Source organism: Mitsuaria sp. PDC51 (genome assembly GCF_900113225.1).
Classification (GTDB): Bacteria; Pseudomonadota; Gammaproteobacteria; order Burkholderiales; family Burkholderiaceae_C; genus Roseateles.
In genome coordinates, this window is record NZ_FOZE01000002.1 from 1,411,903 (window position 1) to 1,466,998 (window position 55,096).

54 protein-coding genes (1 of these 54 cut by a window edge) are annotated in these 55,096 nt (G+C 69.9%); 32 read left to right on the plus strand and 22 right to left on the minus strand.

The features are described 5' to 3' along the window. The first annotated feature begins 90 nt into the window (after positions 1–90). Positions 91–906 (plus strand): IclR family transcriptional regulator, encoded by an 816-nt coding sequence (locus BM393_RS17620; protein ID WP_091729311.1) that lies wholly within the window; start codon positions 91–93, stop codon positions 904–906. A gap of 34 nt (positions 907–940) precedes the next feature. Here the strand turns inward: BM393_RS17620 and BM393_RS25800 are convergent, their stop codons facing one another. Beyond that, a complete protein-coding gene (locus BM393_RS25800) occupies positions 941–1,774 on the minus strand; it encodes a UPF0149 family protein (protein WP_091731757.1) in 834 nt (277 codons plus the stop codon). Beyond that, positions 1,771–2,715, minus strand: a complete 945-nt coding sequence (locus BM393_RS17630) for a LysR family transcriptional regulator (protein ID WP_091729316.1) — start codon at positions 2,713–2,715, stop codon at positions 1,771–1,773. The genes BM393_RS25800 and BM393_RS17630 overlap by 4 nt, the downstream gene beginning before the upstream one ends. Positions 2,716–3,012: 297 nt before the next feature. Here BM393_RS17630 and BM393_RS17635 point away from each other — a divergent pair, with 297 nt between their 5' ends. Beyond that, positions 3,013–3,255 (plus strand): hypothetical protein, encoded by a 243-nt coding sequence (locus BM393_RS17635; RefSeq protein ID WP_091729319.1) that lies wholly within the window; start codon positions 3,013–3,015, stop codon positions 3,253–3,255. Between the two features lie 214 nt (positions 3,256–3,469). Here BM393_RS17635 and BM393_RS17640 read toward each other — a convergent pair whose 3' ends face one another. Together BM393_RS17640 and BM393_RS17645 are read right to left on the minus strand one after the other, a co-directional pair. Then, positions 3,470–5,338: a phosphoenolpyruvate carboxykinase (GTP) gene (locus tag BM393_RS17640; protein WP_091729323.1), complete on the minus strand. Its 1,869-nt coding sequence runs from the start codon at positions 5,336–5,338 to the stop codon at positions 3,470–3,472. A gap of 227 nt (positions 5,339–5,565) precedes the next feature. Further along, complete coding sequence (locus BM393_RS17645) at positions 5,566–6,036, minus strand: Lrp/AsnC family transcriptional regulator (protein WP_091729327.1); 471 nt, start codon at positions 6,034–6,036, stop codon at positions 5,566–5,568. 107 nt (positions 6,037–6,143) lie between these two features. On the opposite strand from BM393_RS17645, the gene BM393_RS17650 reads away from it, so the two are divergent. The 3 genes from BM393_RS17650 (at position 6,144) to BM393_RS17660 (ending at position 9,091) form a co-directional block, all read left to right on the plus strand. Beyond that, positions 6,144–7,073, plus strand: a complete 930-nt coding sequence (locus BM393_RS17650; protein WP_091729330.1) for a DMT family transporter — start codon at positions 6,144–6,146, stop codon at positions 7,071–7,073. Positions 7,074–7,239: 166 nt separating this feature from the next. After that, the gene (locus tag BM393_RS17655) at positions 7,240–8,553 is read left to right on the plus strand and encodes a GAF domain-containing protein (RefSeq protein WP_175538392.1); all 1,314 of its coding nucleotides are present in this window, start codon (positions 7,240–7,242) and stop codon (positions 8,551–8,553) included. Continuing rightward, the gene (locus tag BM393_RS17660; protein ID WP_091729337.1) at positions 8,519–9,091 is read left to right on the plus strand and encodes an MOSC domain-containing protein; all 573 of its coding nucleotides are present in this window, start codon (positions 8,519–8,521) and stop codon (positions 9,089–9,091) included. Before BM393_RS17655 ends, BM393_RS17660 begins: the two co-directional genes overlap by 35 nt. Before the next feature lie 22 nt (positions 9,092–9,113). On the opposite strand, the gene BM393_RS17665 is transcribed toward BM393_RS17660, so the two are convergent. After that, positions 9,114–10,190: an alkene reductase gene (locus tag BM393_RS17665; RefSeq protein ID WP_091729342.1), complete on the minus strand. Its 1,077-nt coding sequence runs from the start codon at positions 10,188–10,190 to the stop codon at positions 9,114–9,116. 326 nt (positions 10,191–10,516) lie between these two features. Between BM393_RS17665 and BM393_RS17670 the strand changes: the two genes are divergently transcribed. Further along, positions 10,517–11,725 carry a right-handed parallel beta-helix repeat-containing protein gene (locus BM393_RS17670; RefSeq protein WP_141225379.1) on the plus strand — a complete coding sequence of 403 codons (1,209 nt, stop codon included), beginning with the start codon at positions 10,517–10,519 and terminating at the stop codon, positions 11,723–11,725. Positions 11,726–11,755: 30 nt separating this feature from the next. Then, positions 11,756–12,610 carry a 23S rRNA (adenine(2030)-N(6))-methyltransferase RlmJ gene (locus BM393_RS17675; RefSeq protein ID WP_091729347.1) on the plus strand — a complete coding sequence of 285 codons (855 nt, stop codon included), beginning with the start codon at positions 11,756–11,758 and terminating at the stop codon, positions 12,608–12,610. Between the two features lie 31 nt (positions 12,611–12,641). Here BM393_RS17675 and BM393_RS17680 read toward each other — a convergent pair whose 3' ends face one another. Beyond that, positions 12,642–13,283: an NAD(P)-dependent oxidoreductase gene (locus BM393_RS17680; RefSeq protein WP_091729349.1), complete on the minus strand. Its 642-nt coding sequence runs from the start codon at positions 13,281–13,283 to the stop codon at positions 12,642–12,644. Between the two features lie 158 nt (positions 13,284–13,441). Between BM393_RS17680 and BM393_RS17685 the strand changes: the two genes are divergently transcribed. The 4 genes from BM393_RS17685 to BM393_RS17700 all read left to right on the plus strand — a co-directional run bounded on the left by BM393_RS17685 (position 13,442) and on the right by BM393_RS17700 (position 16,485). Further along, positions 13,442–14,350, plus strand: a complete 909-nt coding sequence (locus BM393_RS17685) for a LysR substrate-binding domain-containing protein (RefSeq protein ID WP_310732153.1) — start codon at positions 13,442–13,444, stop codon at positions 14,348–14,350. 61 nt (positions 14,351–14,411) lie between these two features. Beyond that, a complete protein-coding gene (locus BM393_RS17690; RefSeq protein ID WP_091731766.1) occupies positions 14,412–15,314 on the plus strand; it encodes an AraC family transcriptional regulator in 903 nt (300 codons plus the stop codon). A gap of 34 nt (positions 15,315–15,348) precedes the next feature. Further along, positions 15,349–15,756, plus strand: a complete 408-nt coding sequence (locus BM393_RS17695) for a DUF2000 domain-containing protein (protein WP_091731769.1) — start codon at positions 15,349–15,351, stop codon at positions 15,754–15,756. A gap of 54 nt (positions 15,757–15,810) precedes the next feature. Further along, entirely contained in the window at positions 15,811–16,485 is a 675-nt protein-coding gene (locus BM393_RS17700) for a CAAX prenyl protease-related protein (RefSeq protein ID WP_091729352.1), read from the plus strand. A 9-nt stretch (positions 16,486–16,494) separates the two neighbouring features. Here the strand turns inward: BM393_RS17700 and BM393_RS17705 are convergent, their stop codons facing one another. Further along, complete coding sequence (locus BM393_RS17705) at positions 16,495–17,259, minus strand: helix-turn-helix transcriptional regulator (RefSeq protein ID WP_091729355.1); 765 nt, start codon at positions 17,257–17,259, stop codon at positions 16,495–16,497. A gap of 74 nt (positions 17,260–17,333) precedes the next feature. Between BM393_RS17705 and BM393_RS25335 the strand changes: the two genes are divergently transcribed. From BM393_RS25335 to BM393_RS17730, 5 genes are all read left to right on the plus strand, one after another. Then, positions 17,334–17,597 (plus strand): hypothetical protein, encoded by a 264-nt coding sequence (locus BM393_RS25335; protein WP_141225380.1) that lies wholly within the window; start codon positions 17,334–17,336, stop codon positions 17,595–17,597. Positions 17,598–17,774: 177 nt separating this feature from the next. Further along, on the plus strand, positions 17,775–18,245 hold the full coding sequence (locus BM393_RS17715) for a YiaA/YiaB family inner membrane protein (RefSeq protein ID WP_091729361.1): 471 nt from the start codon (positions 17,775–17,777) through the stop codon (positions 18,243–18,245). 62 nt (positions 18,246–18,307) lie between these two features. After that, entirely contained in the window at positions 18,308–18,754 is a 447-nt protein-coding gene (locus BM393_RS17720; protein ID WP_091729364.1) for a hypothetical protein, read from the plus strand. Beyond that, the gene (locus BM393_RS17725; protein WP_091729369.1) at positions 18,751–19,578 is read left to right on the plus strand and encodes a DUF2145 domain-containing protein; all 828 of its coding nucleotides are present in this window, start codon (positions 18,751–18,753) and stop codon (positions 19,576–19,578) included. The genes BM393_RS17720 and BM393_RS17725 overlap by 4 nt, the downstream gene beginning before the upstream one ends. Positions 19,579–19,636: 58 nt before the next feature. After that, entirely contained in the window at positions 19,637–21,586 is a 1,950-nt protein-coding gene (locus BM393_RS17730) for an MFS transporter (RefSeq protein ID WP_091729374.1), read from the plus strand. Positions 21,587–21,896: 310 nt separating this feature from the next. Here the strand turns inward: BM393_RS17730 and BM393_RS17735 are convergent, their stop codons facing one another. The 4 genes from BM393_RS17735 to tgt form a co-directional block, all read right to left on the minus strand. Then, a complete protein-coding gene (locus BM393_RS17735; protein WP_175538393.1) occupies positions 21,897–22,367 on the minus strand; it encodes an STY0301 family protein in 471 nt (156 codons plus the stop codon). Then, on the minus strand, positions 22,361–22,828 hold the full coding sequence (locus BM393_RS25340; RefSeq protein ID WP_175538394.1) for a BPSL0067 family protein: 468 nt from the start codon (positions 22,826–22,828) through the stop codon (positions 22,361–22,363). Before BM393_RS25340 ends, BM393_RS17735 begins: the two co-directional genes overlap by 7 nt. Positions 22,829–22,916: 88 nt before the next feature. Further along, the gene (locus BM393_RS17745; RefSeq protein ID WP_091729386.1) at positions 22,917–23,417 is read right to left on the minus strand and encodes a hypothetical protein; all 501 of its coding nucleotides are present in this window, start codon (positions 23,415–23,417) and stop codon (positions 22,917–22,919) included. A 62-nt stretch (positions 23,418–23,479) separates the two neighbouring features. Continuing rightward, positions 23,480–24,607: a tRNA guanosine(34) transglycosylase Tgt gene (gene tgt / locus BM393_RS17750; protein WP_091729391.1), complete on the minus strand. Its 1,128-nt coding sequence runs from the start codon at positions 24,605–24,607 to the stop codon at positions 23,480–23,482. Positions 24,608–24,719: 112 nt separating this feature from the next. On the opposite strand from tgt, the gene BM393_RS17755 reads away from it, so the two are divergent. From BM393_RS17755 to argG, 3 genes are all read left to right on the plus strand, one after another. Beyond that, on the plus strand, positions 24,720–25,499 hold the full coding sequence (locus BM393_RS17755; protein WP_175538395.1) for an ABC transporter substrate-binding protein: 780 nt from the start codon (positions 24,720–24,722) through the stop codon (positions 25,497–25,499). Positions 25,500–25,538: 39 nt separating this feature from the next. Continuing rightward, the gene (locus tag BM393_RS17760) at positions 25,539–26,153 is read left to right on the plus strand and encodes a YigZ family protein (RefSeq protein ID WP_091729399.1); all 615 of its coding nucleotides are present in this window, start codon (positions 25,539–25,541) and stop codon (positions 26,151–26,153) included. A gap of 157 nt (positions 26,154–26,310) precedes the next feature. Further along, positions 26,311–27,651 carry an argininosuccinate synthase gene (argG, locus tag BM393_RS17765; protein ID WP_091729402.1) on the plus strand — a complete coding sequence of 447 codons (1,341 nt, stop codon included), beginning with the start codon at positions 26,311–26,313 and terminating at the stop codon, positions 27,649–27,651. A 124-nt stretch (positions 27,652–27,775) separates the two neighbouring features. On the opposite strand, the gene BM393_RS17770 is transcribed toward argG, so the two are convergent. From BM393_RS17770 to BM393_RS17790, 5 genes are all read right to left on the minus strand, one after another. Beyond that, a complete protein-coding gene (locus BM393_RS17770) occupies positions 27,776–28,450 on the minus strand; it encodes a PEP-CTERM sorting domain-containing protein (RefSeq protein WP_091729406.1) in 675 nt (224 codons plus the stop codon). Positions 28,451–28,597: 147 nt separating this feature from the next. Continuing rightward, positions 28,598–29,632 carry an RNA polymerase sigma factor SigJ gene (gene sigJ / locus BM393_RS17775; RefSeq protein ID WP_091729409.1) on the minus strand — a complete coding sequence of 345 codons (1,035 nt, stop codon included), beginning with the start codon at positions 29,630–29,632 and terminating at the stop codon, positions 28,598–28,600. A 69-nt stretch (positions 29,633–29,701) separates the two neighbouring features. Then, entirely contained in the window at positions 29,702–30,745 is a 1,044-nt protein-coding gene (gene queA / locus BM393_RS17780) for a tRNA preQ1(34) S-adenosylmethionine ribosyltransferase-isomerase QueA (protein ID WP_091729413.1), read from the minus strand. A 104-nt stretch (positions 30,746–30,849) separates the two neighbouring features. Beyond that, positions 30,850–31,611 (minus strand): ABC transporter substrate-binding protein, encoded by a 762-nt coding sequence (locus BM393_RS17785; protein ID WP_091729418.1) that lies wholly within the window; start codon positions 31,609–31,611, stop codon positions 30,850–30,852. Between the two features lie 217 nt (positions 31,612–31,828). Then, entirely contained in the window at positions 31,829–34,195 is a 2,367-nt protein-coding gene (locus tag BM393_RS17790) for a YCF48-related protein (protein WP_175538396.1), read from the minus strand. A gap of 130 nt (positions 34,196–34,325) precedes the next feature. On the opposite strand from BM393_RS17790, the gene recG reads away from it, so the two are divergent. Beyond that, positions 34,326–36,500, plus strand: a complete 2,175-nt coding sequence (recG, locus tag BM393_RS17795) for an ATP-dependent DNA helicase RecG (protein WP_091729427.1) — start codon at positions 34,326–34,328, stop codon at positions 36,498–36,500. A gap of 9 nt (positions 36,501–36,509) precedes the next feature. On the opposite strand, the gene BM393_RS17800 is transcribed toward recG, so the two are convergent. From BM393_RS17800 to panB, 3 genes are all read right to left on the minus strand, one after another. Then, positions 36,510–37,229, minus strand: coding sequence for a peptidylprolyl isomerase (locus BM393_RS17800; RefSeq protein ID WP_175538397.1), 720 nt, complete (start codon positions 37,227–37,229; stop codon positions 36,510–36,512). A gap of 216 nt (positions 37,230–37,445) precedes the next feature. Then, on the minus strand, positions 37,446–38,279 hold the full coding sequence (gene panC / locus BM393_RS17805; RefSeq protein WP_091729434.1) for a pantoate--beta-alanine ligase: 834 nt from the start codon (positions 38,277–38,279) through the stop codon (positions 37,446–37,448). A gap of 2 nt (positions 38,280–38,281) precedes the next feature. Further along, complete coding sequence (gene panB, locus BM393_RS17810) at positions 38,282–39,130, minus strand: 3-methyl-2-oxobutanoate hydroxymethyltransferase (RefSeq protein WP_091729437.1); 849 nt, start codon at positions 39,128–39,130, stop codon at positions 38,282–38,284. A 95-nt stretch (positions 39,131–39,225) separates the two neighbouring features. On the opposite strand from panB, the gene BM393_RS17815 reads away from it, so the two are divergent. From BM393_RS17815 to BM393_RS17825, 3 genes are all read left to right on the plus strand, one after another. Continuing rightward, positions 39,226–40,146, plus strand: a complete 921-nt coding sequence (locus tag BM393_RS17815; protein ID WP_091729441.1) for a hydrogen peroxide-inducible genes activator — start codon at positions 39,226–39,228, stop codon at positions 40,144–40,146. Positions 40,147–40,361: 215 nt separating this feature from the next. Further along, positions 40,362–41,477 (plus strand): trypsin-like serine protease, encoded by a 1,116-nt coding sequence (locus tag BM393_RS17820; RefSeq protein WP_091729446.1) that lies wholly within the window; start codon positions 40,362–40,364, stop codon positions 41,475–41,477. Positions 41,478–41,917: 440 nt separating this feature from the next. Beyond that, a complete protein-coding gene (locus BM393_RS17825) occupies positions 41,918–42,442 on the plus strand; it encodes a Dps family protein (protein WP_091729451.1) in 525 nt (174 codons plus the stop codon). A 93-nt stretch (positions 42,443–42,535) separates the two neighbouring features. On the opposite strand, the gene BM393_RS17830 is transcribed toward BM393_RS17825, so the two are convergent. Beyond that, positions 42,536–43,498 (minus strand): phosphate acetyltransferase, encoded by a 963-nt coding sequence (locus tag BM393_RS17830; protein ID WP_091731772.1) that lies wholly within the window; start codon positions 43,496–43,498, stop codon positions 42,536–42,538. Positions 43,499–43,803: 305 nt separating this feature from the next. Between BM393_RS17830 and BM393_RS17835 the strand changes: the two genes are divergently transcribed. The 3 genes from BM393_RS17835 (at position 43,804) to BM393_RS17845 (ending at position 47,411) form a co-directional block, all read left to right on the plus strand. After that, a complete protein-coding gene (locus BM393_RS17835; RefSeq protein WP_091729454.1) occupies positions 43,804–45,024 on the plus strand; it encodes an acetate/propionate family kinase in 1,221 nt (406 codons plus the stop codon). 80 nt (positions 45,025–45,104) lie between these two features. Next, positions 45,105–45,710, plus strand: coding sequence for a DJ-1/PfpI family protein (locus BM393_RS17840; RefSeq protein WP_091729458.1), 606 nt, complete (start codon positions 45,105–45,107; stop codon positions 45,708–45,710). 60 nt (positions 45,711–45,770) lie between these two features. Then, a complete protein-coding gene (locus tag BM393_RS17845) occupies positions 45,771–47,411 on the plus strand; it encodes a peptide chain release factor 3 (protein ID WP_091729462.1) in 1,641 nt (546 codons plus the stop codon). Between the two features lie 54 nt (positions 47,412–47,465). On the opposite strand, the gene BM393_RS17850 is transcribed toward BM393_RS17845, so the two are convergent. Then, on the minus strand, positions 47,466–48,008 hold the full coding sequence (locus BM393_RS17850) for an outer membrane beta-barrel protein (protein ID WP_091729465.1): 543 nt from the start codon (positions 48,006–48,008) through the stop codon (positions 47,466–47,468). A gap of 215 nt (positions 48,009–48,223) precedes the next feature. Between BM393_RS17850 and BM393_RS17855 the strand changes: the two genes are divergently transcribed. Then, positions 48,224–49,033: an ABC transporter substrate-binding protein gene (locus BM393_RS17855; protein WP_091729469.1), complete on the plus strand. Its 810-nt coding sequence runs from the start codon at positions 48,224–48,226 to the stop codon at positions 49,031–49,033. A 39-nt stretch (positions 49,034–49,072) separates the two neighbouring features. On the opposite strand, the gene BM393_RS17860 is transcribed toward BM393_RS17855, so the two are convergent. Then, positions 49,073–50,026, minus strand: coding sequence for an MBL fold metallo-hydrolase (locus BM393_RS17860; protein ID WP_091729474.1), 954 nt, complete (start codon positions 50,024–50,026; stop codon positions 49,073–49,075). A 390-nt stretch (positions 50,027–50,416) separates the two neighbouring features. Here BM393_RS17860 and BM393_RS17865 point away from each other — a divergent pair, with 390 nt between their 5' ends. The 5 genes from BM393_RS17865 to BM393_RS17885 form a co-directional block, all read left to right on the plus strand. Beyond that, positions 50,417–51,187 carry an ABC transporter ATP-binding protein gene (locus BM393_RS17865; protein ID WP_091729477.1) on the plus strand — a complete coding sequence of 257 codons (771 nt, stop codon included), beginning with the start codon at positions 50,417–50,419 and terminating at the stop codon, positions 51,185–51,187. Beyond that, complete coding sequence (locus BM393_RS17870) at positions 51,187–51,897, plus strand: ABC transporter ATP-binding protein (RefSeq protein ID WP_091729481.1); 711 nt, start codon at positions 51,187–51,189, stop codon at positions 51,895–51,897. Before BM393_RS17865 ends, BM393_RS17870 begins: the two co-directional genes overlap by 1 nt. Positions 51,898–51,995: 98 nt before the next feature. Continuing rightward, on the plus strand, positions 51,996–53,204 hold the full coding sequence (locus tag BM393_RS17875) for an ABC transporter substrate-binding protein (RefSeq protein ID WP_091729485.1): 1,209 nt from the start codon (positions 51,996–51,998) through the stop codon (positions 53,202–53,204). Between the two features lie 89 nt (positions 53,205–53,293). After that, positions 53,294–54,181, plus strand: coding sequence for a branched-chain amino acid ABC transporter permease (locus tag BM393_RS17880; RefSeq protein WP_091729489.1), 888 nt, complete (start codon positions 53,294–53,296; stop codon positions 54,179–54,181). Next, a protein-coding gene (locus BM393_RS17885; RefSeq protein WP_091729494.1) for a branched-chain amino acid ABC transporter permease crosses the window boundary here: on the plus strand, positions 54,178–55,096 show its 5' portion. It continues 59 nt past the right edge of the window; only the first 919 of its 978 coding nucleotides appear in the window; its start codon is at positions 54,178–54,180; its stop codon lies beyond the right edge, outside the window. Before BM393_RS17880 ends, BM393_RS17885 begins: the two co-directional genes overlap by 4 nt.

The following is a 55,096-nucleotide window of genomic DNA, read 5'->3' on the forward strand; positions in this document are numbered from 1 at the left end:
TGACAGAACAATGATTTGTCTGATAGAACTCTAGGACGACTTGATCCGCCTGAACAGGGCCTGAGACAAGGGAATTACGAGGGAATACCCATGGCTGACCGCAAGACCGCCCCCGCCCGCCCCCCGGAACCCGCCGATGGAGGGGGCTCGTCAGCGGACGCCGGCTCCAGCGGGGTGGCGGTGCTCGACCGCGCCTTCGCTCTCCTGGGGGCCTTCGGTCAGGACGACGACAGCCTGTCGCTGGCGGAACTGGCGCGCCGGACCGATCTCTACAAGAGCACGGTGCTGCGGCTGCTGGCTGCGCTGGAACATGGCGGCTTTGTGCGCCGCCTCTCCGACGGCCAGTACGCCATCGGCCCGGCGCCACTGCGGCTGGCGACGATCTACCAGCGCTCGTTCCAGGTCGGGCCGGCGGTGGAGCCGCTGCTCAAGCAGCTGAGCGCCGACACCGGCGAGACGGCGTCCTTCTACGTCCGGCACGGCGACGCCCGCATCGCGCTCTACCGCTGGGAGCCCGCGCGCTCGGTGCGCGCCGCGGTGGCGGTGGGCCAGCAGTACGCATTGCGCCAGGGCGCCTCGGGCAAGGTGCTGTGCGCGTTCTCGGAGGACCGGAGCGCCGGTTTCGAAGCCATCCGGGCGCGGGCCTGGGCCGATTCCTACGGCGAGCGCGAACCGGACACGGCCTCGGTCGCCGCGCCGGTGTTCGCGGTCGACGGACGGGTACTGGGGGCGATCGCGGTCTCCGGACCGCGCATCCGCCTGTCGCCGCCGACGACGATGCTGGCGGCTTGCCAGGCGGTGCTGAGCGCCGCCCGGGAAGCGACACGACTGCTGGGAGGCGACGTCGCGCGGCTCGATGCCGCGTCGCGCGGGCTCAGCCTCGACCAGTTCAGCGGCGGCGCCTGAGCGCCGCGCAGGTCAGCGACCTCGGGCGAGGCGATCAGGCCGCGCCGTGGCAGTTCTTGAACTTCTTGCCCGAGCCGCAGTGGCAGGGATCATTGCGACCCAGCTTGGGGGCGTCGCGGCGGACCTGCTCGACGTGATACCGCTGCGACTCGGTCGCTTCCTGCAGGTCGACCACGGTCAGGATCAGATCCTCGATCGCCTCGTCGATGTTCTTGAGCGGATGCTCGCGATCCAGCAGCTCGACGACCTCCCGCTCCTCCGGCGTCTCGGCCGGCAGGTGGCGGTACAGGCGGGCGAGCAGCGCGTTGACGTTGTCGTCGGCCTGCTCGTGCAGGTCGGGGAAGGTCACCGCGGCGTATTCGAAGCCGCCGACCCACGGCAGCAGCGCGCGGGTGATCGGATCCTCGGGCAACGTCACCGCGTCGGGATCGATGCCTTCGGCGGCCGCGATCTCGGCGGCGGCCTCGACGGCGTCTTGCGCCTGCTCCTCGGCCTGCTCCTCGGCCTCACCGCTCCCCTCGCCGCCCTCGCCTTCGGTCGCGTCCTCCGCGTCCAGGTCCAGCACCAGCGGATAGAACCAGCCCTGCTCCAGCATGCTGTGGTTCAGCGAGGCGAAGCGGCGCTCCACCAGCGCGCGGATGCGGGCGAGCCAGGCGGGGTCGACGTCGTCAGGCAGCGGGCGGCCTTCGTAGTCGAAGACCGGCGGCAGCCACTCCTCGATCGGGATCAGGCGCGGCTGCACCAGCACGCCGGCCAGGTAGCCGTCCAGCATCGAGGCATCGAGCGGCTCGAGCGGCGCGGGCGTGGCGGCGAGAAGGTCGTCGAGTTCGTCGAACTCGGCGTCGGAAAGGTCGTGGGCAATGCTCATGGGGCGCGATTGTCGCCGGGCGCGACCGATTCGATCAGCCGTTCGCGCATCCAGCGCTGGGCGCTGCGGTCTTCATTGCGCAGGTGCCAGAGCAGGTCCACGTGCACCGGCGAGAGCTGCATCGGCAGCGGCCGGTAGATCAGCGCGTCCTGATAACCGGTGGCGGTGATGAAGGATTGAGGGAGCACCGTCAGCAGATCGGAATGCGCGACCACCCGTCCGGCGGTGAAGAACTGGTTGACCGTCAGCGCGATCCGGCGGCTGCGCTTGAGCGCCGCCAGCGCTTCGTCGACGAAGCCGTAAGGCCGGCCGGAGAAGCTCACCAGCAGGTGATGCGCCTGGCAGAAGGCGTCCAGCGTCAGTTCCTGGTCCGCCAGCGGATGACCCCGCCGCATCACGCAGACGTAGTACGAGTCATACAGCCGCTGCTGGCGGATGGCCGCCATGTCGCCCTGCCCCTTGAGCGCGGCGACGGCGGTCGGAAAGTAGCCCAGCGCGAAGTCGGCCTCGCCCTGCTCCAGCAGCGAGCGGGGATCGCGGGTCGTCAGCGGCAGCACATGGACATTGGCCAGCGCGCGCAGCCGCTCCAGCTGCTGCATCAGCGGCGGCAGGATCAGCGCCGCGGTGGCGTCGGCCATCGCCAGCCGGAAGGTGTATTCCTCCGAGCCGGGCTGATAGTCGCCGGGATCGAGCGCCACCCGCAGCCGCGTCAGGGCCGACCGGACCTCGGGCCACAGGCCCTCGGCGCGGGAGGTGGGCTTCATCCCGAAGGCCTGGCGCACGAACAGGTCCTCGCCCAGCGCCTCGCGCAGGCGCTTGAGCGCATGGCTGACCGCCGGCTGCGTCATCGACAGCCGCTCCGCGGCCCGGGTCATCGAGCGCTCCGCCATCACGGCGTCGAAGACCTTCAGCAGGTTGAGATCCAGGTTGCGGAAGCTCACGGGGGGCCCTCCAAAGCAGGCACTTCTTCACGGGAAACGCGCGCACATCGGTGCGGCGACGCGCTCCAACGACGGCACTCCAACGGGTGATTCGCGGCGCGAATTGCGCATTCCTTCGCGCTTGGCGGTGCACACCGTGATGCCGGTCACGTTCGGAACGCGGGCCGCGCAATGATATGCACGGCGTTTATACATTCGATGCCCATCTTTCATTGGCGTCATGTCTAGGGGAAACCCTATAGTTCGTTCCGTCGGTTCTACAGAGCCGCACAACCCAGCCAATCAAAGGAAATCGCCATGAGCGTCGCTACCCAAACCTTCGGTCTGCCGCTGAGCCGCACGGTGCGTCGCGGCGGCACGTTCGCCACCATCGGTGCCCGCGTCTGGGCCCGGACCATCACCAACGTGAAGGCCCGCATCGAGTCCGCCAAGATGGCCCGCGCCGAGCGCGAGCTGCTGGCCCTCGCCGCCCAGTACGAAGAGAGCATGCCCTCCTTCGCCGCTGAACTGCGCGCCGCCAACGCCCGTCGCAACGGCTGACACGCCGCCCCACCGGGCGCCGTACAGGCCCGGTCGCGAAGCCAGGTACCCTCGTAAGGTGAGCGCAGGCTCTCCTCGAAAGGCGCTCCAGGCCGAGCAAAACAAAAGCCCGCTTCGAATCGCTTCGAGCGGGCTTTGCCTTTTTCGGCGCCGATGAAGGCACCGCCCCTTTTGCGGGGCAGCGGGCACAGCGGGCCGGGTGGCCCGCCGTCGATCAGGCCTGGGCCAGGCGCTGTTCGATCCTGGCCTTGGTGGCCGGCAACTCGGCCGGCAGGCCCTGGGCCAGCTGGGTGAAGAGCTCATCGTGCAGCTTGAGCTCGGTCGCCCAGTCCTCGTTCGAGATCTGGGTGACGATCTTGAACTGTTCCGGCGTGAAGGCCAGGCCCTGCCAGTTCAGGTCCTCGTAGCGCGGGCTGGTGCCGAAGGCGTGTTCGACGCCCTGGCCCTGGCCGTCCACGCGTTCGAGCATCCACTTCAGCACGCGCATGTTCTCGCCATAGCCGGGCCAGACGAACTTGCCGTCGGCGCCCTTGCGGAACCAGTTGACACAGAAGATCGCCGGCAGCTTCGCGCCGGACTGGGCGAGCTTGGCGCCCAGCGTCAGCCAGTGCTGGAAGTAATCGGCCATGTTGTAGCCCATGAAGGGCAGCATCGCGAACGGGTCGCGGCGCACGACGCCCTGCTGGCCGGCGGCCGCGGCGGTCGTTTCCGACCCCATGGTGGCGGCCATGTAGACGCCTTCGGTCCAGTCGCGCGCCTGGGTCACCAGCGGCACGGTGGTCGAGCGGCGCCCGCCGAAGATGAAGGCGTCGATCGGCACGCCGGCGGGGTTGTCCCACTCGGCGTCCAGCGCCGGGTTGTTGGTTGCCGCGACGGTGAAGCGCGCGTTCGGATGCGCGGCCTTGGCGCCGGTTTCCTTGGCGATCGCGGGCGTCCAGTCCTTGCCCTGCCAGTCGATCAGGTGCGCGGGCGGCGTGTCGGTCATGCCTTCCCACCAGACGTCGCCATCGTCGGTCAGCGCGACGTTGGTGAAGATGACGTCCTTGTCCAGGCTGGCCATGCAGTTCGGGTTGGTCAGCGAGTTCGTGCCCGGAGCGACGCCGAAGTAGCCGGCTTCCGGATTGATCGCGTACAGGCGGCCGTCCTTGCCGGGCTTGATCCAGGCGATGTCGTCGCCGATGGTGGTGACCTTCCAGCCCTCGAAGCCGGCCGGCGGGATCAGCATCGCGAAGTTGGTCTTGCCGCAGGCGCTCGGGAAGGCGGCCGCGACGTGATGCTTCTTGCCTTCCGGCGAGGTGACGCCCAGCACCAGCATGTGCTCGGCCAGCCAGCCCTGGTCGCGGCCCATGGTCGAGGCGATGCGCAGCGCGAAGCACTTCTTGCCCAGCAGCGCGTTGCCGCCGTAGCCGGAGCCGTAGGACCAGATCTCGCGCGTCTCGGGGTAATGGACGATGTACTTCGTCTTGTTGCAGGGCCACTTGACGTCGGTTTGGCCCGGTTCGAGCGGCGCGCCGACGGTGTGGACGCAGGGCACGAACTCGCCGTTGTCGCCCAGCGTGTCCAGGACCGCGCGACCCATGCGGGTCATGATGCGCATGTTCACGGCGACATAGGGGCTGTCGGACAGTTCGACGCCGATGTGGGCGATCGGGGAGCCGATCGGGCCCATCGAGAACGGCACCACGTACAGCGTGCGGCCTCGCATCGCGCCCTTGAAGAGCGCCTGGTCACCGGTTTGCAGCAGCGCGCGCATCTCGGCCGGTTCCATCCAGTTGTTGGTCGGGCCGGCGTCGAGCTTGTTCTTGGTGCAGATGAAGGTGCGGTCCTCGACGCGGGCGACATCGCTGGGGTCGCTCCATGCGAGGTAGCTGCCTGGGCGTTTGGCCGGGTTCAGCTTCTGGAAGGTGCCGGCGTCGACGAGCTGCTGGCACAGGCGGTCGTACTCGGCCTGGCTGCCGTCGCACCAGTAGACGTCCTTGGCTTCGGTGAGCGCGGCGATCTCGGCGACCCAGGCGATCAGGCGCTGGTGTTTCACGTAAGCCGGCACGTTCAGGCGCAAGCCTTCCATTACAGGTCGGTTCATGGCGATTCCCAATTTGAGGATATGAAAAGCGGAATTGGGTCAGCTCCGATCCGGTGGCTTCCCGCTCTGCCTACAGAGGAGAAGACCGCGGAGCTGACCCAATGCCGCACGCCATGGCTGGTGCCTCGCCGAACACTGGTTCCAATGTAATCACGCCGTAACTCGCGTGCTCGGCGGGGTTATGCGTTTCTGGAATGGATTGATGCCGGGGTCTGGAACCCCTCGCGTCAGCGGCCGCTCTCCCCCACGTTGGGGAACACCACGCTGCGCTTCACCCGCCCATAGGCGAAGCTCGTGTCGATGGACTGGATCCCGGGGATGGCGTGCAGCTCCTGCCGGACGAAGCGCTCGTAGTCCTTCAGGCTCTGCGTCAGGACGCGCAGCAGGTAATCCACCTGACCGGTCATCACGTAGCAGTCCAGCACGGCGTCGACCGCCTGGATGGCGCGCTCGAACTTGCGCACGGCGTCGGCGGTGTGCTCCTTCAGCTTCACACCGACGAAGGCGGTCACCGGCAGGCCGAAGGCCTCCTCGTCGACGACCGCCGTGTAGCCGCGGATCATCCCGGACTCCTCCAGCATGCGCAGCCGGCGTAGGCAGGGGGTCGGCGTCAGGCTCACCTGCTCCGACAACTCCTGGTTGGTCATTCGCCCGTTGGCTTGGAGGGCGGCGATGATTTGGTAGTCCTTGCTGTCCATGTGCTTGACATTAGCAGCTTCTGCCAACCACAAGCCCGATAACGCGTGACTTTGAACGCTTCCGCTGGACCGGCGAATCGAGAATTCCCGGGTCCGACGAGAACGCCATGAAGTCCCTCCAGCCCATCTCCGCCTCCCCCCTTTCGATCGCCGCGCCGCCCCGCCCGTGGGTGGGCTGGCTGACGATGGGCCTGACGCTGGTGATCTGGGCCAGCTTCTCGCTGTCGATCCGCGCCATCGGCAGCTCCAGCCTCGCGCCCACCGACGTGGCGCTGATCCGCTTCCTGGTGCCGGCGCTCGCAATGGCGCCCTTCCTGCCCTCGCGCTTCGCCGCGCTCCGGGCGCTGCCGGTGAAATGCTGGGTCATGGTGGCCTGTGGCGCGGGACTTCCCTTCTTCCTGATCGCCTCGCTGGGCGGCAAGTTCACCTCGGCCGCGCATGTCAGCGCGCTCATCGCCGGCACCACGCCGGTGTCCTTCGCGGTGATCGGCTGGCTGCTGTGGCGGGAGCCGGTCTCCCCCGCGCGGATGCGGCGGCTGGCCCTCATCCTGGTGGGCGTGGCCCTCATGGTGTGGGGGTTCGGCGCGCAATCGCCGCATGCCATGGTCGGCGCGGGCGTGCTGCTGCTCGCCAGCCTCCTTTGGGGGATCTACACCCATGGCCTGCGGCTGGCGGGGCTGGACCCGCTGTCCGGCGTCATGGTCGTGACCTACCCGTCGGTGGTCGCGCTCGCCGCCCTGGTCGGCTCGGGGCTGGTGGAGTCGCGACTCGCGGCGGCGCCGGTGAACGAGCTGCTGATGTTCGCCGCGGTCCAGGGCGTGGGCGTCGGCCTGTTCTCGACGCTGCTGTATGGCATGTCGATCCGACTGCTCGGCGCAGCGAAGTGCGCGATGGTGGGCGCGCTGGCGCCGGTGCTCGCGACGCTGCTGGCCATCCCCCTGCTGGGCGAGTCGCCCACCGCGCTGACCGCCTTTGGCGTGATGGTGGTCAGCCTCGGCGTGGTGCTCGCCGTCCGGGCCAGCACGGCGCCCCGCTGAAGGCCCCCCGTAAGCGGGACCTGAGCTCACCCGGCGAGGCACTCCGCCGGTGACCGGCCAGCGTTGTGCCCCCACGCTGCTCGGGCAAGTCCCGACCCGCCGGGGCCGCGCCGGCACGTCGAAAGCCCCTATGCTCGGCGCGTCCACCGCGAGGTTCCCGACGCTCATGTCCGCTCCCACCGGCCTCAGCCTCCGCGCCCGCCTGTACCTGGTCCTGGGCCTCGCGCTTGCGCTGGTGGCCGCGTCGGCGCTGCTGGGGTGGTGGCAGTCGAGCCGGCTGGCCGGCATCGCGCAATCCCTCTATGAAGACCGCCTCGTGCCGGTGGACCTGCTGCGGGAGATCGAGCACACGCTCGGCGCACAGCACCTGGGCGCGCTGCTGATCGCGCAGGCGCAGCAGCCCGACGCCGCGCAGCTGGACAGCGCCGGCCGTCGCCTGGCCGATGCCACCCGCGCGCTCTGGCGGCGCTACCTGGCCACCCGCATGGCGCCGGCGGAGACGGCCCTGATCGCCCGCACCCAGCCGCAGCTGGACCAGCTCTGGGCCGCGCTGACCGCCAACCTGCCGCCGACCCCCGACGCCCTGCGCGAGCTCAACCAGCGCCGCCTGGCCACGATGCGGATGCTCGACGAGTTGATCGCCTTCCAGCTCAGCCAGGCGCGCGTCGACACCGAACGCGCCCGGCAGGGCGCCACCGACGCCGCCCACCTCGGCCTGCTGCTGGTGCTGCTCACCGCGGGCCTGTGCGGCGTTGTCGTCTGCACCGTCTGGACCCGCTACGACGAGGAGCGCCGCGCCGGCCAGGAGTCGCGCCAACGGCTGCAGCGGCTCTACCAGGCGCTGTCGCAGACCAACCAGCGCATCGTGCGCCGCGAGGCCGAGGCGCTCTACGATCCCCGCGCGGAGCAGCACCTGTTCGAGGACCTGTGCCGCATCTGCGTCGAGACCGGCCATGCGCGCTTCGCCGCGGTGGTGCTGGTCGATGGCGATCATTTCGAGCGCGTCGCCGACCACGGCCCCGCCGACCGCCTGATGCCCGGCGCGCCGCAGCGCTGGCGTGCCGATGCGCCGTTCGCGCGGAGCTCGATGGCGACCCGCGCCGTCCTCGAGGGCACACATCAGGTCAGCAACCGCGCGCTCGAGGATCCGAGCCTGACGGCGCCCGGGGCGCCGCTGATCCCGCCGGGCGTCGAATCGATGGCGGCCTTTCCGCTGCGCCGCGGCGGCGAGGTGGTGGGCGCGCTCAGCCTGCTCGCGGGTGAGCCGGACTTCTTCGATCCCCAGGTGATGGGACTGCTGGACGAGATGGCCGGCGACCTGTCCTTCGCGCTCGAGCACCTGCGGCGCGAGCGCCATCAGGCGCGCGAGCTCGATGCCCTGCGCGAGGCGCTGCGCCAGCGCGAGCCCGGCCTGGTCGAAACCACGCCTGCGGCAGAATCGCCGGATGCAACTGATCAGTCTGAACACGGCCCGCGCTGAACCGCTGCTCATCGACGGCCGGCCGGTGATGACCGGCATCCGCAAGCAACCCGTGGCCGAGGCGCGCGAGGTGCGCCCCCTCGGCGTGGAGGGCGATGAGCAAGCCGATCCCAGCGTCCACGGCGGCCTGTCCAAGGCGGTCTACGCGTACCCCGCCGAGCATTACGACTTCTGGCGCACGGTGCGCGCCCAGGCGCAGGTCGCGGGCTGGGAGGCGCCGCTGCCCTGGGGCGCGGTGGGCGAGAACCTGTCGATCACCGGCCTGCTCGAAGGCGACGCCTGGATCGGCGACGTGCTGGTCTTCCCCGACTGCGAGCTCGCGATCAGCGAGCCGCGTTATCCCTGCTTCAAGTTCAACGCGGTCATGGGCTTCAACAAGGCCGCGAAGATGATGACCCAGAGCGGCTGGTGCGGGTTCTACCTCGCGGTGCGGCAGCCCGGCACCATCGCGGCGGGGCAGGCCTTCACCGTCCGGCCCGGGCCGCGCGAGGTCTCGATCGCCGAGCTCTTCCGGTCGAAGACGAAGGGCAAGGATTGACCCTCGTCCTGCGGCGCCCCGCTCAGTCCGCCAGCGCCGGATAGTCGGTGTAGCCCTCGGCGCCGCCGCCGTACATCGTGGCCGAATGGGCCTTCTGCAGCGGCGCATTGAGCCGCAGCCGGCGCACCAGGTCCGGATTGGAGATGAAGCTGCGGCCGAAGGCCACCGCGTCCGCGTGGCCGCTGGACACCGCCTCGATCGCCATCTCCCGGGTGTAGCCGTTGTTGGCGATGTACACGCCCTTGAAGCGCTTGCGCAGCGCGCCGTAGTCGAACGGCGCGACATCGCGCGGACCACCGGTGTGGCCCTCGATCACATGCAGGAAGGCCAGCTTCATCGGCGACAGCTGCTCGACGACATGGTTGAACAGCGCCTGGGCATCGCTGTCCTGGCCCGCGTCGTTGACCGGCGTGACCGGCGACAGGCGCAGCCCGGTGCGGTCGGCGCCAATCGCCTCGGCGATGGCCTGCATCACCTCGAGCAGCAGCCGCGCGCGGTTCTCGATCGAGCCACCGTAGGCGTCGGTGCGGTCGTTGATGCTGTCGCGCAGGAACTGATCCAGCAGGTAGCCGTTGGCGCCGTGCACCTCGACCGCATCGAAGCCCGCGGCCATCGCCGCATGGGCCGCGTGGACGTAGGCCTGCACGATGCCGGGCAGTTCTTCGGTCGTCAGCGCCCGCGGCGCCGCCACGTCGACGAAGCCGTCCTTGGTGAAGGTCTTGCTCTTGGCTTGACGGTCGGTCGCCGACTGCGGCGGGGCACCCGCGGGTTGGAAGTCCGCATGGGAGATGCGGCCGACGTGCCACAGCTGCACGGCGATCTTGCCGCCGGCTTCATGCACCGCGTCGGTGACCTGCTTCCAGGCGGCGATCTGCTCGGGCGAGTGGATCCCCGGCGTGTCCAGATAACCCTGGCCCTCGGGAATGATCTGGGCGCCCTCGCTGATGATCAGGCCGGCCGAGGCGCGCTGGCGGTAGTACTCGACGGCCAGCGGCCCGGGCACCAGGCCGACGGAGCGGTTGCGGGTCAGCGGCGCCATCACGACGCGGTTGGACAGGGAAACGGCGCCGACTTGCAGGGGGTCGAAGAGACTGGGCATGGTGACTCTGGAATGCGGAAGGGAAAGCGAAGGCGCCCACGCGGGGCGCCGGTTCAGGATGGGCCGCAGCTTAGCGAGCGAACCCGGCCGGCGCAGCGCCTTGGCGACAGTCCGGACGCTCGCTGGGGGCTTGGCGGCGGGCCGCAGGCGCGCCAGGTCGCTTGGCTACACTCGCCCGTCCGCGCGGGGCGCCACGTCCATGGCGCGCTGTCCCGCCCGGCGCGCGCCCGACCGGGCTTTGACGTGTGCATGACGCGCGCCGACGCGCCCTGCCGGCCCGGCGCATGTCCCGCGATGCTGATCCCGCCATGACCTGGGAGGCCCCGATGACATCCGGTTCCCCGTTCGATCCCCGTCGTGCCGTCCTCGGCGTCGACCGTCGCCAGTGGCTGCGCACGGGTGCCCTGCTGGCGCTGCCACCCTGGCTCATCGGGGCGCGAGCCCAGGCCCCGGCCGGCGCGACGGCGGTGCTGCGCGTCGGTCCGGACCATCCGGTGAAGACCCTCGCCGCGGCCGCCGCCCAGGCGCGGCCCGGCATGACGGTCGAGGTGCAGGCCGGCGACTACCCCGGCGACGTGGCCGTCTGGCCGCAGGACGACCTGACGCTGCGGGCCGTCGGCGGGCGGGTGCGGCTGCTGGCCAACGGGGCGCATGCGCAGGGCAAGGGCATCTTCGTCACCACCGGCCGACGGATGACGATCGAGGGCCTGGACTTCATCGGCGCCCGCGTGCCGGATCGCAACGGCGCCGGCGTGCGGCTGGAGCGCGGATCACTGACGCTGCGCGACTGCCGCTTCCAGGACAACGAGAACGGCCTGCTCGCCGGGAACGATCCGACGATGGAGCTGCGCATCGAGTCCTGCGACTTCGGGCCCATCGCGCCCGGCGAGGGCCGCACCCACACCTGCTACGTCGGCGCGATCGGCCGCCTGACGGTGCTGGCGAGCTACTTCCACCACGGCGCCTCGGGCCACCTGCTGAAGTCGCGGGCGGCGGTGAACCACATCTTCTACAACCGGCTGACCGACGAAACCGGCCGCGCGAGCTTCGAGCTCGAGTTCCCCAACGGCGGCCTGGCGCTGGTGATGGGCAACCTGATCCAGCAGAGCCCGTCGACCGAGAACTACCACCTCATCGCCTACGGCAGCGAAGGGCTGACGCACCGGCGCCACGAGCTGCACCTGATCAACAACACGCTGGTCGACCGGCGCCAGGCCGGCGGCGTCTACCTGCGGATGGCGCAGCGGGCGCAGCAGCTGCGGCTGATCAACAACCTGCTGTGCGGCAAGCAGGAGCTGCCGGCCGGGCCCGACCGGGAACAGCACCACAACTACTTCGTCGAGCTGGACAGCTTCGTCGATCCGGACCGATTCGATTTCCGGCTGCGGCCGGCCTCGCCGCTGATCGGGCGCGCGGTGGACGCGGGCACGGTCGACGGGCAGCGGCTCAAGCCGGCGATGCAGTACCTGCATCCGTGCGCGCTCCAGGAAGTGCCGGCGGGAACGCCGTATTCGCCGGGCGCCTTCCAGCTGTGAGGCCCGGGCCGGCACGCTACAGTCCTGCCCATGCTCGCTTACCGACACGCTTTCCACGCCGGCAACCATGCCGACGTGCTCAAACACCTGGTGCTGGCCGAGGTGCTCCGCTACATGGCGGAGAAGGACAAGGCCTACACCGTGGTGGACACCCATGCCGGCGCCGGCGGCTACGCGCTCGACGGCCGCTACGCCCAGAAGAACGCCGAGCACCTGGGCGGCATCGCCGCCCTGTACGCGCGCAAGGACCTGCCCGGGCCGCTGCAGCAGTACGTGCAGCTGGTGCACGACTTCAACCCCGGCAAGAAGCTGGAGCAATACCCCGGCTCGCCGGCGATCGCGCGCATGCTGATGCGCTTCGACGACCGGCTGCGCTGCTACGAGCTGCATCCCACCGACCACCGCATCCTCGCGAGCTACCTGGAGGACCGGCCCAACACCCAGGTGCTGCAGCAGGACGGCTTCGCGTCGCTGAAGGCCGAGCTGCCGCCGCCGTCGCGCCGCGGCGTCGTGCTGATCGACCCGCCCTACGAGATCAAGGCCGACTACGGCAAGGTCGTGGCCGCGCTGCGCGAGTCGCTGCAGCGCTTCGCCGACGGCACGGTCGCGATCTGGTATCCGCAGCTGCAGACGGTCGAGTCGGTGCAGCTGGTGCAGCGCCTGAAGGCCGCGGCCGAGCCCGTCGCGAAGAAGGGCTGGCTGCATGTGCGCCTGACCGTCGCGCAGGCGGACGAACGCGGCTTCGGGATGATGGGCAGCGGCATGTTCGTCGTGAATCCGCCCTTCGTGCTGCACGACAAGCTGGCCGAATGCCTGCCCACGCTGGTGGACACGCTCGGCCAGTACGACGACGCCAACTACCTGCTCGAGCAGCAGAGCGCCTGAGCGCCCGCGTCCGCGGGTGCGGACGACGCGATCAGTACCCGACGGTGAAGCGCCGGCGGATGTGCTGCGGGCGCTCCAGCTCGTCGACGATCGCGACGGCCAGGTCGGCGGTCGACACATGGGCCGGCCCCTGGGCGTCCATCACCGGCGTGTCCAGGCTGACGCGGTAGCTGCCGCGGCGCTCGCCCGGCTCCAGGTGCACGGCCGGCGACAGGAAGGTCCAGTCCAGCGAGGACTCGTCGCGGATCAGCTTGAGCGCCTCGCGCGCGGCCAGCGCGCCCTGCTTCCACTGGTCCGGGAATTCCGGCGTGTCCACGAGCTGCACGCCCGGCGCCACGTACAGGCTGCCCGCGCCGCCAACCACCAGCAGGCGCTTCACGCCGGCGCGCTTCACGCCGGCATAGATGGCGCGGGTGCCCTCCAGGAACTCGGTGTGGATGTCCGGCACCGACCAACCCGGGTTGAAGGCGTTGACGACCGCGTCCGCGCCCTCGACGGCCGCGGCCACCTGGTCCGCCTGCTTGGCATCGGCCCGGACCACGGTCAGGCCGCTGCGCGCTTCGAGCTTCGACGGATCACGCGCGAGCGCGATCACCTCGTGGCCGCGGGCCAGCAGCTCCTTGAGCACTTCGCTGCCGACAAAGCCGGTGGGTCCGATCAGGGCGACTTTCATGGGGGGTCCTTTCGAGGGAGATTCCGAGGGTGGTTCCGAGGAATTCGGGGGGATGCGACAGGAGCGTCGCGACGGGATCCACTGTAGGAACTTCACAATCGCCGATGAAGTCCTCAGAATCCGCCTTCATTCTTTAGACGGCCTACACAATCCCCGCAATGTTGGATCAACTCCGCCGCATGGCCGTGCTGGCCACCGTCGTCGAGCAGGGCAGCCTGGTGGCGGCGGCCCGGCAGCTGCAGACGACCACCTCCGCCGTCAGCCAGCAGCTGCGCGCCCTGGAGCGCGACATGGGCGTCACGCTGCTGCACCGTTCCACGCGCCGCATCGGCCTGACGCCGGCCGGCGAGCGCTTCGTGCAGGGCTGTCAGGCCATGCTGGCGGCCGCGCGGGAAGCGCAGTCCCAGCTGAACCACCTGCGCGACGCGCCGGAAGGCGAACTGCGGATCAGCGCGCCGGTCGGCGCGGCGCGGCAGATCGGGCCGGCGCTGGCGCCGCTGCTGGCGGCGCATCCGGGCTTGAGCCTGCACCTGGAGGTCGACGACGGCTTCACCGACCTCGTCGCCAAGCGCATCGACCTGGCGGTGCGCTTCGGCCGCTTGCCCGACAGCAGCTGGGCGGCGCGGCGGATCGGGCAGAAGACGGTCGGCCTCTACGCGGCGCCGGCCTACCTGGCGCGCCGCGGCGTGCCGGTCTCGATGTCGGATCTGACGCGGCACGACTGGCTGCTGCTGCGCTCGGACACGGGCGCGATCCGGAGCTTCTCGCTGGTGGGCCCGGAGGGCCGCGAGGAGATGCTGCGCATCAGCCCGCGCGCCAGCAGCAACAACCAGCTCAGCCTGCAGCAGTTCTGCGAGGCCGGCATGGGCCTGGCCATGCTCGGCGCCGAGGACGTCGACGAGTCGCAGGCGCAGGGTCGCCTGCTGCCGCTGCTGCCGGGCTGGTCGCTGCCGACCCTGCCGGTCTACGTGATGACGCCGCAGCGCGATGCGCAGCCGGCGAAGGTCCGGCACGCGATCGAGGCGCTGCGCCATGCGTTCGGCGCGGTCCGCGATGTCGGCGGATGATCGACGACGGCTTCCCGCAGGCAGGACGACGGCGACGATGGTGGCGACGGCGATGACGACCATGACGACGACGGCCGTGAAGGCCAAGGAGGCGGACGGAGCGACGCACGCGGCCTCGGATGGTCATTGGCTCCAGTTGCGGCGGGACGCACGCACCGGCATCGAGACCGTGCGCGCCCATTTCGACGGCCACGCCTACGACCCGCACGGACATGACGAACTGCTCATCGGCGTCACGCTGCAGGGGGTGCAGCGCTTCCGCTGCCACCGCTCGCTGCACACGAGCACGCCCGGCCGGGCGATCCTGATCGAGCCGGGCGCCATCCATGACGGCCATGCGCCGGAGGCCGGTGGCTTCACCTACGCGATGCTGTACCTCCCGCAGGCCTGGACGGCGCAGTTGTTGGCCCGCCATGAGCTGGGCGGGCTGAGCGCGCTGCAGCCCGCCTTCCGCCACACGCTGGCCGACGACAGTCGGCTCTGCGCCGCCATCCGGCAAGCCTTCCTGGCGCTGCACCTCGACGAGGGCCGCCTCGCCTGTGACCAGCAACTCGATGCGCTGATTGGCCTGCTCGCCGGACAGCTCGGCGAGTCGCCGCCGCGCGGCGACGCCGCCCGCCCGATGGTGCGCGCCCGGGACTTCCTGCACGACGGCATGGCCGGCGACATCGGCCTGGACGAGCTTGCGGCCTACACCGGCATGGACCGTTTCCGGCTGACGCGGCAGTTCAAGCAGGCCTTCGGCCAGTCGCCGCATGCCTACCTGGTGAGCCTGCGGCTGCGCGCGGCGCGGGCGCTGCTCGCCGAGGGCAAACGGCCATCGGAGGTCGCCACGGCGGTCGGCTTTTCCGACCAGAGCCACCTGGGCCGCTGGTTCCAGCGCGCCTACCGCCTCACACCGGCCGACTACCGGCGCCGCTGCACAAACGTTCTAGACCCCGAGCCGGGCACGCGCAGACGATGACGGCTTCATTGTTGAAGCACGCCGTGCGATGTCCATGTTTGATACGAAAGTGGCGCTCATCGTCCGCGACGACCTCGCGACCTGGCAACGACTGAACGTCGTGGCCTTCCTGGCCACCGGCGTGGCCGCCTCGGCACCGGAAGCCCTGGGCGAGCCCTACGTCGATGCGCGGGGGCGCCGTTACACCGCGATGCTGGGTCAGCCGATGCTGGTCTTCGAGGCGGACCTCGCCGGGCTGCAGGCGGCGCACCGCAAGGGCCTGGACGCCGGTCTGACGCTGGTGCCCTATGTCCACGCGATGTTCTCGACCGGTCACGATGAGGCCAACCGCCAAGTCTTCCTGGCCGGCGACGCGGATCGGCCGGACCTGGTCGGCCTGGCGCTGCGGGGCCCGAGGAAGGCGGTCGACCAAGCGGCCAAGGGCCTCTCGCTGCACCGTTGACCGGGGCTCGGTTGTCCGCATGGAGCTGTCGCGCCGGGCCGCTACATTCGCCGGATGCCATTGAGTCAAGCCGCCTGGGCCCGCATCGTCCCGTTCGCGCTCTTCATGTCGCTGCTGGCGCTGCGGGGCGCCCTGCCCGAGGAAAACGCCTGGGGCCTCGACCCGCGCTGGATCTATGCGCTGAACCTCGTCGTGGTCGGTGGCGCGCTGGCCTGGTTCTGGCGCGCTTACGGCGAGTTCGCCCGCCAGAACCGCCCCACGGCCGGCGAGGCGGGACTGAGCGTCGTCGTCGGCCTGGTCGTCTTCGGGCTGTGGATCTCGCTGGATGCGCCGTGGATGCGGCTCGGCGACGCGACCGCCCCCTTCGTGCCGATGACCGCGGCGGGCACGCCGGACTGGCCGCTGATCGCGGTGCGCTGGATCGGCGCGGCTCTGGTCGTGCCGGTGATGGAGGAGCTCTTCTGGCGCAGCTTCCTGATGCGCTGGATCGCCAGCCCGCGGTTCGAGAGCGTCGATCCCAGAGCGGCGGGCCTGCGGGCGATCGTGCTCTCGACCTTCGTCTTCATGCTCGCGCACACGCTGTGGCTGGCGGCGATCGTCGCCGGCGCGGCCTATGCGTGGCTTTACGTGCGCACCGGCAAGCTGTGGACGGCCGTCATCGCGCACGCGGTGACGAACGGCGTGCTCGGGATCTGGGTCGTGTACAGCGGGCGCTGGGAGTTCTGGTGACAGGCGCGATCAGCGGCTCATCGCCTTCGTGACACCGGCCGGCCGCTGCAGGTGCTTGAAGCGCTCGAACAGCCAGCAGCGCATGCCCATCACCAGCGTGAACTGGCGCTTCTCGTGGTCGGGCAGCTTCTGGTCGAGCAGGTGCTGGCGGGCGAAGTCCTCGGCGACACGCTGCAGCCGGTCGCGCAGTTCGCGCGCCATGCCGGGGCTGAGCTGGCCATGGACCAGCATCAGCAGTTCCGCATCGTTGTCGAAGCCGCCGGCGAAGAAGTCCTGCATGACGTGCTCGCGGAAGAAGCCCATCACCGGCCCCTGCGGTCGCCAGCGGAAGGTCTTGGCGACCTGCAGCCGATAGCGGTTCAGCGGCCGCAGCTCGATGATGCCGAGCCGGTCCAACTGCGCCAGCGCGCGCGTCACGTCGGCCTCGCTCATCCGGTAGGTCGCCACGATCTGCTCGAAGCTCCATTGGCTCAGGCAGCACAGGGCGGTCAGCAGCAGCTTCTCGTCGGCGACGACCTCGCGTTCCTGCTGCAGCGTCAGCTCGCGGCGCAGCGGCTGGGATTGCGCCAGGCGCTGGGACAGCTCGGCGAAGTCGGTCTTGAGGACGCGGCACAGCTCATCGATCCGCGACAGCGGCATCTCGCCGCCCGCGGCGAACATGCGCTTGACGCTGGACTCGGACAGGTCCAGCGCCGTCGCCAGCTGCGCGTAGCTGATGCCGGCCTGTTTCAGCTCGGCCTTGATGAGGTCGATGAGGGATTGCGTGCTCGCCATGGCGGCGGACGTTAGCGCAGTTCGGTAGCGCTGATCGACCCCGCGGGGGCCGCCTCGCGATACCGCAGCGGCCGGTGCTGCGCCGCCAGGACTGGCACGACCGGCTGCTGCATGGCTCCGACTACCCGCTGCCGGGCGTGCTGCCGCTGGTGCGCCTGCCGCAACTCGTCCGGGCGGGGGTACTCGATGAGAGCCACGTCGCTCCTTTGGGGGCGTTGCGGGACCACCACCCCCTGATGTTTGATCTCGCCCTCAAGCGGCTGGCTCGCTGGCAAGGGCAAGCGCTGGGGGCGTCGGTCTACGGGACCGCCCGGCATTTCGGCCCGACGCCCGCCTGATCGCCCCCCCTGAACCGGGCCGTCCCGCGCGGTAGCACGGATCGATACCGGAACGGGCGGCGCGCGATACTCGCCGCCAAACATCAGGGGGGCCCGGGCGAGGACGGCGACAGTCGCGCCATCGCCACCGGCAACCCATCGGTCCCGAGGGACCTTTCATCGAGGAGGAACGACGACATGAACACCCCGCACATCCGCGTCCAGCGCGACACGCAGGCCTGGCGCTACCAGGTGTGGATCTCCTTCGGCATCAGCGTGGCGCTGTGCGCCATCGGCCTGGCCTGGCTGCCGGGCGCCGACCTGGACCGGGCCTTCATGGTCATGGGCTATGTGTTCTGCCTGTCCACGGCCTTCGCGCTGTCCAAGTACATCCGCGACAACCAGGCCACCCGCACCGACACCCCGATGTGGGGCCTGGTGGTGTGGAGCGGCTTCGGCCTGGCCATGGCGCTCACCGGCTGGGGCCTGTGGCGCATGGAGATCCAGCCCGTCTGGAAGGCCTACCTGCTGGTGTGCTGGCTCTACCTGATCTCCAACGTGTTCACGCTGGCGAAGATGCTGCGCGATGCACATGAGGCCGACCTCGCCGAGGCCCGCCTGCAAGGCCGCCGCGAGGCCCACCGCGAAGCCGTCGCGGCCGCCGAGTGATGCGCCCGCCCGCCTCGCCGCCCCGTCCAAGCCCCGCTCGCCCGCCTTCCAGGAGCTCCGCCATGCGTGCCCGCCTGTCCCTGATCAGCGTCCTGACCGCCACCACCCTCGCCCTGCTGGGCGCCAGCGGCGCGGCCCGTGCCCACGGCGGACCGAGCGACGCCAGCGCGGCGCTGTCCGCGGTGCCGGTCGCCATCTCGGTGGTCGCGCCGTCGGTGGTGCTGTCCGCCGGCGCGGCCTTCGTGGTCGTCGCCATCGAGAGCACCGCCCGCGGCACCGTCTGGGTGCTGGAGCGCGCGTCCGACGGCGCGCGCCTCAGCGTCGAGTTCTCCGGCAAGGTGGTCGCCGGCGCCGCGACCTCGATCGGCACGGCCGTCGTCGTGACCGCGATCAGCACCGGCTACGTGCTGTCCGCCGCCGGGGAGGCCATCGCCTTCATCCCCAACGAGATCGGCGCCTCGCTGCTCCACAACGAACGCGTCACCCACCGGGACCGCGTCACGCCATGAGCGTCGCGCACCCCCGGGGCTTGCTGGTCGCCGCCGCGCTGGGCGCGCTGCTGGTGGCCGGTCCGGCGCAGGCCGGCCGGCCGTGCGAGGACAAGCCGCCCTCGCCCGACCAGATCCGCCGCGGCATGGACCTCGCCCAGGCCACCGCCGCGGCGCTGGACCGCAGCGGCGCCGAGGTGGTGCTGCTCGCGCGCGCCGGCCAGGACCTAACCGAGTACGGCCTGCGCTGGTCGCATGTGGGTTTCGTCTACCGCGACACGGCGGGCAGCGGCGCGAGCGCCAAGCCGGTCTGGCGCGTGATGCACAAGCTCAACCAGTGCGGCACGGCGCTGGCCGACCTGTACCGGCAGGGCCTGGGCGAGTTCTTCATGGACAACCCGGCCCGCTACGAGGCCGCCTTCTCGGTGCTGCAGCCCGAACTGCAGCAGGCGCTGCTGCCGCTGCTGCGCGAGAACGCGCGGGCCGCGGCCATGCACACGCCGGCCTACAGCATGGTGGCCTACCCCTGGTCGCGCGAGTACCAACAGAGCAACCAGTGGGCGCTGGAGACCCTGGCCGCGGCGGCCGCGCCGCGCGAGGTCTTCAACCGCGCCCAGGCGCAGGACTGGCTCAAGCGCCAGGGCTACACGCCGTCGGACCTGCGCCTGTCGACCGCGAAGCGGCTGGGCGCGCGCATCGGCATGGCCAACGTCGCCTTCGACGACCATCCGTCGGCGCGCCGCTTCTCCGGCCACATCGAGACCACGACAGCCGACACGATCTTCAGTTGGCTGAACCGCACCGGCCGCGGCCAGGCGACGCAGCGCGTCACGGCCGGCCCCTGACCGGGCCCTCCCCCCGACGCCCCCACCCTCCCCCCTGACTCCCTCAGCGAGCCCTCCCATGAGCGACTCTTCCCACACCAGTCAATTCGCCCTGCTGGGGCAGCGCAGGTTCGGACCGTTCTTCGCCACGCAGCTGGCCGGCGCGTTCAACGACTCGTTCCTGAAGCAGTTGGTCATCCTGCTGGTCACCTTCCACGCCACCGAGTACACGACGCTGTCCGCGGGGCTGGTCGCGAACATGGCAGCGGGTCTCTTCATCCTGCCGTTCGTGCTGTTCTCGGCCTACGCCGGGCAGTTGGCCGACCGGTTCGACAAGGCCCGCGTCATCCGCGCGGTGAAGGCCGCCGAGGTCGCGATCATGGTCGTGGCCAGCGCGGGCTTCTACATGAAGAGCCTGCCAGTGCTGCTCACCTCCATCTTCGCGATGGGCTGCCACTCGGCGTTCTTCGGCCCGGTCAAGTACTCGCTGCTGCCGCGGGTCCTGGCCAAGGAGGAGCTCACCGGCGGCAACGGCCTGCTGGAAATGGGCACCTTCCTCAGCATCCTCCTGGGCACGCTGGTGGCCGGTGTCATGGCCGCGATGACGACCAACCCGCTCTGGCTGTCCATCGCGCTGCTGGCCTTCGCCATCGTCGGCCTGGCCTCCAGCCTGTTCATCCCCGCCACCGGCGAGGCGGCGCCCGACCTGAAGCTCCGCTTCAGCGTGGTGTCCGAGACCCTCGCGACGGTGAAGATGGGCAAGCGGGAGGGCAAAGGCGTCTGGAACAGCCTGCTCGCCATCTCGTGGTTCTGGTTCGTGGGCGCCGTGGTCCTCTCGCACATCCCCGGGCTCGGCAAGGAAGTGCTGCAGGGGGACACCACGGTGGTGACGGTCCTGCTGGCCACCTTCTCCATCGGCATCGCGGCGGGCTCGCTGCTGTGCGAGCGCCTGTCGGGCCACAAGGTGGAGATCGGCCTGGTGCCCATCGGCTCCATCGGCCTGTCGCTGTTCACCGCGGACCTGGCCTGGTCCTGCGACAGCTTCGCCGCGGCGCTGCATGCCTCCTCGGCCAGCCTGCCGCTGACCTGGACCCAGTTCCTCGCCACCAGCGGCAGCCTCCGCGTCCTCGGCGACGTCGCGCTGCTGGGCCTGTTCGGCGGCCTCTTCATCGTCCCGCTGTACGCCTTCGTCCAGCTGCGCACCGCGCCGGAGCGGCAGTCGCGCATCATCAGCGCGAACAATATCCTGAATGCCGTCGCGATGGTCATTGCCGCCGGCATGTCCGCCGGCCTGCTCGCCTACGGCGTCTCGGTGACGAGCATCATCCTGATCTGCGCCGGCCTGAACGCGCTGGTGGCGATCTACATCTACCGGACCGTTCCCGAGTTCCTGTGGCGCTTCCTGAGCTGGTTCGTGGTCCACACGATCTACCGGCTCCGCACCACGGGCGCCCACCACATTCCCGAGGAGGGACCGGCCCTCCTGGCGCCCAACCACGTCTCCTACGTGGACGCGCTGGTCCTGAGCGCGCTCTGCCCGCGGCCGATCCGCTTCGTGATGGACGCGAGCATCTTCCGGGTGCCGGTGCTGTCGTGGTTGTTCCGCCAGGTCAACGCCATTCCCATCGCGTCGGCGAAGAAGGAACCCGAGACGCTCGAGCGGGCGCTGGCCGCGGTGGATGCGGCCCTGCGCAACGGCGAGCTGGTGTGCGTCTTCCCCGAGGGCGCGCTGACCCGCGATGGTCAGCTGGCGGAGTTCAAGCCCGGCATCCGCCGGATGCTCGACGCCAACCCGGTGCCGGTCATCCCGGTGGGCCTGAGCGGCTTGTGGGAGACCGCGTTCGCGAGAAACGGCAAATCCACCGCCGCGCGGCTGGGGAGCTTGCGCCCGGGACGGCGGCTGGAGGTGAAGGTCGGGGCGCCGTTGCCGCACGATGTGAGCGTCGAGGAGCTTCGCGCCAAGGTGCAGGGCCTGCTCGACCCGGTTGCGGCGGCGAGCCGGCCGCAGCCGTCGGAGGCGCGGGGCTGAGTGGTCGCCGTCCTGAGGGGCACTGGAGCGGTTGCCAGGCCGTCATCGGCGGCATACAGTCGCCCCCCACGCGCTGGCTAGACAACCCGAAAGGGCGCGACCCAGTGTAAAGAGTGTGAAGGCCTCCGAAAGGAGGCCTTCCGCTTTCCGGGGTCAGGTGTTGCGCCGGCTTCTCACATGTTCCTGCATGCGTGCAGCAGGTGATCAGATGCTGCGCGTCCCGCGTCGTATAAGCCGATGGCTCCAAAGCTTGAGCACCCGCGCCGAGTGCCGCACCGCGCTGGCTTCAGGCCAAGGTTCCCTTCCAGCGTCAGCGGCAGGTCGCTGACGCCATCTTGAAGTCGCTGTTCCTCGAGCGCTTGTAGACCACTTCGCAGCTGGAATAGCCGTCCAGCGAGCGAGCCAGCTCGACGCGCGTGCGGAAGTAGCTGCAGACGGCGAAACCGCCGGACATGCCCTGAAGGTTCCAGCGCTGCGTGCGGGTCGCACCGCCCTTGCCGTCCTTGCGCTCTTCTTCCTTGTCGTAGATCTCGCCATTGGGAGAGCCGACCGGGCCGCCGTTGACGGCGAAGTTGGTGAGGTCGTGCTGGGTGCGCTCGCTGCCTGCGGTGGTCGCTTCCCAGCCGGAAGGCGCAGCCGCCAGCGACTGCTGGGTCAGGGGAATCTGCATCGGGCAGCTGAAGGGTTCGGGCGCGGCGATCGCGGCGACCATCCCGGAAAGCAGCGTGGCCGCCGCGACGACTTGACGGAGCTGAAGCGGGATTCGCATGAGGATCACCATTGGATGGTCGCGTAGTCGAGGCCGTTGTTCAGATAGCTGGCGCGCTTGCCATGTTTGTCGGGCTCGAAGTAGACCACCCGTTCGGTGATCGCGACGATGTTGTTGTACTGCTCGACGATATTGAACCCGATCACCACGCCGGACTTGTCCCGAACAGCGCCATTGAAGATCCCGGCGTGTTGGCCGGTCGAGTTGTTGGGGTAATAGCCCGCCGCGGTCCAGCCGGAGGCGATCGGCGTGCCAACGGCCAGACCTGCCACGAGCTTCGGCGTCAGGTCCATACCGCGCTTCCAGTTGTTGGGCTGCGTCGGTGGTGCATCGGTGTTCTGCTTCACCAGTTCCACGCAAGGCGCGGCCGATGAACCGGGGCGATTCAAGGGCGCCTTCCCGACGTATTGGGAGGGATTGAGCACGGCGCCGAGGTGCTCGGAGAAGGCGCGGGCGGGAGTGGAGGTGGCCACAGATCGGATGGTCGAGTGAGATCGGCCAGAGTCTAGGAAGGTCGCTTCCTCGCCCCTATCCACCAAAGTCACTTTGCCGGCTCCAGGATCAGGCGCCACCGGCGCTGCGCCGAAACACCCGACGGATCCGCAGCCGCAGCGCCCGCGCCGATCGCCACACCGCGCTCGCCCGGACCCAGGCGAGCAGCGCTTCCTTCCAGACGGTCCAGCGGCCGTAGAGCCGCGCGAACCACGGCAGGGTCATCAGGGCAGGATGCGTGAGCGCGAAGATCCGCGCGACGATCGCGGTGCCAACGACCTTCGCCAGCACGATCACGGCGAGCCCGAGTCCCGGGCGGCCGATGCCGATGAGCCACAGCGCCAGCAGCTTGATCGGCAGCAGCATCAGGCCCGGCAGCAGGAACACGACAAGCGCCAGGTACGGCGGCAGCCGTCGCACCACGGCTTCCAGCTGCCGCAGCACCGGCAGCCGGCCAATGGCCGCCATCACCCGCTGCAGCGGCTCCCAGCCCCATTCCTCGAAGAGGATGACGACAGCAAGGACGACGCGGATCAGCCAGCGAAACGGCGCGAAGAGCAGCTTCAGCATCGGGCGATCTTCACACGTCGCGTCTTAGGGCCCTCTGAAAGCGGCCCTTGGATTTCCGAAGCTCAGATCCCGCGCGCCCGATCCGCCAGGAAGCGGGTGCGGAAGCCCTCGAAGTCGCCAGCGTCCAGCGACTCGCGCACTTCCTTCATCAGGTTGAGGTAGTAGTGCAGGTTGTGCACGCTGGTCAGCATCGGGCCCAGCATCTCGCCACAGCGGTCCAGGTGATGCAGGTAGGCGCGGCTGAAGTTCTGGCAGCAGTAGCAGCTGCAGGTCTCGTCCACCGGCTTCTCATCGGCCTTGTAGCGCGCATTGCGCAGCCGCAGGTCGCCGAAGCGCGTGAACAGGTGGCCATTGCGCGCGTTGCGGGTCGGCATGACGCAGTCGAACATGTCCACGCCCTGGCGCACGCCCTCGACCAGGTCCTCCGGCGTGCCCACGCCCATCAGGTAGCGCGGCTTGTTGTCGGGCAGCTGGTGCGCGATGTGGTCCAGGATGCGCAGCATGTCCGCCTTGGGCTCGCCGACCGACAACCCGCCGATCGCGTAGCCTGGCAGGTCCAGGTCCTTGAGCCCGGCCAGCGACACGTCGCGCAACTGCTCGAACATGCCGCCCTGCACGATGCCGAACAGCGCGTTCGGGTTCTGCAGCCGCGCGAACTCGTCCTGGCAGCGCTTGGCCCAGCGCAGGCTCATCTCCATCGAGAGACGGGCTTCCTTCTCGGTCGTCAGCTGACCCTTGGTCTCATACGGCGTGCACTCGTCGAATTGCATGACGATGTCGCTGTTGAGGATCGTCTGGATCTGCATCGAGATCTCGGGCGTGAGGAACAGCTTGTCGCCATTGACCGGGGACGCGAACTTCACGCCCTCCTCGCTGATCTTGCGCATCTCGCCGAGCGACCAGACCTGGAAGCCGCCCGAGTCCGTCAGGATGGGCTTGTTCCAGCTCTCGAACTTATGAAGGCCGCCGAACTGCTTCATGATGTCCAGGCCCGGCCGCATCCACAGGTGGAAGGTGTTGCCCAGGATGATCTGAGCGCCCATCTCCTCGAGCGAACGCGGCATCACCCCCTTGACGGTGCCGTAGGTGCCCACCGGCATGAAGATGGGCGTCTGCACGACGCCGTGGTTGAGCGTCACGACGCCGCGTCGCGCGCGGCCCTCGGTCTTGAGCAGTTCGAACTTCAGCATGATGGCCGCGATTATCGGCCCCCCTTCGATGGGGGTTTCGCCCGACCGGCTCCCCCAGGGGCGACGTAGACTCCCGTCCCAATTGGGGGCGCAGACTCCTGGGAGAAGCATCTTGAGGTCCTGGATCGCCGCCCTGGCCGCGACGGCCGCCTGTCTGGTCGCGACGAGCGCGCACGCCTGCGGGCCGTACACGGTCGGCCTGTACGAGTACAGCGCCCTCTACTACCGCGACGCCCAGGGCCGCTGGACCGGCATCGACAAGGACGTCATCGACGAACTGGCCCGCCGCAGCGGCTGCAAGCTGGTGGCGCGCACCGAATCCCGCGTGCGCATCTGGGCGCAGATCGGCGCCGGCCAGATGGACATGACGGTTTCCGCGCTGATGACGCCCGAGCGCGAACTGCTCGTCGAGTTCATCCCCTACATCGAGTCCCGGCAGTACGTGGTCCTGCGGCCGGCGCTGGCGGGCGCGCTCACGACGCCGGCGGCCTTCCTCGCCGATTCGAAGCGGCGCCTGATCGTCGTGCGTGGCTACGCCTTCACGCCGACGCTGGAGTCCTGGATCGCGACGCTGCGCACCCAGGGCCGCATCGACGACGCCCCCGACCAGCCGACCGCGGTGCGCATCTTCAAGGCGGGCCGGGGCGATGCCGTCGTGCTGGGCGCCCACAGCCTGGCGAGCGCCCGGCGGGCCGATCCCGCCTTCGCGTCCTTCGTGGCGATGTCCTACGCGCCCCACGAACGCAGCATCGGCGCGCTGGCGCTCTCCCGCCAGCGCGTGCCGCAGCAGGACCGCGACCGCATGCGCCACGCCATGGATGAGATGCTGCGCGACGGCACGGTGGAGTCGATCAAGCGGCGGCATCTCGGCGATCTCTCCGACATGCCGTGAGCACGACCGCATGACCGGCGCGCCGTGACAATCGCGCCCATGCCCTCGAGCCTTGCCGCGCCGGTCCACGCCGAACTGATCATCAAGAAGAGCCGTTTCCTCGGCTGTGTCGAGGCCGTGCCCGACCGGGCCGCCGCGCTGGCGCGCGTCGCGCAGCTCCGCGCCGAGCACCCCGGCGCCGCGCATGTCTGCTGGGCGCTGATGGCGGGGGGCCAGTCCGCCGCCAACGACGATGGCGAGCCCGGCGGCACCGCCGGCCGGCCGATGCTGGAAGTTCTGCGGCACCAGGACCTGGACGGCGTGCTGGCGACGGTGGTGCGCTACTTCGGCGGCGTGAAGCTGGGCGCGGGCGGCCTGGTGCGGGCCTACACCGACGCGGTGGCGCAGGCGCTGCTGAAGGCGGAGAAGGTGCCGATGGTGCGGCTGCGGACGCTGCGCTGCACGCTGCCCTACGCGCAGGAAGGCCTGCTGCGGCGCGAGGCGGAGAAGGCGGGCGCCGAACTGGTCGAGGTGGCGCATGGCGCGCTCGTCGAGGTCACGCTGCGGCTGCCGGAGTCGGCGGCCGAGGGCTTCATGGCCTCGCTCGGCGAGTCGGGGCAAGGCCGGATCGGGTGGCTCGCAGGCCCGGAAGATCCACTGGCTCCAGCGCGATAAAAGCCCTTTTAAGGGCCATTAGCCTCTGAATCCTGGGTTAGCGGCCCTTAAAAGGGCTGCTATCGGCGCCACCTCTCCATCGCCCATCCGCGAAGCCTGCCCGCCGGGCGCGCCCTAGAATCGCCGGCTGTTTTCCCACTTCCGCGCGAGACTGCCCGTGGCCGCAACCATCCTCCAAAAGATTCCCGCCGGCGAGCGCGTCGGCATCGCCTTCTCGGGCGGCCTGGACACCAGCGCCGCGGTGCACTGGATGCGCGGCAAGGGCGCGATCCCCTGCGCGTACACCGCCAACCTCGGCCAGCCCGACGAGTCCGACTACGACGAGATCCCCCGCAAGGCCAAGGCCTATGGCGCCGACATCGCCCGCCTGATCGACTGCCGCGCGCAGCTCGTGGCCGAAGGCATCGCCGCCATCCAGTGCGGCGCCTTCCACATCAAGAGCGGCGGCGCCACCTACTTCAACACCACGCCGCTGGGCCGCGCCGTCACCGGCACCGCCCTGGTCGTGGCGATGCGCGAGGACGGCGTCAACATCTGGGGCGACGGCTCGACCTTCAAGGGCAACGACATCGAGCGCTTCTACCGCTACGGCCTGCTCGCCAATCCGGCGCTCAAGATCTACAAGCCCTGGCTGGACCAGACCTTCATCGATGAACTCGGCGGCCGCAAGGAGATGAGCGAATACCTCATCGCCAATGGCTTCGACTACAAGATGAGCGTGGAGAAGGCCTACTCGACCGACTCCAACATGCTGGGCGCCACCCACGAGGCCAAGGACCTGGAGTTCCTCAACAAGGGCATGAACATCGTCAACCCGATCATGGGCGTGGCCTTCTGGAAGGACGACGTCGCGATCAAGGCCGAGACGGTGACCGTGCGCTTCGAGGAAGGCGTGCCCGTCGCGCTCAACGGCCAGCAGTTCGCGAACGCGGTCGAACTCTTCATGGAAGCCAACCGCATCGGCGGCCGCCACGGCCTGGGCATGTGCGACCAGATCGAGAACCGCATCATCGAAGCCAAGTCGCGCGGCATCTACGAGGCCCCCGGCATGGCGCTGCTGCACATCGCCTATGAGCGCCTGGTCACCGGCATCCACAACGAGGACACGATCGAGCAGTACCGCATGAACGGCATGAAGCTCGGCCGCCTGCTGTACCAGGGCCGCTGGTTCGACCCGCAGTGCCTGATGCTGCGCGAGACCGCCCAGCGCTGGGTCGCCCGCGCGATCACCGGCGAGGTGACGCTGGAGCTGCGCCGCGGCAACGACTACTCGATCATGGACACCGTCAGCCCCAACCTGACCTACGCGCCGGAGCGCCTGTCGATGGAGAAGGTGGAAGACGCGGCGTTCTCGCCGGCCGACCGCATCGGCCAGCTGACCATGCGCAACCTGGACATCGCCGACACGCGCGAGAAGCTCGGCGTGTACAGCCGCGCGGGCCTGCTGGGCAACAACTCGGAAGGTTCGATCCCGCTGCTGACCGGCGGCGACGAATAAAAGCCCCCCGCGCCTCTGGCTCGAAAGCCGCCATTCATCGGCGGCTTTTTCGTTGGGCGGCCGGCGGCGCAATGAAAAAAGCCGCTGATCACTCAGCGGCTTCTGCTCATCGAGCGTGGGGCGTTCAGCCGCGGCGGCGACGCGCCACGAAGCCCAGCGCGCCCAGGCCGGCCAGCATCAGCGCGTAGCTGTGCGGCTCCGGCACCGACGGCGCGATCGTCGCGTTGACGTTGGAGCTCAGGAACTCCGCGCGCAGGCCGGTGAAGTTGTAGGTGCGGTCGACGTTGTCGGTGACGACGAACTGCAGCGTGTTCACGCCCGCCAGGAAACCGGTCGAGGCGGCGAACGAGGTCCAGCCCGCGTAACCGCGCTGGCTGGAGATCGTCGAGATCACGTTGCCGTTGAGCAGCAGCACGCCTTTGTTGTCCGCCGCCCACTGGCCGGTGAACGACGCGCTGCTGGCGTCGAAGCCGGTCAGGTCGAAGCTCAGCGACCAGGTGAAGACCGAGTTCGAGGTCGGGCTGTAGTTCGTGTTCTGGTTGGCGCCGGGGATCAGCCACGAGGAGCTGGCCGTGTTGGCCAGCCAGCTCGGGAACGGATCCAGGCTGCCGTTGCTGACGATGCCGTTGCCGGTCAGGCCGGCCGCGTTGCCGATCGCGGAGAACGAGTAGTTGCTGTCCTTGCTGCCGGCAGCCAGACCGGCGCCGGTGTTCACCAGTCCGCCGATGGTGGTGGCGGCGGTCAGGCCGCTGAACAGCGTGGCGGCCACGGCGATGGAAGTACGAACCAACGGCGTCATGAGAGGTCCCGAGCAGTGAAGAGGTCTTGTGGCGGCGATTGTCCCTAAAGGTAGGGATTCACAACCCCCCGTGGGCGCGGGGGGACACCACAGTCCGCATCGGGGGTCGGGACTTGCGTCACGCCCCGGATGGGCGCATCCCGCGCTTCAGGGGGGCGTGTCCGCACCCGGGTCGGGCATTGCGGGCCGATCCGGTGCGGGGAGCGCCAACGGATCGATGCGGGGCAGGTGGCGCAGCTTGTCCGGATTGCGCTGGACGTAGATCGCGCTGATGCGGCCGGGCGCCGTCGCGGGTCGCAGCGCCACCGTCTGGATCGGCTCGCCGGCGGTGTCGTAGACGATGTAGCCCGGCAGCCCGTTGATCTGCGCCGGCCGCACGCGCCAGTCCCGGCTGGTGCGCATCCGGACGAAGCCGACGAAGGTCCGCGCCACCAGCGCGCCGCCCTCGAGCATCCGCGGCACCGCGGACGCCTTGCCGCCGCCGTCGGCCAGCAGCACCGCGTCGTCGGTCAGCACGCGGGCCAGGCCCTCGACGTCGAAGGACTGCAGCGCCCCCATGAAGGCCTGGAACAGGCGCTGGCGCTCCTCGTCCTCGACCTCGTGGCGCGCGTAGTCCGCCTTGACGTGCTGCCGCGCCCGGCTCGCCAGCTGGCGGCAGGCCGCGGCGCTGCGACCCAGGCGGCGCGCGATCTCGTCGAAGTCCAGCTCGAAGACCTCATGCAGCAGGAAGGCGGCCCGCTCCAGCGGCGACAGCCGCTCCAGCGTCAGAAGGAAGGCCACCGACACGTCCTGCGCGAACTCGGCCTGCGCCTCGGGACTGGGCGACCAGTCGCTGGCCTCGTCGACCAGCGGCTCCGGCAGCCAGACACCGACGTACTGCTCGCGCCGCGCCGCCGCCGACTGCAGGCGGTCCAGGCAGAGGTTGGTCACCAGGCGCGACAGGAAGGCGCCCACGTGCCGCACCGTGGTCTCGTCGACATCGGCCCAGCGCAGCCAGGCTTCCTGGACCATGTCCTCGGCCTCGGCGCGGGAGCCCAGCATCCGGTAGGCCAGCGCGCGCAGCGGGCGCGCGTGCTCCCGGTCGAAGCGCAGCGCGCGGGCCGCCGGGGACTGGTCCGCCGCCGCCGGCGCGGCGTGGCCGCCATCGGAAGCAGCGGCTGAGGAGGAATCGATGTCGGGCATGGCGCGTCGTCCGGTGTCGTCTTGCTCACAAGACGACGCAGCCTACCCGGTTGTGACACCGGCGGGGGCTCAGCCGCGGGCGCGCTCCAGCAGCATCGCGTCGCCGTAGCTGAAGAAGCGGTAGCGCTGGGCGATCGCATGGCGGTACAGCGCCATGATCGGCTCGTAACCGGCGAAGGCCGAGACCAGCATCATCAGCGTGCTCTTGGGCAGATGGAAATTCGTCACCAGCCGGTCCACGACCTGGAAGTCGAAACCGGGCGTGATGAAGATGTCGGTCTCGCGCGCGCCGGCCTTCAGGCCGCCGCCGAGTGCGGCCGACTCCAGCGCCCGCAGCGTCGTGGTGCCGACCGCGGTGACCTTGCCGCCGGCGGCGCGGCAGCGCGCGATCGCGTCGACGGTCTCGGGCGTGACCTGGAACCATTCGCTGTGCATCTTGTGCTCGGCCAGCGACTCGACGCGCACCGGCTGGAAGGTGCCGGCGCCGACGTGCAGCGTCACATGCGCCGTGCCGATGCCGCGCTCGGCCAGGCGCGCCAGCAGCGCCTCGTCGAAGTGCAGCGCGGCGGTCGGCGCGGCGACGGCCCCGGGCTCACGCGCGAACACGGTCTGATAGCGCCGCACGTCGTCGGCGGAGTCGTCGTGGGCGATGTACGGCGGCAGCGGGACATGGCCGTGCCGCTCCAGCAGCTCGAACGGATCGCCGGACAGGCGCAGGTGGAACAGGCCGTCGTCCGGCCCGCAGCGGCCCAGCACCTCGGCATCGAAGGCCTCGGCGAAGCGCACCACCGCGCCCGGCTTGGGACTCTTGCTGGCGCGCATGTGGGCCCAGACCTCGCGCGTGCCGGGCAGCACGCGCTCCACCAGGGCCTCGACCGCCCCGCCGCTGGCCTTCGCGCCGTACAGGCGCGCCTTGATGACCTTGGTGTCGTTGAACACCAGCAGGTCGCCGGGATGGAGCAGCTCGGGCAACTCGCGAAACACGCGGTCGACGGGCGGGTCGGCGCGGCCATCGAGCAGCCGCGAGGCGCTGCGCTCGGCGGCGGGATGCTGGGCGATGAGTTCGGGGGGCAGAGCGAAGTCGAAATCGCTCACCGTGAAGTGACGGGACATGCGCGTTGAGGGCCGGACGGACCCGTGCCAATCGGAGGGGAACGGAGGGGGAATGGAAGCGGCGATTCTCCCATGGGCGCCCGGCGCGGCCGGGCCGCGGGGCCTCACTGCCAGCGCGCGCCCTGGTGCAGCAGCGCCGCCAGCCGGCCAGTGCCCTGCAGCTCGCTGACGCCTCGGGAAAGCGCGGCGGCGAAGCGCTCGCCCTCGGGCCGGACCTTGGAGAACACCGTGTACAGCGGAATCTCCGAGACCGCCGGATCGAGCCAGGTCAACCTGCCGGCCGCCTCGCGCAGCTGCGTCTCCAGCAGGTGGGCGCCGACGCCCTTGTCGATCAGCACCAGGTCGACGCGCCCGGCCAGCAGCTTGCGCAGGTTGGCCAGGTCGTCCACCGCGCCTTCGACGGACAGGTTCGCCGCGTCGAAGCGGGGCGGATTCACGTAGCCGTGGACGACGCCGATGCGCAGCCCGGCCAGCGCGCCCAGGTCATCGATGCGGCGCTTGCGGTCGGTCCGCGCCATGAAGCCGACCTGGTTCACGATGCCCAGCGGCGGCGGGAAGCGCATGGTGCGCTCGCGTTCCTCGGAGCGCCAGGTGCCGATGACACCGTCGTGGTCGCCGCGCTGGAACTCGAGCAGCGCACGCGCCCAGGGCCGGAAGCTCAGCTCCATCTCGCGACCGGCCTGCCGCAGCGCGGCGCGGGTGACCTCGCAGGCCACGCCGCCGCCCGGCAGCGCACTGCCGGTGTAGGGCGGGAACTCGGTCGCGACCAGGCGCAGCGGTCGCTCCGCCGCCCGCGCCGGCAGCAATGGCAGCACCGGCAAGGCGGCGGCGGCGAGCCGGAGGAGGCTGTCGCGGCGGGTGGTCATGATCGGTCGGTGCGGGCGGGCCAGGGACGTCGGCACAGCCTAGCAGCCGACCGTGGCGGCGGCCGCCTCGACGACCCGGGGGAAATGCCCGGTTGCGGGCCCGGAAGCGGCAATCGATCACGCAGGGCCGTGAAAAAGCCGGCCGGGTCTCGCGACCGGGCCGGCTTCAGGGGACGGGCGACGGCCCGTCGCGGGCCGTCGCGGGCCGTGCGACGGCTTACTGGCCGCCCGTGCCGGTGGCCAGCAAGGTGCCGGCGCTGCCCGCGACCCAGCCGGTGCGTGCGTCGACGAAGAACACCTGCGTCAGCGAGCCCTGCGTGCCCACGAACTGCTTCTTCCAGGTCGCGCCGCCATCGGTGGTCATCAGCACGGTGCCGCTGTCGCCGACCGCCCAGCCCTGCTGCGCCGTCAGGAAGCGGATAGCGCGCAGGCCGGTCATCGGCAGGCTGACGTTGGTCTGGAGGGTCCAGCTGGCGCCGCCGTCCTTGCTCGACATCAGCAGGCCGCCATCGCCGACCGCCCAGAGGGTGTCGGCATCGCTGAAGGCCAGTTGGTGGAGGGTCGCGCTGGTGCCGGAGAAGCGACCGGTGAAGGTCTTGCCGCCGTCACTGGTGACCACCACCGCGCCGCCGTTGCCGACCAGCGTGCCCTTGAGCGGGCCGCTGAACTTCAGGTCGTTGTAGTAGCCGTCCAGCGTCGCCTGCTGCGTCCAGGACTTGCCGCCATCCGTCGTCGCCAGCAGCAACTGACGCTGCTGCGACTGCTGGTAGTCGCTGGCCAGCGCGAAGCCGGTGCTCGCGTCGATGAAGTGGAAGGCGGTGACGGTGCGCCCGCTCGACTGCAGCGGCGTGAGCCAGCTCAGGCCGCCGTCGTCGGTGAGGTAGATGCGACCGTCCGCCGCCAGCAGCCAGCCCTTCTTCGCGTCGACGAACTGGAAGCGCGGCAGCATCGAGTAGTAGCCCGAGCTGGTCAGCCCACCGACCTTGACGGACCAGTCCAGGCCGCCGTTGGCGGTTTCCATCAGGTCGCCCTTGGCCGACAGGGCCAAGCCGCGCTTGGCATCAAAGAACCAGAAGGCCTGCAGCGTCTTGCCCGCCGCATCGGCGTCCGGACCCGCGATGCGCTTCCAGGTCTGCAGGTCGGTGCTGATCCGCGTCACGCTGTCCCAGCCGGTCACCAGCCAGGTCTGCCCGTCGATGGGCGTGAGCTGGCCGCCGAAGTCCAGGCGCGCGGCGCGCCAGGTCAGGCCCAGGTCGGTGCTGAGCTCGGTCACGGTGCCGAGGCCGGACGCGGCGTAGTACTGCCGCATCCAGACGCCGCGGGCGGCCAGGCTGTAGCTGACCGTGAACCCGGGGTACACGTTCGCCGGCGCTGCCACCGCGGACCAGTTCCGTCCGCCGTCGACGCTGCGGTACAGCGTGCCGTTGGTGACGACGGCGCCGGTGGACGCATCGACGAACTGCGGATTGCCCGAGGAGAAGTAGCCGGTCGACGGCAGCCCCTGCGGGACGACCGTGTCCCAGTTCTGGCCGCCATCGGCGCTCTGGCGGATCGAGAGGGTGTAGACCCAGCCCTGGCCGTTCACGTAGTTCGAGCTCGTGCCGGTGGCCACCACCGCGTTGCCGAAGACCTGGAAGCCGCTCAGCGGCACGTTGGGCGTGGCCGGCAGCACCACCGTCGAGGTCTTGCCCAGGTCGGTGGACTTGCGCAGCGCGCCGCTGTCGAACCACCACAGCGTGCCGTCGGCGGCCAGCATCGGCTCCTGCGTCAGCGTCGCCTGGCTCCAGGTCGCGCCGCCGTCCGCGGTCGCGCGGATCAGGCCGTTCATCGACATCACCAGCGTGCCGGCGCCGGCCAGCTGCAGCGAGGCACCGGTCATCGGCGGCTGCGCGGTCGGCTGCAGCGTCCAGCGCGCACCGCCATCGGTGGTGCGCAGCAGCGCGCCCGCGTCGCCGGCGGCCCAGCCGTTGTTGGCGTCGGAGAAGCGGATCGTCGTCAGCCGCGTCGTCAGGCCGGAGGCCTGCTTGGTCCAGCTGCCGCCGCCGTCGCGGGTGCGCAGGATCTCGCCGTTGTCACCGACCGACCAGCCATTGCTCGCGTCGATGAAGAAGAAGGCCGCCGGCACGGTCCCGGTCGGCCGCGGCGCCTGCCAGCACCAGCCGGCGCCCTCGGCGCCGGTGCAGCTCAGGCCCTGCACGTGGGTGCGGTTGTTGACCGACACCGTCCACTTCACTTCCTTGGAAGCGCCCGCGGCGTTGGAGACCTTCAGCGTCACCGCGTAATCGCCGACCTTGGCGTAGTCGTGCTTGGGACTGGCCTCGGTGCTGGTCGTGCCGTCGCCGAAGTTCCACGCGAAGCTCAGGCCGGTGGTGGCCGCGGCATTGCTGGTGAAGGCAGTGCCGGACGTGACGTCGGTCGAGGCGGCGGCGGCGATCGCCAGGTTGTCCGGAATGGCCACGCCCTGGACCGGCGGCGGCGGCGGTGGCGCGTCATCGCCCCCACCGCCTCCACCGCAGGCGCTCAGCAGCGCGGCACTGATCAGCACGCCAGCCCAGCCGGCGCGCATACGCTTGTTCGTATTCAAGGAATCCTCCCGATGTATCAATTTGTCTTCATTTTGAAGCGGGCGGATTCTGCCCGAGGCCCTTGCCGCGCCAGCCCCGGGTGCACCCGCTCCACCCGAACGGGGGAGACGCCGAGGCAGAATCGCGGCCATGTCCGAGGCCCGCAGCACCGTCCCGCCGCCGTCGCCCGCCGCGAAACGCGCGGGGGCCGATCCGAGCGGGCGCGCGCCGGCGACCGAGGCGCCGGCCGCCAAGTCCGCGCCGCAGAAGGCGATGGAAAAAATGGGGCTGACGCGCGACATCGACCTCGCGCTGCACCTGCCGCTGCGCTACGAGGACGAGACCACGCTGACGCCGCTGGGCCAGGCCCGCGATGGCGACACGCTGCAGTGCGAGGGCGAGGTGATCGAGAGCCGCATCGAGATCCGCGGCCGGCGGCAACTGCTGGTCAAGCTGCGCGACGACGACGGCGCCCTGCTGACGCTGCGCTTCCTCCACTTCTATCCCTCGCATCAGAAGACGCTGGCCGTCGGCACGCGCGCCCGCGTGCGCGGCGAGATCCGCGTGGGTTTCTTCGGCCGGGAGATGGTCCACCCCAGCTTCCGCAAGGTCGAGGCGGACACGCCGCTGGCCGCGTCGCTGACGCCGGTCTACCCCACCAGCGCGCAGCTGCCGCAGGCCTACCTGCGCAAGGCGGTCGCCTCGGCGCTGCGCCGCGCGCCGCTGGACGAGGTGCTGCCGCAGGCGCTGATTCCGCGCGGCCTGCCGCCGCTGCGCGAGGCGCTGAACTTCCTGCATCACCCGCCGCCGTCGGCCGGCCTGTCGACGCTGGAAGATCACACCCATCCGGCCTGGCAACGGCTCAAGTTCGAGGAACTGCTCGCGCAGCAGCTCAGCCAGCAGCGCGCCCAGCGCGAGCGCGCCCACCTGCGCGCGCCGGTGCTGCGCGGCGCGCCCGGCGGGCTGCATGAACGGCTGCTCGCCGCGCTGCCCTTCGCGCTGACCGGCGCGCAACGCCGCGTCGCCGAGGAGATCGCCGCCGACCTCGCCCGCCCCCAGCCGATGCACCGGCTGCTGCAGGGAGATGTCGGCTCCGGCAAGACGGTGGTGGCGGCGCTCGCGGCGGCCGTGGCCATCGATGCCGGCTGGCAGTGCGCGCTGATGGCGCCCACCGAGATCCTGGCCGAGCAGCATTTCCGCAAGCTGATCGGCTGGCTGGAACCGCTGGGCATCCGCGTGGCGTGGATCACCGGCAGCGTCAAGGGCAAGGCGCGGCAGAAGATGCTCGACGCCGCCGCCTCGGGCGAGGCGACGCTGATCGTGGGCACGCACGCGGTGATCGAGGACAAGGTCCGCTTCCACCGGCTGGGGCTGGCCATCATCGACGAGCAGCACCGCTTCGGCGTGGCGCAGCGGCTGGCGCTGCGCAAGAAGCTCGCGGACGAGGCGGCCGGCGCGGCGGCCACCGCAGGGCCGGGCGTGCCGCCCGGTTCAGGCCCGCTCGAGCCGCACCTGCTGATGATGAGCGCCACGCCCATCCCGCGCACGCTCGCGATGACCTACTTCGCCGACCTGGACGTGTCGACGATCGACGAGCTGCCGCCCGGCCGCAGCCCCATCGTGACCCGCGTGTTCGCCGACAGCCGGCGCGACGACGTGATCGAGAAGATCGCCGCCGCCGTCGACGACGGCCGCCAGGTCTACTGGGTCTGTCCGCTGATCGAGGAGTCGGAAGCGCTCGACCTCAAGAACGCGACCGAAACCCACGCCGAGCTCGGCGACGCGCTGCCCGGAAAGATGGTGGGGCTGCTCCATGGCCGCATGGCGCCGGCGGAAAAGGCGGCGGTGATGTCGCTGTTCAGCGGCGGGCAGATGCAGGTGCTGGTCGCGACGACCGTCATCGAGGTCGGCGTCGACGTGCCCAACGCCAGCGTGATGGTCATCGAGCACGCTGAACGCTTCGGCCTGTCGCAGCTGCACCAGCTGCGCGGACGCGTCGGCCGCGGCTCGGTCGCCAGCGTGTGCGTGCTGATCTACACCGGGCCGCTCTCGGACACCGGCAAGTCACGCCTGCGCGCGATGGCCGAAACCACCGATGGCTTCGAGATCGCGCGGCGCGACCTCGACATCCGGGGGCCGGGGGAATTCATGGGGGCGCGGCAGAGCGGCGCGCAGTTGCTGCGCTTCGCCGACCTGCAGGAAGACGCGCCGCTGCTGAGCGCCGCGCGCGCGCTGGCGCCGAAACTGCTCGACGAGCAGCCGCGGGCGGCGCGGCTGCACGTGGAGCGGTGGCTCGGTCACAAGACCGAGTACCTCAAGGCCTAGTCAGGGCCCTTACTTCAGCTGGATGGCCCAGTACAGCAGCACTTCGGTGGCCGTCACTTCGGAACCGCTGTAGAGCTGGGGCTCGGCGTTGATCTTGTCGACCGTGGCCTGGCCCGAGATGACGCGACCGAAAACGGCATAGCCCGGCTGCGAGGCGCTCTTGTAATCCAGCGCCGCGCTGTTGTCGACCGAGTTGAAATAGAACTGGCTGGTCGCCGAGTCGGCCGCAGTGCCACGCGCCATCGCGATCGTGTACTTCGTGTTGGACAGGCCGACGTTGGTCTCCAGCTTGATCGTGCCGCCCAGGTTGGCGCCAGGATTCTTCGCCACGTAACCCGTCGAGAAGCCGCCACCCTGCACCACGAAGTTCGGCACGACGCGATGGAAGATGGTGTTGTCGTAGTACTTGGCGCTGACGTACTTCAGGAAGTTGTCGGTGGTGATCGGCGTGCGGGCGTCCAGCTCGATGACGATCTCGCCGTCGCTGGTCAGCATGCACACGGTGCGCGCGGCAGTGCTGGCGTTCGACGCGGCAATGCCGGCGGCGCTGCAGGTGAGCGTCGGCGGCGTCGTCACCGGGTTGGGCTTGGGGCTCTGCGCCGGGCTGCCGCTGTCGTTGTCATCGCCACCGCCGCAGGCGGCCAGCATCAGGGCACCGCCCAGGGCGGCCGTCAGGGCCAGCCACCGGGGAGCGGCGGCGATCGAGGAAGAGAAGGAAGTCGTCTTCATGGGGGCTCGCAATGGGAGCTTGTGGCCCCCGCTTCTGGCAAAGAAGCGCGAAGTATCGTGGTCGCCTTGACACACGTCATGGCCCCGGTGCGCGGCCCGCACGAAAACCGATCGGGCTTTCCCTAACGACACCTTCACAGGGTGATGCGTGTCACCCAGCGTCGCCATCCGCGCCCCTGAGTGCCCAGGATCAGCGACGGAAAGACACCGCCGGTTTCAGAACTCGAGGTTGTCGATGAGGCGCGTCTGGCCGATCCGGGCGGCCGCCAGCGCGACCAACGCCTCGCCCTCGCGCGCCGGGCCGAGGTCATGCCGGCGGCGCAGCGTCAGGTAGTCCGGCGCCCAGCCCGCGTCGCGCAGCGCCTGCATGGCGTCGGCCTCGATGCGGTCCAGGTCGCGCTCGCCCGCCTGCCAGCGGCCGATCATCGCCTTGAGCGTGCGCGACAGCAGCAGCGCGTCCTGCTTCTGCTGCTCGCTGAGGTAGCCGTTGCGCGAGGACAGCGCCAGGCCGTCGGCAGTGCGCTCGGTCTCGCCGGCCAGGATGTGGATCGGCATCGCCAGCTGGTCGACCATGCGGCGGATCACCATCAGCTGCTGGTAGTCCTTCTTGCCGAAAACGGCCACGTCCGGCTGCACGATCTGGAACAGCTTGGCCACCACGGTGCAGACGCCGACGAAGAAGCCGGGGCGGAAGTGGCCCTCGAGGATGTCGGCCAGCTCGGTGGGCGGATGGACCTTGTAGCCCTGCGGCTCGGGATACATCTCGCGCTCGTCGGGCGCGAAGACGAGGTCGCAGCTCGCGCCCTCGAGCAGCTCGGCATCCCGCGCCAGCGTGCGGGGGTAGCGGTCGAAGTCCTCGTGCGGCGCGAACTGCAGCCGGTTGACGAAGATGCTGGCGACCACGAGGCCGCCCTCGCCCACCGCCGCGCGGGCCTGGCGCACCAGCGCCAGGTGGCCGTCGTGCAGGTTGCCCATCGTGGGCACGAAGGCCACCGGGCGGTCGCCCGCGAGCGCGGCGCGCAGGCCGGCGATGTCGTGGTGGATCTGCATGATCAGTAGCTGTGCTCGGGCGCCGGGAAGGCGCCGGACTTGACGTCGGCGACGTAGCGGGCGAAGGCCTCGCCGACCGAGGCCGAGCCCTGCATGAAGTCGCGCACGAAGCGCGGCTTGCGGCCGCCGCCCACGCCCAGCATGTCGTGCATCACCAGGACCTGGCCGGAGCATTCCGCGCCGGCGCCGATGCCGATCACCGGCACGCCCAGCGTGCGCGTGAGCTCGCCGGCCAGCGCGGCGGGCACCATCTCGAGCAGCAGCATCTGCGCGCCCGCGTCGACGAGTTCGCGCGCATGCGCCCGGATCTGCGCGGCGCCGGCTTCATCGCGGCCCTGGACCTTGTAGCCGCTCAGCGCGGTGACGGTCTGCGGCGTCAGTCCGAGGTGGGCGCAGACGGGGATGCCGCGCTCGGTGAGGAAGCGCACCGTGTCGGTGGTCCAGCCGCCGCCCTCGAGCTTGACCATGTGGGCGCCGGCCTGCGCCAGCTGCATCGCATGGCGCCAGGCGACCTGCGGCGACTCGTGATACGTGCCGTAGGGGAGGTCGGCCACGATCCAGGCCAGGCGGCGCGCGCGGGCCACGCAGGCGGTGTGATAGACCATGGACTCCAGCGTGACCGGCACCGTCGTCTGCAGTCCCTGCACCACGTTGCCCAGCGAGTCGCCGATCAGGATCGAATCGACGCCGGCCTCCTCCATCGCATGGGCGAAGGTGGCGTCGTAGGCGGTGAGCATCGCGATCTTCTCGCCGGCGGCATGCATGTCGAGCAGGCGCTGCAGCGTCACGGGCTTGCGGTCGGCGGTCGCCTGCGGGCGCGGCGCGGCGTAGGGGGGGGTCGGTTCGGTCATGCGTGTCCCCTGGAGGATGGGCCGGGGCCCTTGGGGTGGGGCGGCAGTGTACGGGACGGTGCCAGAAGGCCGCATTCTGAGGACAATGCCGGCCCATGACCCTGACCGAATTGCGCTACATCGTCGCCGTCGCCCGCGAGCGCCACTTTGGCCGCGCGGCGGAAGCCTGCTTCGTCTCGCAGCCGACGCTGTCGGTGGCGATCAAGAAGCTGGAGGAGGAGCTCGACGTCAAGATCTTCGAGCGCGGCGCCAACGAGGTGACGATGACCCCGCTGGGCGAGGACATCGTGCGCCAGGCCCAGTCGGTGATCGAGCAGGCCAGCGCGATCAAGGACATCGCCAAGCGCGGCAAGGACCCGCTGGACGGCCCGCTGCGGCTGGGGATCATCTACACGATCGGACCCTACCTGCTGCCCGAGCTGGTGCGCCACTGCATCGACCTCTACCCGCGCATGCCGCTGATGCTGCAGGAGAACTTCACCCAGAAGCTGCTGGACATGCTGCGCACCGGTGAGCTGGACTGCGCCATCATGGCCGAGCCCTTCCCCGACGCCGGCCTGGCGGTGGCGCCGCTGTACGACGAGTCCTTCGTCGTCGCCGTGCCGGCGGTGCATCCGCTGGCGAAGAAGGAGCGCATCAGCGCCGAGGAGCTCAAGGCCGAAACCATGCTGCTGCTGGGCAACGGCCATTGCTTCCGCGATCACGTGCTGGAGGTCTGCCCGGAATTCGCGCGCTTCTCCACCGACGCCGAGGGCATCCGCAAGAGCTTCGAGGGCAGCTCGCTGGAGACGATCAAGCACATGGTGGCCTCCGGCATGGGCGTCACCGTGGTGCCGGCGCTGAGCGTGCCGGAGCATGTGCCGCCGCACCTGCGCTACGTGCCCTTCGAGGACCCGGCCCCGACGCGCCGCGTGGTGCTGGCCTGGCGCCGTACCTTCACCCGCTACGAGGCGGTCGCCGCGCTGCGCAACGCGGTCTACGCCTGCAAGCTCAGCGGCGTGAAGCTGCTCTCCTGACCGGCCCTCGATAGGCCCGCCACCCGCCGCGACGGGCTGGCAAGACCCGCCCCCCTCGAAGCGGGGGTCGTCAGGGTATCCGTGAATTTCTCACGAAGTCGTCACCGATAGCCTCGCTATGCGCACGGCGCCTACCCGGCTCCGTGGCCGCGCTCGCCCCGGACGCAGGGTCCTGGGTGCATCGCCATGTCCAACCATCGCATCAGGGGGAAATCTTGAAACTTCGACCCACCCTCCTCGCCGCCGCGCTGCTGACCGCGGGCGTGGCGCACGCGGGCCCGACCACCGTGTCGGGCTCCGCCAATGGCCTGAGCTGGACCGCCGCCAGCACCATCGTCGGCGTGACCTCGACCGCCACCGCCGCCGGCGGCGGCGATCCGCGCTACTTCGCGCCGCGCTCGCAGTACGGCGGCGTCGCGACGCTGATCATGGATTACGGCGCGGCCGGCCAGTTCATCTGCTCCGGCACGCTGCTGCCCAACCAGCGCTCGATCCTGACCGCCGCCCACTGCGTCAGCGACGGCACGAACGCGCGCCCGCTGAGCACCTCGGTCTACTTCTATACCGGCAACAACCCGGACAACATCACCTGGAACCAGCCCTCGTTCTCCTACCAGGTGACCAACTACGCGGTCCACGCCGCCTACACCGGCGAGGTGATCGACCAGAACGACATCGCCGTGCTGTCGCTGGACAAGCTGGTGGACTGGTCGGTCAAGTCCCACGGCCTGTATGAAGGCGATGACCTGACCGGCAAGGACTTCAACATCGCCGGCTACGGCGCGCGCTCGGACACCGGCGGCAACGTCGGCGACAACCTGGGCACCGGCCGCCTGCGCCAGGGCGACAACCGCTATGACTTCCGCCTCGGCGACGCCGACTTCGGCGGCGTCTGGGCCGACATCCTGGGCGAGCCGGCCGAGCAGATCGAGCACACCTACCTGTCGGACTTCGACAACGGCCTGCCCGCCAACGACCTGGCCTGCAACATCGCGGTCGACGGCCTGGGCCTGCCGCCCAGCGCCAAGTTCTGCAACACCGGCCGCGGCGCCAACGAGGTGTCCTCGGCCGGCGGCGACTCGGGCGGTCCGGAGTTCATCGACGGCAAGGTGGCGTCGGTCACCTCCTTCGGCCTGACCTTCGGCAGCTTCTGGGGCGACGTGGACGACGCGCTGAACAGCAGCTTCGGCGAGTTCAACGGCTTCGTGCCGGTGAGCATCCACCGCGACTTCATCAACGCCAACGCGGTGCCGGAACCGGCCTCCTTCGCGCTGGCCGGCCTGGGCCTGCTGGGCCTGGGCTGGAGCCGCCGCCGTCGCGTCCAGGCCTGACCGCCCCACGCGCCAGCGAAGCCGCCTCCGGGCGGCTTTTTCGTTGGCGCCGCCGCGTTTGATTCTGGCTATGACATCGGTGAAGCCATTCGAATGGCAATATCAATAGCTAATCCCTAAAGTAGCAGCTCATCGGCCGCCGGCATCCTCCGTCCGGGAGATGTCGGCGGCGAATCGAGGACCTACAAACGCGGCCAGCGCCCCAGGCGCGTCCCGTCGCGGGTTCATTTGCAAGGAGCAAGACATGACCCTTCGATCCGGGCAACGCACCGTGGGCTGGCTGCTGGTCGCCGCCGGCGCCGCGCTGAACACCCAGACGCTGATCGACTGGATGCGCCACAGCGTCGTCTGACATGCGCGCGCCGTTCACACGACCGCGGCTGTGGATCAGTTAGGCTGCGCAGCGTCTTTTGTCTTCCATTCCCAGAAGGAGTCCCTCGATGGCCAAGAAGAGCCCCTCTCCCGCCAAGGCGCCCTCCGCCAAGGGTGCGCCATCCCTCCAGATCGGCATCAGCGACAAGGACCGCGCCGCGATCGCGCAGGGCCTGTCCAAGCTGCTGGCCGACACCTACACCCTGTACCTGACCACGCACAACTTCCACTGGAACGTGACGGGGCCGATGTTCAACTCGCTGCACGCGATGTTCATGGCCCAGTACACCGAGCTGTGGAACGCGGTCGACCCGGTGGCCGAGCGCATCCGCTCGCTGGGCCACAAGGCGCCGGGCTCCTACGCCCAGTTCGCGCAGCTGAGCTCGCTGCCGGACGCGCCGGCCACGCCGCCCAAGGCGCTGGACATGGTGCGCATCCTGGTGGACGGCCATGAAGGCGTGGCCCGCACCGCGCGCGCGCTGTTCGACCTGGTCGACAAGGCCAGCGACGAACCGACCGCCGACCTGCTCACCCAGCGCCTGACGGTGCATGAGCAGACCGCGTGGATGCTGCGCTCGCTGCTGGAAGAGTGATCGTCGCGACGGCGGGCACACCCGCCGCCGGCAGCCAGGGGACCGCGAGGTCCCCTTTTTCGTGGGCCGGCGCCCAGGCCTCCGGTCGCGGTCTCAGCCGATCGCCTTGATGCGCCCGCCGCGGCGGGCCTCGGCCAGCATCGAGGCCAGCGCGCAGGACGCCAGCCGCGCGGTGCGCGAATCGGCGCGGCTGGTCAGCACGATGGGCACCTTCGCGCCCAGCACCACGCCCGCCGCGTAGGCCTGCGCCAGGAAGCTCAGGCTCTTGGCCAGCATGTTGCCGGCGTCCAGGTCCGGCACGATCAGCACGTTGGCGCGGCCCGCCACCGGCGACACGATGCCCTTGATGCGGGCCGCCTCCGGATCGATGGCGTTGTCCATCGCGAGCGGGCCGTCCAGCACCGCGCCGGTGATCTGTCCGCGGTCGGCCATCTTGCACAGCGCCGCGGCGTCGATCGTCGACGGCACCTTCGGATTCACCGTCTCCATCGACGAGAGCAGCGCCACACGCACCTCGGGCAGTCGCAGCGCATGCGCCAGGTCGATCGCGTTCTGGACGATGTCGACCTTCTCCTCCAGCGTCGGCTCGATGTTGATCGCCGCGTCCGAGATGATCAGCGGCTGGGGATGCCCCGGCACGTCCATCACGAAACAATGGCTGATGCGCCGGGCGGTGCGCAGCCCACCCTCGCGGCGCACGACGGCGCCCATCAGTTCGTCGGTATGGAGGCTGCCCTTCATCAGCGCGTCCACGCTGCCCTTGAGCGCCATCGTCACCGCCATCTCGGCGGCCGCGTGGCTGTGCGGGACGTCGAACAGGGTGAAGCGCGCGAGATCCACGCCGGCCGCCGCCGCGGCCTCCGAGACCTTGCCCGCCGGGCCGATCAGCACCGGCTCGATCAGCCCGAGCGAGGCGGCCTCGGTCGCCGCCAGCAGTGCCACATCGCTGCATGGATGCACGACGGCCATGCGCAGCGGCGGCAGGTGCCGCACGGCCTCGATGAGGCGGTCGTAATGGGGATGCGCGCTGGGCGGATGCGCGACGGATGGCGCGATGGACGGCACCGATGACGGCGCTTGGCCGGCCGGCCCGCCGGCGCTTCGGAACGAGGTGATCACTGGCTGGCTCCCTGTGCTGGAGGACCGCGCGGCGTCCCGTTGTCGCCGCGCATTCGGACAAGTTTTCCGACGCCCCGACCCGCCGCGCGCTTGACCCTGTTTGTTCCTCGGGCTTTCACGACGAGTCGCGGTCGATGATGCATGCTGCGCTGCAACAAATCAAGCGACGCGGGGGTCGCGCGGCGGTGCTGGAAACGGGCAGATGTCCGGCATCGGCGGCGGTCCTCATGAAGGGGTGAGCGATGGGTCCAAGGCTGGAAGGCGAGTTCATCGCGGTCGTCAACGCCGGCTCGTCCAGCATCAAGCTGTCGATGTTCTCGCTGCACGACGATCGCCGGCAGGGGCCCCTGCGGCTCGAACTGCGCGCGCAGGTCGAGGGCCTGGGCACCGCGACGCCGCATTTCGAAGCCGCCCATGCCGACGGCACGAAGGCGGGCTCGCGCGACTGGCCGGTCGGCGAGCGGCTCGGCCACGAGGGGGCGCTCGAGCACCTGGTCGAGTTCGTCCGGCACGAATTCCCGGGCCTCTCGATGCTGGGCATCGGGCACCGCGTCGTGCACGGCGGCACGGCCTTCCAGGAACCGGTGGTGGTGACGCCGGCGGTGCTCGCCACGCTGGAGACGCTGGTCCCGCTGGCGCCGCTGCATCAGCCGCACAACCTGGCGCCGATCCGCCGCGCCTTCGCCGCCCTGCCCGGCCTGCCGCAGGTGGCCTGCTTCGACACCGCCTTCCACCGCGGCCAGTCCGACGTCGCCGACGCCTTCGCGCTGCCGTATGCGCTGTTCGAGGCCGGCGTGCGGCGCTACGGCTTCCATGGGCTGAGCTACGAGTACATCGCGTCGCGGCTGCCGGCGCTGTCGCCGCGGCTGGCGGACGGGCGCGTCGTCGTCCTGCACCTGGGCAACGGCGCGAGCGCCTGTGCGCTGCATCGCGGGCGCAGCATCGCCAGCAGCATGGGCTTCACCGCCGTCGACGGACTGCCGATGGGCACGCGCAGCGGCGCCGTCGACCCGGGCGTGCTGCTCTACCTGATGGACGAGCACCGCATGGACGCGCGCGAGCTGGAAACGCTGCTCTACAAGGAGTCCGGGCTGCTGGGGCTGTCGGGCGTGTCCAGCGACATGCGGCAGCTGCTGGCCAGCGATGTGCCGCGGGCGCGCTTCGCGGTCGACGTGTTCGTGCATCGCGTCACCCGCGAGATCGGCGCGCTGGCCGCGGAGATGGGCGGCCTCGACGGCCTGGTGTTCACCGCCGGCATCGGCGAGCACTCGGCCGAGATCCGCCGCCGGGTGCTGTCGCGCTGCCTGTGGCTGGGGGTGTCGGTGCAGGAGGCCGCCAACCGCGACGGCCCGCCCGAACGCCGCCTCAGCACCGTCGACAGCCGCTGCGAGGCCTGGGTCATCCCCACCGACGAGGAACTCATGATGGCGCGCCACACCTTCCGCCTGCTGGCCGGCGAGTGAGCCCGCGGCAATAACCCCACCGGCTTGGGCGGCGCGGGTGTGAGCGCTACAGTCGGCCGCATCGCCTGGTGGGACCTCCGATGCGCATCGCCATCCTCTCCTTCGACGGCTTCAACGAGATCGACAGCTTCCTTCCGCTGGGACTGCTGAACCGGCTCAAGCCGCAGGGCTGGTCCGCCGAGCTGTGCGGGCCGGGTCCGGCGGTGACCTCGATGAATGGCGTCACCGTGCAGCTGAAACGCCCGCTCGAATGGGCCAACGAGGCCGACGCGGTCTGGTTCGGCTCCGGCATCTACACGCGGGCGATCGCGGAGAACTCGGCGCTGCTGGACCGGCTGCAGATCGATCCGACGCGGCAGCTGATCGCCTCGCAGTGCTCCGGCGCGCTGCTGGTGGCGCGCCTGGGGCTGCTGGGCGACGCACCGGCCTGCACCGATGCGAGCACCCGGCCCTGGCTGGTGGAGGCCGGCGTGCGGGTGCTCGACGAACCCTTCCATGCCCGCGGCCCGGTGGCCACCTCGGGCGGATGCCTGGCCTCGCAATACCTGGCGGCATGGCTGATGTGGAGCAAGGCCGGCGAGGCCGCCACGCGCGACGCGCTCACCTACGCCGCGCCCGTCGGCGAGAAGGCGGACTACGTGGAGCGCTTGCTGGCGCGGGTGCGGCCGTTCATGACGCCGGACTGAGCGCCGGGTCGCGGCAGGGAAGAACCCCGATAATCGCGGGTTCGCCGCCCAAGAGCCGTCATGTCCACCGATCAGCCCAGCCGTATCCAGTCCGAAGTGCGCCGCCGCCGCACTTTCGCCATCATTTCGCACCCTGACGCGGGCAAGACCACGCTGACGGAAAAGCTGCTGCTGTTCTCCGGCGCGATCCAGATCGCGGGCTCGGTGAAGGCGCGCAAGGCCTCGCGCCACGCGACCTCCGACTGGATGGAGATCGAAAAGCAGCGCGGCATCTCGGTGGCCTCGTCGGTGATGCAGATGGAATACCGCGACTGCGTCATCAACCTGCTGGACACCCCGGGCCACCAGGACTTCTCGGAAGACACCTACCGCGTGCTGACCGCCGTCGACGCGGCGCTGATGGTCATCGACGCGGCCAACGGCGTGGAGCCGCAGACCCGCCGCCTGCTGCAGGTCTGCCGCGCGCGCAACACGCCGATCCTGACCTTCGTCAACAAGCTGGACCGCGAGGTCCAGGAGCCGCTGGCGCTGATGGACGAGATCGAGCGCGAGCTGGGCATGACGGTGGTGCCCTTCACCTGGCCGGTCGGCATGGGCAAGCACTTCCACGGCGTGATGGACCTGCGCCAGCAGCGCATGCGCGTGTTCTCACCCGGCGAGGACCGCGCCGCCGGCACCGAGGAAGTGCTGGAGGGCCTGGACAACCCAGCCTATGTCGAACGCTTCGGCATGCAGTACGAGAACGCGCAGGGCGAGATCGAGCTGGTCAACGAGGCGGCCCCCGCCTTCGACGAGGAAGCCTTCCTCACCGGCCGGCAGACGCCGATGTTCTTCGGCTCCGCGGTGAACAACTTCGGCGTGCAGGAAGTGCTGGACGCGCTGGTCGAGCTGGCGCCCGCGCCCGCCGAGCGCGCCGCGATGCAGCGCGTGGTGCAGCCGGAGGAGCCCAAGTTCACCGGCGTGGTCTTCAAGATCCAGGCCAACATGGACCCGGCGCACCGGGACCGGATCGCGTTCCTGCGCGTGGCCTCGGGCCACTTCGAGCGCGGCATGCGGCTCAAGGTCGTGCGCTCGGGCAAGGAGCTGCGGCCCAACACGGTGGTGAGCTTCCTGTCGCAGCGCCGCGAGCTGCTGGACGAGGCCTTTGCCGGCGACATCATCGGCATCCCCAACCACGGCGTGCTGCAGCTGGGCGACACCATCACCGAGGGGGAGGCGCTGCAGTACACCGGCCTGCCCTTCTTCGCGCCGGAAATGTTCCGCTCGGTCGAGGTGGCGGACCCGCTCAAGACCAAGCAGCTGCGCGAGGGTCTGCGCCAGCTCGGCGAGGAAGGCGCGATCCAGGTCTTCCGCCCCGAGGCCGGCAGCGTGCTGCTGCTGGGCGCGGTCGGCCAGCTGCAGTTCGAAGTCGTCGCGCACCGCCTGGAACACGAGTACGGCGTCAAGGCCCGCATCACGCCGGCGCGCTACAACGTCGCGCGCTGGGTGACCTGCGACGAGGCCGACGGCGGCGAGAAGGAGCTGCGCCGCTTCATCGACCACAACGCCCACCGCGTGGCCTGGGACGCGGTCAACGCGCCGACGGTGCTGCTCGAGTACGCTGGCGAGCTCCGTGCGATGCAGGAGAACTGGCCCAAGATCAAGTTCCACGCGCTGCGCGAGCACGCGGGCCTGGTCTTCCAGAAGCAGATGGACGCCTGAGACGGCGCGGGGCCGGCCGGGGGCCGGCGCTGCGGCGCCCCGGCGACCGGTGGCTCAATACGCCAGCTGCCAGCCCACCAGCCACAGGCCGGTGTTGATGCCGGAGAAGCGCTCGTAGCCCGCGGTCAGCGCGACGTGGCGGCCGAACTCCAGCGCGGCGCCGACGCCGGCGGTCACGGTGGTCTTGTCGCTCGGGTTCACGCCGTCGTCGCGGGACATCTTGGTGCGGCCGATGCCGACGCGACCGGTCAGGCTGAACATCCGCGCCAGCGGATAGCGGCCCACGGCCGCGATGCCGACATGCGAGTCCGGATATTCGAAGTCGCGGCGCGGGCCGAAGATCTTGAACTCCAGGCTGCGTGAATACAGCTCGACGCTGTAGTTGGCATTGAAGCGATAACCCAGCCCATAACCGATCGACAGCTGGCTGCCGTCGCGCTTGTAGGACTCATGGCTGCCATCGACACCGCCCACGGCGATCGAGGCATAAACGAGCGGCTCGCCCAATTCGGCGGCGGTGGCGGCCATGGTCGAGGTGGCGGAGGTGGCCCCGGTGGCCATCAGGGCGGCCATCGCGGCGACCCGAAGCGTCTTCATGTGGTGTTCTCCCTGGGAAACGTAGCGCGGCGCCGATCCTGGCGACTTCGCGGCGGCGCGCAGGATAGCCGTCGCCGCGCCGACGGGCGCGCGCCTGCACGCCGTTCCCCTCTTCGGAGGGAAAGGGCTTCCCCGGGCTTGATGCCGTGACCTTGTTGACGTTTCACCGGGCGCCCCGTTGGCGCCGTGTCATCACCGCTTCCTACACTGCGCCGATGCCGAACGTGATCGAGCCCCTGCAGGAGCGCCGTCTGAGCTGCCTCCTGCTGGCGGCGGGCCTGATCGCGGGCGCGATGCCGACGGCGATCGCCGCGCAGGTGCCGGCCAGCGCGGTCCAGGACGCGCCGCGCGAGCTGGTCGCCTTCACCGAGAACCTGCCGCCGCTGAACTACGCCGAGGCGGGCGAGGCGAGCGGCTTCAGCACCGAGCTGCTGCGTCTGATGAGCGCCGAGGCCGGCGTGCGGCTGCGCATCGAGGTGCTGCCCTGGCAGCGCTCGGTGCAGGAAGCGGCGCGGCGCGCCGACAGCGTGCTGTTCTCGCTGGTGCGCACGCCAGAGCGCGAACACCAATACCGCTGGGTCGGCCCGATCAGTCCGCGCCGGATCCTCGTGTACCGGCTGCGCCACCGCACGGACGTGCGTCCGGCCAGCCTCAAGCAGCTCAACGGTCTGCGGCTGGGGGTATCGCGGGACTCGGCCGCCGCCCGTCAGCTGCTCGCGGACGGCCTGCGGCCGGAACAGGAGCTGGAACTGGGCCTGGACGACGCCACCAACCTGCGCAAGCTGCTCGCCGGCCGCATGGACCTGATCGTGATGCTGGACTGGGCCGCGGCCTGGCACCTGCGGGAGCTGAAGCTGCCGTACTCGACGCTCACGCCGGTGCTGTCGATGGACGTGGACAAGGCCTACTGGTTCGGCCTGCCCGCCGACAGCGACCCGGCGATCGCGCGGCGGCTGCAGGTCGCGCTGGACCGCCTCAGGCGGGATGGGCGCTACGAGCGCCTGCGGCAGCAGTATTTCGATTGAGGGCGACGGCGGGCGGCCCGCCCACCGTCGCCCTGCCCCTCAAGGCTTGACGCTGTAGTTCACCGGCACCCAGCGATAGCCCTTGCCGTCGGCGGCCACGTGGCCGATGCCGGGGAAGGACACATGCGCGATCGCCACCCAGTAGCCCTGCTTCGCCGCATCGGCGTAGGCCAGCTTGCGCTGCGGCATCGCCGCCTTCGAATCGGTGTCGAAGGCGATCGTCACCGACGGGTCCGGGAACTGCACCGCGGCGACGTGCATCAGGTCGCCCCACACCGCCAGCTTCTGGCCCTGGCTCTCGACCATGTAGACCGTGTGGCCCGGCGTATGGCCGTAGGCCGCGTGCGTGCGCACGCCCGGCACCAGCTCGGTCTCGCCGCTGAACGGCTTGAGCCGGCCCGCGTCCTTGTAGGGCTTGAGCGCCGCGATCGCGGCGGCGAAGAAGTCCTTGTGCCCGGCCGGCGCCTTGGCGGCGTTGTCCAGGTTCAGCCAGTAGTCGGCGTCGTGCTGGTCCATCCGCACCACCGCGTTCGGGAACAGCGCCTGGCCGTCCTTGCTCAGCCCGGCCGCATGGTCGGGATGCAGGTGGGTGATGTAGACCTCGTCGACCTGCTCGGGCTGGTAGCCCGCCGCCTTCAGGTTGGCGAGCAGCTTGCCGGTGGTCGGACCGAAGGCGCCATTGGCGCCGGTGTCGATCAGCACCAGCTTGGTGCCGGTGTTGATCAGGTAGCCATTGATCGAGGTCTCCACCGGCGGCTTCAGGAACTGCTTGTTCAGCGCCTTCACGACGCTGCCGGGCTTGGCCTTGTCCATCAGCTGGTCCACCGGCAGGTCGACGGTGCCGTCGCTGAGGGCGGTGACTTCGAAATCGCCCAGCATCAGGCGGTAGTAGCCCGGCGCCTGGGTCTTCACCTGCGGGGCCGCCGCCTGCACGCCCGCCGCGGCCAGCGCGAGCGCGAGACCGAGGGCGGCGAACTTTCCGGAACGGGTCATGAGGAACCTCCTGTGCTTGTCATGTCGTGTCGCGAGGCGCGTCCGGCGCGCCTCGGGGATGTCCTGCGTTCGAGCAGGCGCGCAGCATAGCCACGCGGCCCGCGGCGCGCGCTTCCCGGTCGGAAGAAGCACCGCTCTCCCGCAGGAGATTCCGGTGACACGCGTTCGCTGTGCCGCTGTTGTGGCACGTCCTGGCCCCCGGTCGTCAGCCTCGTGAAAGACGCCTGTTGCGTGATCCGAACCTGCCGGGCACGACCTTGACGAAGGCCCCCGGGTTAGCCCTTGCGCAATGCTGCGTAAAGGGTTTTACGCTGTCGAGGGCGCCCGCCGGGGCCCTAAATTCCTGGCTCCACTACAGAGGCTCCGCACACCGGCGCCCACCTTGCGCCGATGAGCACCCTCATCCTGGAGACACGCAAACTGACCAAGGAGTTCAAGGGCTTCACCGCCGTGGACTCCGTCGACCTGCAAGTGCAGCGCGGTCACATCCATGCGTTGATCGGCCCCAATGGCGCCGGCAAGACCACCTGCTTCAACCTGCTCACGAAGTTCCTGACGCCGACCCGCGGCCAGATCCTCTTCAACGGCCACGACATCACCGGCGAGAAGCCCGCCCAGATCGCCCGCCGCGGCGTGATCCGCTCCTTCCAGATCTCGGCCGTGTTCCCGCACCTGACGGTGCTGGAGAACGTGCGCATTGGGCTGCAGCGCTTCACCGGCACGAGCTATCACTTCTGGAAGGGCCTGGGCGGCCTGCGCCAGCTGGACGGCCGCGCGCTGGAGCTGCTGGAGCTCGTCGACCTGCGCGACATGGCCGCGCTGCGCGCCGCCGACCTGCCCTACGGCCGCAAGCGGGCGCTGGAGATCGCCACGACGATGGCGATGGAGCCGGAGCTGATGCTGCTCGACGAGCCGACCCAGGGCATGGGCCACGAGGACGTGGACCGCGTCACCGCGCTGATCAAGCGCGTCGCCGAAGGACGGACCGTGCTGATGGTGGAACACAACATGAAGGTGATCAGCAGCATCGCCGACCGCATCACCGTGCTGGCGCGCGGCGCCGTGCTGGCCGAGGGCGACTACGCCACCGTTTCCCGCCACCCGAAGGTGCTCGAGGCCTACATGGGCTCCGAGGCCTCCGAGCTGCAGGGAGCCCATTGATGGCATACGCGCTCGAGATCAAGGGCCTGCAAGCCTGGTACGGCGAGAGCCACATCCTGCACGGCATCGACCTGGCCGTGCCGCAGGGCCAGGTGTTGACCCTGCTGGGCCGCAACGGCGCCGGCCGCACGACGACGCTGCGCGCCATCATGGGCCTGACCGACCGCCGCAGCGGCTCGATCAAGGTCCACGGCCAGGAAACCGTGCAGCTGCCCACGCACCGCATCGCGCGCCTGGGCCTGGGCTACTGCCCGGAGGAGCGCGGCATCTTCGCGTCGCTCAGCACCGAGGAGAACCTGCGCCTGCCGCCGACGCTCAAGGGCGGGCGCGGCAAGGTCATGTCCGAGGACGAGATCTACGCGATGTTCCCCAACCTCGCCGAGCGTCGGCACAGCCAGGGCACGCGGCTCTCGGGCGGTGAGCAGCAGATGCTGGCCGTGGCCCGCATCCTGCGCACCGGGGCCGACATCCTGCTGCTGGACGAGATCTCCGAGGGCCTGGCCCCGGTCATCGTCCAGGCGCTGGCCCGCATGATCACCGCGCTCAAGGCGCAGGGCTTCACCATCGTGATGGTGGAGCAGAACTTCCGCTTCGCCGCGCCGCTGGCGGACCACTTCGTCGTGATGGAGCACGGCCAGGTGGTCGAGTCCTTCGCCGCCGCGCAGCTCGAGAGCAAGCGCGCGCTGCTCGACGAGCTGCTGAGCGTGTGAATCCCCGAGCGGTCACCGCGTGACCGCCACCGTTGATTTCGAGCTTCGAGTCTGAAACCCGCGTGGCCCGACGAGGCCGTTAGAAAAGGAGACAAGCGATGAAGACGACCCTCAAGACCCTTGCCCTGGCCTCGGTGCTGGCCTGCGGCAGCTTCGGCGCGCAGGCGCAGATTTCCGGCGACGTGGTCAGGATCGGCATCATCACCGACATGTCCAGCGTCTACGCGGACATCGACGGCGCCGGCGGCGTGGAGGCGATCCGCCTCGCGATCGCGGATGCCAAGGGCATGGCCGCCGGCAAGAAGATCGAACTGGTTTTCGCCGACCACCAGAACAAGGCCGACGTGGCCGCGTCCAAGGCGCGCGAGTGGTTCGACACGCAGGGCCTGGACCTGCTGATCGGCGGCACCAACTCCGGCACCAGCCTGGCGATGGCCAAGGTGGCGGCGGAGAAGAAGAAGCCCTTCATCTCGATCGGCGCCGGCACCTCGCGCCTGACCAACGAGGAATGCACGCCCTACACCATCCACTACGCCTACGACACGGTGGCCCTGGCCAATGGCACGGGCGCGGCGGTGACCAAGGCCGGCGGCAAGAGCTGGTACTTCCTGACGGCGGACTACGCCTTCGGCACCTCGCTGCAGGCCGACACCTCGGCGGTGGTGACCAAGTCCGGCGGCCAGGTGCTGGGCGCGGTGAAGCACCCGCTGAACGCGAGCGACTTCTCCTCCTTCCTGCTGCAGGCGCAGAGCTCCAAGGCCCAGATCCTGGGCCTGGCCAACGCGGGTGGCGACACCATCAACGCGGTCAAGGCGGCCAACGAGTTCGGCATCACCAAGACGATGAAGCTGGCCGGCCTGTTGATGTTCATCAACGACGTGCATTCGCTGGGCCTGAAGACCACCGAGGGCATGTACCTGACCGACAGCTGGTACTGGAACCAGAGCCCCGAGGCACGCGCCTGGGCGCGCCGCTTCTTCGAGAAGATGAAGCGCATGCCCTCGTCGCTGCAGGCGGCGGACTACTCGGCGGTGGCGCACTACCTGAAGGCGGTGGAGGCCATCAAGACCGACGACGGCGACAAGGTGGTGGCCCAGATGAAGGCCACGCCGATCAACGACTTCTACACCAAGGGCACGATCCGCAAGGAAGACGGCCGCGGCGTGCACGACATGTTCCTGCTGCAGGTGAAGTCGGCCAAGGAGTCCACCGAGCCCTGGGACTACTTCAAGGTCGTGACCCGCATCCCGGGCGACGACGCCTTCACCAAGCTGGCCGACTCCAAGTGCCCGCTGGTCAAGAAGTGAGCTGAACCGGCGCTGGCGCGTCGCGCGGCCTGGCCGCGCACGCGCCGGTCCGCCGCGATGTCCAAGACGATGACGATGAGCGACCACGCATGACCGACTTCTTTGGTGTCCCCCTGCCCGCGCTGCTGGGCCAGCTGCTGCTGGGGCTGGTGAACGGCTCGTTCTACGCGATGCTGTCGCTGGGACTGGCCGTCATCTTCGGCATGCTGAACATCATCAACTTCGCTCACGGCGCGCTCTACATGATGGGCGCGTTCCTGGCGTGGATGGGGCTGGAGTACTTCGGCGTCAACTACTGGGCAATGCTGCTGATCGCGCCGCTGATCGTGGGCGTCTTCGGCCTGGTCATCGAGCGGCTGCTGCTGCAGTGGCTCTACAAGCTGGACCACCTCTACGGCCTGCTGCTGACCTTCGGGCTGACGCTGGTGATCGAGGGCGTCTTCCGCTCCTTCTTCGGCGTGGGCGGGCAGCCCTACTCGGCGCCCGAGGCGCTGCAGGGCGCCACCAACCTGGGCTTCATGATCCTGCCGAACTACCGGGCCTGGGTGGTGGTCGCCTCGCTGGTGGTGTGCCTGGGCGTGTGGGTGCTGATCGAGAAGACCTCGCTGGGCGCGACGCTGCGCGCCGGCACCGAGAACCCGAAGCTGGTGCAGGCCTTCGGCGTCAACGTGCCGCGGCTGGTGACGCTGACCTACGCCGGCGGCGTGGCGCTGGCGGGCTTCGCCGGCGTGCTCGCGGCGCCGATCCTGCAGGTGAATTCGCTGATGGGCTCCAACCTGATCATCGTCGTCTTCGCGGTGGTGGTGATCGGGGGCATGGGCTCCATCCTGGGCTCGATCCTGACCGGCCTGGGGCTGGGCGTGGTCGAGGGCCTGACCAAGGTCTTCTATCCGGAAGCCTCCAACACCGTGGTGTTCGTCATCATGGCCCTGGTGCTGCTGGTGCGTCCCGCCGGCCTGTTCGGCAAAGAGAAATGAACAAGAAACCGCTGGGCTACGCCGCCCTGTTCGTCGCCATCGCGCTGCTGCCCTTCCTGGGTGTGTATCCGATCTTCGCGATGAAGGTGATGTGCTATGCGCTCTTCGCATGCGCCTTCAACCTGCTGATCGGCTTCACCGGGCTGCTGAGCTTCGGCCATGCCGCCTTCCTGGGCGCGGCGGCCTACGCCGCCGGGCATGCGCTGAAGGTGTGGGGCTTCCCGCCGCTGCTGGGCATCGCCTTCGGCACGCTGATGGCGGCGCTGGCGGGGCTGGTGTTCGGGCTGCTGGCGATCCGGCGCTCGGGCATCTACTTCTCGATGATCACGCTGGCGCTGGCGCAGATGCTGTTCTTCTACTTCCTGCAGGCGCCGTTCACCGGCGGCGAGGACGGCCTGCAGTCGGTGCCGCGCGGCAGCGTCCTGGGCATCAACCTGGAGAACGACACCGCGCTGTACTACCTGGTGCTGGCGATCTTCGTGTTCGGGTTCTGGCTGATCTACCGGACGGTGCATTCGCCGTTCGGGCAGGTGCTGACCTCGATCCGCGAGAACGAGGCGCGGGCGACCTCGCTGGGTTACGACGCGGCGCGCTTCAAGCTGATGGCCTTCGTGCTGTCGGCGGGGCTGGCGGGGCTGGCGGGCGCGACCAAGACGCTGGTGCTGGGTTTCGCGACGCTGACCGACGCGATCTGGACGACCTCGGGCCTGGTGATCCTGATGACGCTGGTGGGCGGCATGGGGACGATGGTGGGGCCGATCGTGGGCGCGCTGGTGATCATCGCGCTGGAGAACAAGATCGGCGACCTGGGCCAGTGGCTGGCCGGCGTGACCGGGATCCAATGGTTCACCGGCCTGGGCGAATCGGTGAGTCTGGTGACCGGGCTGATCTTCATCCTATGCGTGCTGGCCTTCC

Excerpts from the sequence above, each read along its gene's own strand:
- BM393_RS17745 (WP_091729386.1), bottom strand. The coding sequence starts at position 23,417 with ATGCTGAAGCTGCTCTTCGCGCCGTTTCGCTGGCTGATCCGCGTCGTC.
- BM393_RS17650 (WP_091729330.1), top strand. The coding sequence starts at position 6,144 with ATGAAGTCCCTCCAGCCCATCTCCGCCTCCCCCCTTTCGATCGCCGCG.
- BM393_RS17690 (WP_091731766.1), top strand. The coding sequence starts at position 14,412 with ATGACGACGACGGCCGTGAAGGCCAAGGAGGCGGACGGAGCGACGCAC.
- BM393_RS17715 (WP_091729361.1), top strand. The coding sequence starts at position 17,775 with ATGAACACCCCGCACATCCGCGTCCAGCGCGACACGCAGGCCTGGCGC.
- BM393_RS17875 (WP_091729485.1), top strand. The coding sequence starts at position 51,996 with ATGAAGACGACCCTCAAGACCCTTGCCCTGGCCTCGGTGCTGGCCTGC.
- panB (WP_091729437.1), bottom strand. The coding sequence starts at position 39,130 with ATGACCGAACCGACCCCCCCCTACGCCGCGCCGCGCCCGCAGGCGACC.
- BM393_RS17855 (WP_091729469.1), top strand. The coding sequence starts at position 48,224 with ATGCCGAACGTGATCGAGCCCCTGCAGGAGCGCCGTCTGAGCTGCCTC.
- BM393_RS25800 (WP_091731757.1), bottom strand. The coding sequence starts at position 1,774 with ATGAGCATTGCCCACGACCTTTCCGACGCCGAGTTCGACGAACTCGAC.
- BM393_RS17720 (WP_091729364.1), top strand. The coding sequence starts at position 18,308 with ATGCGTGCCCGCCTGTCCCTGATCAGCGTCCTGACCGCCACCACCCTC.
- sigJ (WP_091729409.1), bottom strand. The coding sequence starts at position 29,632 with ATGCCCGACATCGATTCCTCCTCAGCCGCTGCTTCCGATGGCGGCCAC.
- BM393_RS17880 (WP_091729489.1), top strand. The coding sequence starts at position 53,294 with ATGACCGACTTCTTTGGTGTCCCCCTGCCCGCGCTGCTGGGCCAGCTG.
- BM393_RS17800 (WP_175538397.1), bottom strand. The coding sequence starts at position 37,229 with ATGAAGACGACTTCCTTCTCTTCCTCGATCGCCGCCGCTCCCCGGTGG.
- BM393_RS17835 (WP_091729454.1), top strand. The coding sequence starts at position 43,804 with ATGGGTCCAAGGCTGGAAGGCGAGTTCATCGCGGTCGTCAACGCCGGC.
- BM393_RS17845 (WP_091729462.1), top strand. The coding sequence starts at position 45,771 with ATGTCCACCGATCAGCCCAGCCGTATCCAGTCCGAAGTGCGCCGCCGC.
- BM393_RS17660 (WP_091729337.1), top strand. The coding sequence starts at position 8,519 with ATGCAACTGATCAGTCTGAACACGGCCCGCGCTGAACCGCTGCTCATC.
- BM393_RS17785 (WP_091729418.1), bottom strand. The coding sequence starts at position 31,611 with ATGACCACCCGCCGCGACAGCCTCCTCCGGCTCGCCGCCGCCGCCTTG.
- BM393_RS17635 (WP_091729319.1), top strand. The coding sequence starts at position 3,013 with ATGAGCGTCGCTACCCAAACCTTCGGTCTGCCGCTGAGCCGCACGGTG.
- BM393_RS17860 (WP_091729474.1), bottom strand. The coding sequence starts at position 50,026 with ATGACCCGTTCCGGAAAGTTCGCCGCCCTCGGTCTCGCGCTCGCGCTG.
- BM393_RS17655 (WP_175538392.1), top strand. The coding sequence starts at position 7,240 with ATGTCCGCTCCCACCGGCCTCAGCCTCCGCGCCCGCCTGTACCTGGTC.
- BM393_RS17760 (WP_091729399.1), top strand. The coding sequence starts at position 25,539 with ATGCCCTCGAGCCTTGCCGCGCCGGTCCACGCCGAACTGATCATCAAG.
- BM393_RS17870 (WP_091729481.1), top strand. The coding sequence starts at position 51,187 with ATGGCATACGCGCTCGAGATCAAGGGCCTGCAAGCCTGGTACGGCGAG.
- BM393_RS17640 (WP_091729323.1), bottom strand. The coding sequence starts at position 5,338 with ATGAACCGACCTGTAATGGAAGGCTTGCGCCTGAACGTGCCGGCTTAC.
- BM393_RS17840 (WP_091729458.1), top strand. The coding sequence starts at position 45,105 with ATGCGCATCGCCATCCTCTCCTTCGACGGCTTCAACGAGATCGACAGC.
- BM393_RS17620 (WP_091729311.1), top strand. The coding sequence starts at position 91 with ATGGCTGACCGCAAGACCGCCCCCGCCCGCCCCCCGGAACCCGCCGAT.
- BM393_RS17680 (WP_091729349.1), bottom strand. The coding sequence starts at position 13,283 with ATGAAAGTCGCCCTGATCGGACCCACCGGCTTTGTCGGCAGCGAAGTG.
- BM393_RS17645 (WP_091729327.1), bottom strand. The coding sequence starts at position 6,036 with ATGGACAGCAAGGACTACCAAATCATCGCCGCCCTCCAAGCCAACGGG.
- recG (WP_091729427.1), top strand. The coding sequence starts at position 34,326 with ATGTCCGAGGCCCGCAGCACCGTCCCGCCGCCGTCGCCCGCCGCGAAA.
- BM393_RS17670 (WP_141225379.1), top strand. The coding sequence starts at position 10,517 with ATGACATCCGGTTCCCCGTTCGATCCCCGTCGTGCCGTCCTCGGCGTC.
- BM393_RS17825 (WP_091729451.1), top strand. The coding sequence starts at position 41,918 with ATGGCCAAGAAGAGCCCCTCTCCCGCCAAGGCGCCCTCCGCCAAGGGT.
- tgt (WP_091729391.1), bottom strand. The coding sequence starts at position 24,607 with ATGCTGAAGTTCGAACTGCTCAAGACCGAGGGCCGCGCGCGACGCGGC.
- BM393_RS17735 (WP_175538393.1), bottom strand. The coding sequence starts at position 22,367 with ATGGTGATCCTCATGCGAATCCCGCTTCAGCTCCGTCAAGTCGTCGCG.
- BM393_RS17675 (WP_091729347.1), top strand. The coding sequence starts at position 11,756 with ATGCTCGCTTACCGACACGCTTTCCACGCCGGCAACCATGCCGACGTG.
- BM393_RS17695 (WP_091731769.1), top strand. The coding sequence starts at position 15,349 with ATGTTTGATACGAAAGTGGCGCTCATCGTCCGCGACGACCTCGCGACC.
- BM393_RS17700 (WP_091729352.1), top strand. The coding sequence starts at position 15,811 with ATGCCATTGAGTCAAGCCGCCTGGGCCCGCATCGTCCCGTTCGCGCTC.
- panC (WP_091729434.1), bottom strand. The coding sequence starts at position 38,279 with ATGCAGATCCACCACGACATCGCCGGCCTGCGCGCCGCGCTCGCGGGC.
- BM393_RS17770 (WP_091729406.1), bottom strand. The coding sequence starts at position 28,450 with ATGACGCCGTTGGTTCGTACTTCCATCGCCGTGGCCGCCACGCTGTTC.
- BM393_RS17865 (WP_091729477.1), top strand. The coding sequence starts at position 50,417 with ATGAGCACCCTCATCCTGGAGACACGCAAACTGACCAAGGAGTTCAAG.
- queA (WP_091729413.1), bottom strand. The coding sequence starts at position 30,745 with ATGTCCCGTCACTTCACGGTGAGCGATTTCGACTTCGCTCTGCCCCCC.
- BM393_RS17815 (WP_091729441.1), top strand. The coding sequence starts at position 39,226 with ATGACCCTGACCGAATTGCGCTACATCGTCGCCGTCGCCCGCGAGCGC.
- BM393_RS17725 (WP_091729369.1), top strand. The coding sequence starts at position 18,751 with ATGAGCGTCGCGCACCCCCGGGGCTTGCTGGTCGCCGCCGCGCTGGGC.
- BM393_RS17685 (WP_310732153.1), top strand. The coding sequence starts at position 13,442 with ATGTTGGATCAACTCCGCCGCATGGCCGTGCTGGCCACCGTCGTCGAG.
- BM393_RS17850 (WP_091729465.1), bottom strand. The coding sequence starts at position 48,008 with ATGAAGACGCTTCGGGTCGCCGCGATGGCCGCCCTGATGGCCACCGGG.
- BM393_RS17730 (WP_091729374.1), top strand. The coding sequence starts at position 19,637 with ATGAGCGACTCTTCCCACACCAGTCAATTCGCCCTGCTGGGGCAGCGC.
- BM393_RS17665 (WP_091729342.1), bottom strand. The coding sequence starts at position 10,190 with ATGCCCAGTCTCTTCGACCCCCTGCAAGTCGGCGCCGTTTCCCTGTCC.
- BM393_RS17705 (WP_091729355.1), bottom strand. The coding sequence starts at position 17,259 with ATGGCGAGCACGCAATCCCTCATCGACCTCATCAAGGCCGAGCTGAAA.